This is a genomic window from Rhodanobacter koreensis, from assembly GCF_054782855.1.
In genome coordinates, this window is sequence record NZ_BAAGRR010000002.1 from 1,194,409 (window position 1) to 1,249,680 (window position 55,272).

Sequence of the window (55,272 nt, forward strand, 5' to 3'; positions counted from 1 at the left end):
GCTCCAGACCGGCCGAGCTGTCTTTGTGCCGTCCATGGTCTCCGTATGGGTCCCGCCATCGAACGGATCGAGCACCTGCGTAACATGCGTGTGCCAAGCCCCGCGGGCGAAATCGAAATCATGCGAGCCGTCCCGAGCCGGCTGGGTCGCGGCATTCAAAGACGAGCATGCAAGAACACCGGCAATCATGATTCCGCGTAACAGCAGTCTCCACATCATCGCGCTCTCCGTATGACCAAACCCGAGACGAGACTTTAGGGAAAACCCGCAGCGCCAGTGGGGCCAATCGGAGAAATTTAAGGTGGTCCACTTCGCCGGACGCGAAGTCGGAGGGCTTCGATGGCGCCGCGGGCATAAGCCACGCTGGCAACCCGTGCTTCGTTCAACCATCGAGAACAACGGTCTTCCGCGAGCCCCGAAGACCGGTGGGCAGATTGGCACACACCGCGTGTTGCCGAGTGCAGCCAGTTATCCGAAGTGCTGGGTTTCCCGTCAAAGCAGCCTGCATGCTTTCCCGGAAAGTGGCGTCCATGACACTGGGAAAAATTGAAAGCGCGCCAGGCGTCTCCCGCGACTAGAGCACGCGCCGCAGCGTCTTCAGACCCTGCTCGATACCCTTGAGGTCAACGGCCCCGTAGCCGAAAACCAGGCCTTCCGATGTCGGCGTGCCGAAAAAATAGCGCTCGAACGAATGCAGATGCACGTTTGACTCCAGCAATCTTGCGGTGACGCGTTCGAGGTGCCTGGGCAGGATCGAGAACGCCGCCACATGCATGCCGTAATGCGACTGCATCGGTGACAGTTCGCCCGAGAAATCCGACCGGAGTATCTCCCCTATGAGATCCCGTCGCTTCCTGTACACGTCACGGAGCTTTCGCACGTGCCGCGCCAGATGCCCATCCGCGATGTAACGGGCAACCGCCATTTGGGTCAAAGTCGGGCAATGCCAATCGAGACAGTTCTTCGCCGTAATCAGCGCCGGCATGGCCCAGCGGGGCGCCACCACGAATCCCAGTCGCAGTGCGGGAAGCATGCACTTGGAGAAGGTGCCGACATAGAACACGTCATCCGCGGTCGCCGTGGATCGCAGGGCCTGCAACGGCGTGCCGTCGTAGCGGAATTCTCCGTCGTAATCGTCCTCGACGATGACGGCCCCCTGCTTGCGAGCAAAGTCGAGCAGCGCTTGCCGCCGCTGCGCGGACATGGATACGCCGAACGGAAATTGGTGCGAAGGACAGACACAGACGATGTGCACAGGGATCGGCAGGGCATCGACCACCAGACCCTGCGCATCGACCGGCACGGGCACCACCTTGGCACCGGCAGCGAGGAAAGCGGCACGCATCGGTGGGTAGCCGGGATCTTCAATGGCGACCGTCGTGACCCCGGGGGTTACGAGTACACGGGCGAGCATATCGAAAGCCTGCTGTGCACCGGCGGTAACCAGCACGTCGTCGGGCTCGCACACGACCGCGCGCGAGATGCCGATGTGCGTCGCGATGGCTGCCCTCAGCGGGTAATGACCCTGGTTGCCCTGCGGACTCTTGAAAGCAGGAGGCTTCAACTCCATTCGCCGGAGCTGCTTGGCACTGACCCGACGAAATATTTCGAAGGGGAATAACCGCGGATCGACCAAGGCGGGCCGAAAATCCAGGGATGCGGCTGCCCCTGGCGGCCCTGTACGCGAACCGTCGTGCCAGAAGTTGAGCGTTCGGGCCAGCTCTGGCTGGCACCACAGCGAATTCAGACGCGGGTCGGGCGTTTGCTTGGTCGGGAAGCGTTCGCGCGGCGGGCGACTTTGCTTCGGCGCCACATACGTTCCCGATCCTTGCTGGGGCCGCACCAGCCCCTCGATCGCCAGCCTCGCATAGACCCGGGCAACCGTGTTTCTCGACACACCGAAAAAGACGGCCGACTGACGCTCCCCCGGGAGTTTGGACCCGGGAACCAACCGACCATCATGGATTGCCGCGCGCAACTGCGCATAGACGGATTCCGCAGACCGGCGGCTTCCTCTGGGCGGAGGGTCAAAAGCAATTTCGAACAGATTACTCATACCTTCCACATCGGAAACCGCTCAATGGCGCGGGACCTCGAAGAAGTCACCCGCAGCTTCAAGCATTGTTTGAACAAGAACGGGATCGGGTTCACTTGCGCCCTCACCAAAAGTAAACCTGACCACGTCTTTCGCCCGGCACGGTATGCGGCCCGCTCTTCGCCCACACCGGTTTGCGAACCACGCGCCTGCCCGAGCCTCTGCGATTCCACCTGACGGATGATGTCGCGCACAGTCCTTGCGTCGCCGAAGATGGCATTCCCCAGCACTGACAGCGTGTGGTCGGCGAACTCAGCTTCATCACTGGCTATCACCACATCGCCATGAGCCGTAATCATGTCGATCAGCCGGTTGAGTCTATCGACCTGCTCCAAGGTCACGCCGAAGATGTAGCGGCCACCCGCGTCGTCAGGTATCTCCTCCGCGGCTTCAGGCTCCGCGCCGGTCCCAGACGCAGTCTCGCTTTCGAACCGGCAGGCCGGCCACGAGAGGTTGTCCAGCACGAGTCCCATCTGCTCCGCCAACAATTCAAGGCAGATCGCCACGTCTCCTACGCTGATCTCGGGGATCCGTTCCTGCCCCTCGTCCGCCGTGCGCGATTGCGCCAGATGCGACAGGAATTCGGCATGCTCGCGCAACTTCTTCAGCCGGAGCTGGCTGTCCTCCGGCAGGAAATAGCCCATCGTTTCCAGATCATCCGCATCGAACGTCGACATGGTCGCCTCCTGGTTCCATGAAGTGCCCGTCCATGGCATGACGACGGACGGGGTGTCGGGAGGTTAGAAACCGCACACAACCGGCGGGCTTATTCCCCTTGCGGGTGTTGTATTCACCGCCCTCCCGACGGTGATTACCCTCCGCCCCTCTTGTCGGTGAATTTAATTACCTCGGCTCCCTTATCGTTGCCAACAGCCTCGGCGGTGGCACACGTCGTGGCGAAGCAGGCCATGGCATGCTCGACAGGCTTGGCAGCGGCGGCAACGACGCAATTCATGGTTGACATGTTGCAACTTGAAATTGGCCATGTCAACAACCTGAAATTGCTTTTTCGCGAAGGCGGGTGCGCAACAATGCGTTGCCTCTACTCGACGTCCCAGGCCTGAGCGCGTGGCGACGGTGCAACGACAGGAACCCGGATGACAGCACCCTACGAGGATTTCGCGGACCGCCTGCAGCAGACGCTGGACCGCGCCCGTTTCGTGCAAGGACGCGGAAGAACGAGCGCCCTGGCAGACCGCTACGCCGTGTCGCGCGAGACAGCCCGCAAATGGCTCACCGGCCTTGCCCTGCCCGAGCTTGCCCGGATCATCGAACTGGCCAAGGATTTCAACGCCAGCTTCGAATGGCTGGCCACCGGCCGGGGCCATTTCCGCGTGGGCGTGGGAGAAAAATCCTCCGTCTATCAGCGCCTCACCGACGACGAGGGCCGCCTTCTCGACGCCTTCCGCAACCTGCCCGAGCCCAAGCGCCAGCTGCTGGTGGAATTTCTCTCCTGAGTTTTACTGTGCCTCATCCTCGGACGCGCGAAGCATGGACATGGATCGAGTTGTTGAGCGATGGCGCGATAGACCCAAAGGCGGCGGCAATTACCCGCCGTCCTCTTATCGGTGAATTTAATTACCTCCGTCCCCTTATCGGACAGTTAGTTGCTTTAGTACGCCACCTAAGCAGGCAGCCGCGGAGAAAGCCATGGCAGACATCTTTGATGACGATTTCATGGGTGGCGGGGGACTCGACAACTCGCTGACGATGAACCCCAGTTACCCGTTCAAGACGTACCAGCACAGGTTCGTCAGAACGATCAGTTTGCGCGGTACAGGCTGGGACGGATCGCACCACCAGGAGTTGATGATCGAGCTCCAGGGCCAACTCTTGCTTCGCATCTCGCGCAACAACGGCATGGACACCTTTCAGATCGGCGCCCACGCGAGCAAGTACAACACGCTCGTGGAGCGGCACGTCAGTGCGGACACGATCACTTGCCGCAGGGTCCTGCAGGCGTTCGGTGAAGTGCGCAAGCTCTCCCCTAGCTACGACCGCGCCAACTGCAGAAGATTTGCCCAGGACATATTCGAGGCGCTGGATCCTGACGTGGCTGATAAGTTTCAGGAGGAGTCGGGTGGACGGGGTAGCAGCCGGCAGGAGATCAAGGATCTCTTCTTCTGATCAAAGCCTGAGGTATCCCCACATTTCTGGCGTGAATCCATACGCAAGAACGGGGTCAGGTTCACTTTCGGGCAGGATGAAAGTGAACCTGACCCCGTTTTCGACCCCGTTTTCGGACCCCGGTTCTGGCGCATCCCGCACTGACATAACCCTAACGAGCGTCGTTGTTGAATGCAGGCACTTACCCACGGAGAGACGCTCATGAAGACACGAATCAGCGGTATGGCCACGACATGCGTGGTGGCGATCACCCTTGGCCTGGCCTGCGGGTCAGTGGGTGCACAGAGCCTGGGCGGTCTCGGCGGGAAGCTGGGTGGAATGCTCCCCGGTGGCGGCGAATCCGGCAGCACGGGCAACGTGGCAGGCATCCTGCAGTACTGCGTCAAAAACAACTATCTGGGCGGCAACTCAGGCGCATCCGGCATTGCAAGCAAACTGCTCGGCAAGACCGACGGCGGAGCGAGCAACTCCGATTATTCCAGTGGCGCAGACGGCATCCTCAAGGGCAAGGACGGCAGCACCACGAACCTGGGCAGCATTGGTGGCGGCAACAGCGACATGAAATCGAAGCTGACAACCAAGGCTTGCGGTGTCGTCCTCAAGCAAGGCAAATCGCTCGTGGGAAGCAGCGCATCGTCATCACCCCTGGGCAAGGCCGGATCGCTGCTGGGACATTGATCGGCGTTCCTGATCAAGGGGGACGGGGAAGGACGTGCGTAACCAATGAAAAGAATGGGGTCAGGTTCACTTTCTGCGAGGATGTAAGTGAACCTGACCCCGTTTTCGGTTTGGTTTCCGTTTTCGGTCTTCGCCCTTAAAAGGGTAATATATCGAATCGCTGAATTTCCCAAGGAAATAATCCAATGTCGCGTTTAAAAGTTGTTGTTCTTTCCTTTATAGCCTGCGCTATCTTTCACATGCCATTGCCAGCCATGGCGGTTACCGGTCTTAATGGAATCGTCAAGGTTGTTAACGTAATGGACAAGAATTTCGATATGGCCGACAAAAACCATGACGGCTTACTTAGTAAGGAAGAGGCCGCCAACGGCAATGTTCCATTCATTGTGAAGCACTTCGATGCTATAGATACCCAGCACCGGGGCCTAGTATCGAAAGACGAGGTGCATCAGTTCATCATAAAGTTTCTAATGCGTGATCAACACCCTCCTGCATCGTCATCTACACAGCACTGAAGGTGCCACAGTATCACTGTAGAACATGCTGAATCCTTATTTAAAGAACGAAAGAACGGGGTCAGGTTCACTTACATCCTCACCTGAAGTGACCCTGACCCCGTTTTGGGCTTGACCAGTTAGCTTTTATGGACGGCCACTCAAATCGTGAGAGCAGCGCGCCGGTGGCGAGCCGCCGAGATCGCAAGCACACCAGCCGAGATCGCGAAATAGATCGCACCAAAGGCAGCATACGGAGCAATGTCTGCGGGGCTTGGCACGATCCCCTCAGCGGCTTGCCTGATAAAGAAGGCCCCAGCCAATGTCGATTGCGCTCCGCTAAGAATCATCGGCCATTGCGCACCAAAACCACGCCAACGCCGAATGCCGGTGGCAAGTTGCAGAAGGCCCGCGAGAGCTGCCCAGACACCAAAAACATCAAATACGGCATGGGCGTCATAGTTCAGTGCGGCTATCACGGCGATGGCGACAAGAGCGCTGGCAACGACATTGGATGCTTGTGTGGGATTCGCCTTGAAGCCTCCGTTTCGCTTTGCATCAAAGAAATTCGCGATGGCATCCCACGCGGGATACACCACCAAAAACACGCTTGCAAGCGGGGCATTGGACTTCCCTATCGCGAATGCCGCACCCACCCATATAAATGAAAAAATCGCGCGGATCGCGTAATAACGGGTCAACCAGCCCGCGCTCTTGGTCGCAGCACTATCAATGACTCGTGACATATCAGGTTACCTTCATCTGGCTTGGGCTTAGGGTTATCGAAATTGGAGCCAAGGCGTTCCGACAGCGCGTTCCTCAATGGAACGCGCACGCTGAAAGGAACTCCGTGTTCTGTGCGATGACTCATCGTCCGCCGGGATCACGCCCCGCCAATCCCGCACCAGTCCTTTTCGACAGGGATGTAGTCGGAACGAAGCAGTGCCAACAGACATAACCGGTACTTCGTTTGCTGGAGTCGACTGGTTACATCGACGACGGACGAACGAATCAAGGCGGGTCAGAGCCCGTTCCGGGGATTTGGGTGCAGGAGGTGGCGCGTTGCGTGCGACGGTCCGGGCATTGCGCGCAAGGTTGGGAAGACTTGTGCCCGGACGTCTGGGACCTGCACGCGGGTCAACGGGCGTTGCCCGTTGATGGCGGTAGTGGGTGCGTTGCATATACAAAAGTGCACCCCGGCCCGGGCTCTACTTCCTGTCCCGTTTACGCGTTCTGTTTCAGCGGGAATAAACTGCGTCCGGCCTGGTGCTGCCATCCTGGCACCAGCATCGCCGTGCTCCATCGAATGACGGAGGTCGACCCATGCCGCACGGAAAGATCTGTTACCTCGAAATCCCCGCGAATCGGGAGCAGGACTCGGCCACCTTCTATTCCAACATCTTCGGCTGGGAGGTCCGGCAGCGCGGGGACGGCAACCTGGCCTTCGACGACGCGGACAGCGTGAGCGGGACATGGGTCAAGGCGGCCGACCGGACGCCGGACGAACGGACCCGCGTCTACATCATGGTGGATGACATTGCCGAGGCGCTCCGGCAGATCGAAGCGGCTGGCGGCAGGGTGCTCACGCCGCGCACGGAGATCCCGTCCGGCATGGGTGCTTTTGCGGTGTTCGCCGATCCGGTCGGCAACGAGTTCGGGCTCTACGAGGAGCCGCCGGGCTGAGCGGGAGTCGTGCGCCCGAAAACTGGACAGTTCCTGCCTGTTTTGCCCGTCTGCTGTTTTGCCACACGTCGAGCAAAAAGCTCGGGAGCTCGGGCAAACAGCTCGGCGCGCCGAGAGACAAGCGAACGGAGGAAGTTGGCCCGGCTTAACTTCCTCCGTCCCGGTTTCCGACCCCGTTCCTGCAACAGCCCAGACGCGATCAGCCTGGATTGGTCGGCGTCGGCACTGGGATCTGCTGCACCTTGGCCTGTAACTGCGCAAGCTCTTTGGCGGACAGCTGCGTTGCAACTTCGGACATGTGGTCGCCGACCTTGCTCAGCTCATGCTTGGCGTCCAGGCGTGCGGCAGCGGCAAGGTGATACCACGCCTGCGCCGGATCCTTCGGTTTGCCGTCACCATACTGGTAAGCGAAGCCCAAGGCGTAGTGGCCGTGCGAATCGTTTTTCAACACGGCCTTGTCGGCCCATTGCACACCTTCAACCGGGTTCTTCGGAACACCCTTGTCGCCGCTGATCAGAAGGTAACCAAGCGTTCCTTGGGCTTCAGCCTGACCGTGTTGTGCAGCTTCACGTAACCAGCGCACACCGGCCGCCACGTCGGTGTGGTCAAACCCATTCCAGATATACAGCGAGCCCAGGATCAATTGTGCGTCCGCATCACCCGCGTTCGCGGCTTTGAGAAACCACTGCTCGGCCGCCGCCTTGTCCTTGCTCGCTCCCATCCCGCCGTTCAGCTGCAAGAGGCCCAACATCGACATGCCCTTGGTTGAGCCGGCATCTGCGGCGCGTCGGATCCACGCCAAGCCGTCATTCGGCTGCCCAGAGAGCATGCCCTGCAAACCAAGGAATCCGCCGTAGGTGACCATGTGGTCGGTCGAACCGTCGGAAAGACTCTTGCGCATCCACTCCAAACCCAAGGATGGATCGCGGGGGACACCATTGCCATCCCAGTAAGCCGCACCGAGCAGCCATTGCGCATCCGTATTGCCTTGCAGGGCAGCCTTGCGGAACCACTCCACGCTCGCTGCCTTGTCCTTGGGATCCTTGCTGGCAACCAGGACTTTTCCCAGCGCGACTTCTGCAACGGCGTTGCCCGATGCCGCCTGTTTCTGCAGCTCCGATGTTGAAGGTTCGCCCGGCGCGTTAACTGCTCGCGCCGGCACGCACATTCCCATGCCGAGCAGCGTACCCAATGCGAAAATCACATGCGGACGAACCATGACATTCTCCTGTCCCGGCGATTTATGACGGAAGGTAGGCCGCTGAGGCTGGCAAAATGCCGTGATGCATCACAATTCACCACGCGGGGCATAAAGTGGGGACACACGGCTAGCTGGCCCAGCTACCCGAACGGCGGAACGGTCGAACGGGGTCAGGTTCAGTTACTAAGCTTCAGGAAGTGAACCTGACCCCGTTATAAGCCTATAAGCCCAGGCATCATGCTCAGGGGGTGGACAGGATGATAGGGCTTCGATAAGCATAAACGACAGATGCCTGCCCCTTCCACGCCGCTCGACGAACTGCTGCAACTGCTGCCCGACGCGGTGGTGCAAACGGACGCACGATGGATCATCACCTTCGTGAATCCCGCCTGGCACAAGCTCACGGGCCATCCGGTCGACGGGACGCTCGGCCAGTCCTTGCTCGACTTCGTGCACCCCGACGACACGGGAGCCTTGAGAGCAGGCATGCCGGTGTTCCGCTTGCGCTTTGCCGACTCGGACCATCACTGGATGCGTCTGCCGTTGCACCCGAAGACCGATGCCGCGGATCGCGTGATCAGTCGCCAGGGCGTCCTGATCGAGATCACCGAGATCGGCGAGCAGGTATTGATGGAAGACCGCCAGCGCTTCCTGCGGCTGCTGGAAACCATCGACGGCATTGTCTGGGAAGCGGAGTTTGGCGTGGGTAATACGTTCCTCAGCCCGCAGGTCGAGCGCCTTTTCGGCTACTCGGTGGAAGAGTGGCGGGCCGACCCGGGTTTCTGGCGGGCGCATGTGCACCCCGACGACCTGGCCGAAGCTCTGGTCATTGACGATGCCGCGTACCACGCCACGCACAGTTACGCGTACGAGATGAGTTATCGGTTGATTGCCAAATCCGGCAAGGTCGTATGGGTGCGCGACCTGTGTCGCGTCGATGTCGACAAGGGCCGCCCGAATCGCATGATCGGCCTGATGATTGACGTGACCCAACAAAAAAATACCGAACTCGAGCTGGTGCAATCCGACAACCGCTATTCACTCGCCACCCGCGGATCCAATGACGGCATCTGGGATTGGAACCTGCAAACGGACGTCTTGCATGTGTCCCAGCGCTTCAATGAGATTGTCGGGCTGAGCAACACCGGCAACCTGCATGATGACGGCTGGCATTTTCTGCAACAGCTCATTGATCCCGATGACCATGAGCGCGTGCAGACGGCGTACCGCAGGCACCTGTCGGGCAACCGCCCCAACTTTTCGGTCGATTTTCGCGCTCGTCATGGATCGGGGCGATTGGTGTGGCTCAACTGGCGCGGGGTGGCCCAATTCGAAAACGGCGTTGCAGTTCGGATGGCCGGGTCGCTGAGCGACCTGGCCGAACGCGGCAGCTCTTACGACGCCTTGACCAACCTGCCCGGCCGGCCCTTGTTTCGCGATCGCCTCGAGCACGCCGTCGCGCTGCATCAAGACGGTGCCTCGAAACGTCGTGACACGCCGACACAAGGCGACAACACGATGTTCGCCGTGCTGCTGCTGGACCTCGATCAGTTCAAGGCAGTCAATGACACCCTTGGACACCATGTAGGTGACCAACTGTTGCAGAAGGTTGCGCGCCGGCTTGAGTCCTGCGTGCGGGCTGTTGATCTTGTCGCGCGCATGAGTGGCGATGAGTTCAACGTGCTGCTTGAATCTGTCGATCACGCGGGCGCAACCGATCGGGCCCGACAGATTGCCGCCGTCCTCGCGACCCCCTATCAGATCGGCACGCACACCGTGACCTGCGTCGCAAGCATCGGGGTGGTCAGCAGCCAGGCCGGCTTCGCGACCACCGATGACTACCTGCGCGCCGCAGACGCCGCCATGTACCAGGCCAAGAGCCATTCACTGGGCGTGTGCGTTTTTTCCGGAAAAGAGGACACAAAAAAGGGACAGGTTCATTTGCAAAACCTAATCAAATGAACCTGGCCCTTTTTTGGGCTAAGCACGGCAGGAAGCGGGGAAAGGGTTCAGAGACATTTTCAACGCTGAAAAATGTCTCTGAAGACTCATGTCGCCGCTTCCCGCTACTGATAAGTCGGAAACTGCCGCACGATGGGCGGCGTGTGGCCCATGGGCGAATGCGCGGGCAGCGCGAGGTAGGTGGCTCGCTCTTCGCGCACGCCGGGCTTCGTACCGTGCGGTGGCTCCAGCGCCTGCGCATTCACGTCGCTGATGATGTCGCGCAGCTTCATCACGTCGCGGACGATGGCATCCCCCATGATCGACAGCGTGACGTCGGATAGCTGGCCCAGCTGCCCGAACGGCGGAACGGTCGAATGGGGTCAGGTTCAGTTACTAAGCTTCAGGAAGTGAACCTGGCCCCGTTATTGGGCTTCGTACCGTGCGGTGGCTCCAGCGCCTGCGCATTCGCGTCGCTGATGATGTCGCCTAGCTTCATCACGTCGCGGACGATGGCATCCCCCATGATCGACAGCGTGACGTCGGATAGCTGGCCCAGCTACCCGAACGGCGGAATGGTCGAACGGTCGAACGGGGTCAGGTTCAGTTACTAAGCTTCAGGAAGTGAACCTGGCCCCGTTATTACTCAGGCCGACCCAGCAGAAGTCATGAAGATCACGAGAAACAGAAATCTCGGCAGATGTCACTTGGGGCTTATCGGCGTGCAGTGTTCGTCGCGGATCAAAGCGTTCTTCCAGTTGGTTTCCCAGGTCTTGCCGTTGTCTGGCGAGAAGGCCTGCTCCCATTTCGCTACGACTTGCGAACCCTTCGGGTTCACCGTCCAAATGAATCGCACGATGACGGGTTTGCCATTGTTGGTATCGTTGCCAGTGAACACGCCTACGTTGCCTTCGAATTTGCCGATGACGGGCGGCTGGATCATGCCGTCGGAGAAATGGTTGTCGACCCAGTAAATCCGCCACAACCCGGTCTTCGGATCGTAAGTGCGTAACGTCACGCCAATGAAATCCTTCAGGTAACTCGCGCGCATGATATCCATGCCACCGATGCCGCCAGGCAACGGGCTGCCTTCGTCGCAGGTGACGAAATCCTCCCACTGATGAGAGCCGACCAGACGTCCCACAAGGCGGTGATTGGGCATACGCCACTTGCCGTATTCAAAATCGAAATCGTGAGAACCATCGCGGGTCTGCGCGGTTTGGGCGGTGGCCGGCACCTGAGAGGTGGACGCGGCGCGAGATATGTCCGCGCAAAAAGAAACAATGACAATCGACACGCTGAGGGCGAGAAATGGGGGCAAGATTCGGAAACGCATGATAGGTACTCCAAAATAGATCGATAAGCGCCGATCAGGACGTGATCGGATATTCCATTTTCCCTTTCACACCATCGGCAATTTCAGCCCCTGCTCTTTCGCACACTCAACCGCAATCTCATACCCTGCATCCGCATGCCGCATCACGCCAGTGCCGGGATCATTCCAAAGCACCCGCGCAATCCGCTTGTCCGCCTCCACCGTGCCATCGCACACGATCACGATGCCGGAGTGCTGCGAGTAGCCCATTCCCACCCCGCCGCCATGATGCAGCGACACCCATGTCGCGCCGCCAGCCACGTTCAACATCGCGTTGAGCAGCGGCCAGTCGCTAACAGCGTCGCTGCCCTCGAACGGGATCAGGTTCAGTTACTAAGTTTCAGGAAGTGAACCTGACCCCGTTATTGCGTTATTGCAGCTTAACTCCCTCCGTCCCGGGTTCCGGGTTTCCGGGAAAAGTGCACTCTGCCCCCCTGTTTTCGGCCCGTCTGCTGTTTTGCCACACGTCGAGCAAAAAGCTCGGGAGCTCGGGAGCTCGGGCAAGCAGCTCGGCGCGCCGAGAGCCAAGCGGACGGAGGAAGTTAGCCCGGCTTAGCCTCCTCCGTCCCGGTTTCCCGGTACAAATCATGAAATCGTTGCACCCGGCTTAATACGTTCGACACTCTTCCATCGAATTCGTGTAATTGATGACCGATGGCTTCGTACACTTTTACCGCGTCAGAATGAGACACATTGGACAAAGTGGTAAGAAGACCAACCAAATCCTTCTGCAGCATTACGACATCGTTCTCTAGGTTCTCTTCAACTATTGATTTGTCGTTTATGCTCTCTGCGTGTTTCTGAATTTGTCCACTAAGGTGTCGCAGCAAATCAACCTTTATCGCTGCCTCCGAACCTTTTACTAATAGACTTCCTTTTAGTTCCACGAGCTTTACTTGTCGGTTGAATTTATAACTTAAAATTGACGCCACGAGGCTGATGCAAGAAATTGAAACGGCGATAAAAGATGCAACCAAAGTCAACCAGTCCTTTAAACTCATCGTCGCCTCCTAAAAAGCTACAGGGCAAAAAAAGGGGACTTGGCTAAGCTCGAAAAATCGGCCCGTTCATCCACTTGGCCAACCAGATTTAATTAGCCATGCCCCTTTGATTCGATTTGGCAGAACCGGGCAGCGCCACGTTCAGCGTTCCGGTCAAGCAACCTCCCTCGGTTTCGGCCAAGGCCGAGAAAGTGCACTCTGACCCTTGTTTTCATTCATGGGTTTCTCTTGAACCAATCCCAAGCTTCCTTTGGCAACATACCCTGCCTTCTCTTCAAGTCGATGCCAAGAACCAGATGGGTGGCTTTCATATTTAGATTTTTTGCCGTTTGGGTGAAATGATCCGAAAGTTCACCGGCGCTCAACTCCGACCCAATTAAATAACTGCTCTTAATGTAATGCCACCATCGCGTTATTTTTGGATGCCCCACAAATGCCTCATGGAATGGCTTGTATGGAATATTCGACTGCCGATCAAAGGTAACGATGTAGTAATTCATTTATCGTCTCCACCATTCGATTCGTGATCGATGAAGATCGGCTCTTTTATCGAGGCAACAATAGACACTTGTTCAATGATGTCACCCGCGATTTGCTTTGATTCCGTACCCATTGCTTCAAGCTCGTATTTCTTTATTCGTTGCACATGAGTCTCGGAACGACAAAAATCCGGATCTTGATGTGATTTCCATGCGTAAAGTGGAACGAATGAAAGGACAGGAACAACGATCAGAACACCGGCAATTATGTCGACAAAAGGGCGATCCGGAAACGCAACCAACAAAACAACTCCTGCACCAAGGCATAGAAGAAGGTATATCAAGAATGGCCGAAATCCGCTCGATTTCTCGGTCTTTGCGAACCAGTCTTGGGCGGATTTAACCCAGTCAAGGGGATTGAACGGATTTGGCAAAGAATTTCTCCATTTGTTAGCCCGCACTTGAAGCGTCGCATCTGAAACCAGGTCAGAGTCGACTTCTCCCAAATTGAAACTTCGCACTCCTGCCGTTCGCTAACATCGAACAGCCCGACCATTACTCGCTTGAACTGAACAAAAGGAGTCAAGTTCATTTCCCTGACTCTTCAACTCATCAAACCATCGGCAACTTCAACCCCTGCTCCTTCGCACACGCCACCGCATCCTCATACCCCGCATCCGCATGCCGCATCACGCCGGTACCCGGATCGTTCCACAGCACCCGCGCAATCCGCTTGTCCGCTTCCGGCGTACCGTCGCAGACGATGACCACGCCGGAGTGCTGCGAGTAGCCCATGCCTACGCCGCCGCCATGATGCAGCGACACCCAGGTCGCGCCGCCGGCGGTGTTGAGCATGGCGTTGAGCAGCGGCCAGTCGGAGACGGCATCGCTGCCGTCCTTCATCGCCTCGGTTTCGCGGTTGGGTGAGGCGACGGAACCGGAGTCGAGGTGGTCGCGGCCAATCACCACCGGCGCCTTCAGTTCGCCGTTGCGCACCATTTCGTTGAAGGCGAGGCCGAGCTTGTGGCGCTGGCCGAGGCCGACCCAGCAGATGCGCGCGGGCAGGCCCTGGAAGCTGATGCGCTCCTTGGCCATGTCGAGCCAGTTGTGCAGGTGATGGTCGTCGGGGATGAGTTCCTTGACCTTGGCGTCGGTCTTGTAGATGTCTTCCGGATCGCCGGACAGCGCGACCCAGCGGAACGGGCCGATGCCGCGGCAGAACAGCGGGCGCACGTAGGCCGGCACGAAGCCGGGGAACGCGAATGCGTTGGCGAGACCTTCGTCCTTCGCCATCTGGCGGATGTTGTTGCCGTAGTCGAAGGTGGGGATGCCCTGCGCGTGGAACGCGAGCATCGCCTCGACGTGGACGCGCATCGACAACTTGGCCGCGTCGCGCGTGCCTTCGGGGTCGGCTTTGCGTTGCTCAAACCACTGCTCCACCGTCCAGCCGCGCGGCAGGTAGCCGTTGACCGGATCGTGCGCGCTGGTCTGGTCGGTGACGGCATCGGGACGCACGCCGCGCTTGACCAGTTCGGGCAGCACGTCGGCCGCGTTGCCAAGCAGGGCGATGGATTTCGCCTCACCCGCCTTGGTGTATTTCGCGATGCGCGCCAGCGCGTCGTCCAGGTCGGCAGCCTGCTCGTCGACGTAACGCGTCTTCAGGCGCATGTCGATGCGGCTCTGCTGGCATTCGATGTTGAGCGAACACGCCCCGGCCAGCGACGCGGCCAGCGGCTGCGCGCCGCCCATGCCGCCGAGGCCGGCGGTGAGTATCCAGCGCCCTTTCAAGTTCCCGTTGTAATGCTGGCGACCCATCTCGACGAAGGTTTCGTAGGTGCCCTGCACGATGCCCTGCGAGCCGATGTAGATCCACGAGCCGGCCGTCATCTGGCCGTACATCATCAGGCCCTTCTTATCGAGCTCGTTGAAGTGCTCCCAGGTCGCCCACGCCGGCACCAGGTTGGAGTTGGCGATCAGCACGCGCGGCGCGTCCTTGTGCGTGGGGAACACGCCGACCGGCTTGCCGGACTGCACCAGCAGCGTCTCGTCGTCGTTCAACTCGCGCAGGCTGCGCAGAATCGCGTCGAAGCACTCCCAGTTGCGCGCCGCGCGACCGATGCCACCGTACACCACCAGCTCCGCCGGGTTCTCCGCCACCTCCGGATCGAGGTTGTTCTGCAACATGCGGAACGGCGCCTCGCTGAGCCAGCTCTTGCAGGAAAGCTCGGTGCCGCGCGGCGCGCGGATGGTACGGGTGGTGTCGATGCGGGTGGGGGCGTTCATGGGCGGGTCCTTCGAAGACGGCAAGACAAGGTACGAACACCGATTATGCGGCGCGCGCGCGGCCACCGCCAATCGGCATAGGTCGCCCTGGGTGCGGTCGGGCTTATGGCCGATTGCCGGGGTTGGGACAGCGGCAGAGACTGGTAAAGGGGATCCGGGGGAAACCGCCATAGCGAACTCCGAGGAGGCTGTCATGCACGCCACAGGCTTGATGACCCGGTTCACCGTTGTCGCCGCAATGCTTGTTCTCATGGGATCCACGCAGGCCGCTGACAAGAAAGCGCCGACCGATGCGCAAATGATCGCGAGCGCGATGCGCGCCGCACCGGCGCGGGTGGCAAGGGACGCGACGATCGTGGCGATGGAAGCGGACGGGACCATGCGCACGCTGCGCAAGGGCAGCAATGATTTCACCTGCATGCCGGACAACCCGGAGATACCGGGACCGGATTCGATGTGCATGGACAAGAACGCGATGGAATGGGCACACGCGTGGGCCGGGCACCAGCCGCCGCCGGCCGGCAAGATCGGCTTGATCTACATGCTGGAAGGCGGCACGGATGCGAGCAACACGGACCCGTACGCGAAGAAACCTGAAAGCGGCAACCACTGGGTCAAGACCGGGCCGCATTTCATGATCGTGGGTGCGGACCCGGCTTTTTACGACAACTACCCGAAGAATCCGGACCCCGACACGGCGGCGCCGTATGTGATGTGGGCCGGCACGCCGTACCAGCACTTGATGGCACCGATCAAGTAATCCGCACCGATTGCCAGGGTGCGAATGGATCCTCGTCTGCCGATTCGCGCCGCGTGCACGAATCGGCTCGCGAAAGTGCATCCCCTGGGAATTCCCGGGCGTGGCATCTCCCCACCATCGCCGGCCGCGACCCTGCCCATACCGGGTGATGGCATGTAACCGCTCGCCATGGCCGGGCGAATGTTCTGCATCGGCGGCAATTCCGGCGCCACGACCTGCCGCGCTTGATTCGGCGCGCATCTTCCAGGAGTCGCAACATGCAAGAAGAACGTTCCGCGCCCGAACGGCGCAAAGGCAACGCGGGCTCGTGGGCGCTGATTGTTGCCGCGGTGGCGGTCACCGTGGGCGTGCTCGGTTATGTCGGCGGTTGGCTGGCGCCACACCGGCTCACGCCCAAACGCCTGGTGGACCAGCTGCAAGACAACGCCGGCACGTTCGCCGGCTATCGCCGCAATCACGCCAAGGGCGTGTGCGTGACGGGTTACTTCCAGAGCAACGGCCAGGCCCAGGCGTATTCCGACGCGCAGGTCTTCGCACCCGGCCGCACCCCGCTGGTCGGTCGCTTCGCGATACCCGGCGGCAATCCGTATGCACCGGACAGCAGCGTGCCGATCCGCAGCATGGCGCTGCGCTTTGCGCAGGCCAACGGACAGCAGTGGCGTACCGGCATGAACAGCATGCCGGTGTTTCCGGTGTCGACGCCGCAAGCCTTCTACGATCAGTTGAAGGCGCAGCAACCCGATCCGGCCACCGGCAAACCGGACCCGACCAAAGTGGCAGCATTCTTTGCCGCGCATCCGGAAACGGCGGCATTCCGCGCCTGGGCGAAGACGGCGAAACCGTCCGCCAGTTTCGCGACCGAAAGCTACTGGGGTCTCGATGCGTTCGTCTTCGTCAACAGCGCCGGCAAGCGGCAGCCGGTGCGCTGGCGCATGGTGCCCGAAGCCACCGATACCGGCAGCAACGCAGGCAACGGCGGCAATCCGGACTATCTGGCGAGCGACCTGACGCAACGCCTGTCGCAGGGGCCGCTGCGCTGGCATCTGCTGGTGACGCTCGCGCAAGCGGGTGACCCGACCAATGACGCCACCAAGACATGGCCGGCCGACCGCCCCACGATCGACGCCGGCGCGCTGGTGCTCGAGCACACCGAGCCGCAGGAAAGCGGCCCCTGTCGCGACATCAACTATGACCCGCTGGTGCTGCCCGACGGCATCGAGGCCTCCGACGACCCGCTGCTGCCCGCGCGTTCGGCCGCCTATGCCGACTCCTACCTGCGACGCACCAGCGAGGAAGCCCACCTGCCCGGCACCGCCGTTGCGCATCCGAAGCCGGAGATCAAGCCATGAGGTCCGACGCGAACACCTTCTCCCTGCCCGCCCGTGTGCTGCACTGGCTGATGGCCATCATGATTCTGGCGATGCTGTTCATCGGGGTCGGCATGGTGGCCTCCGTATCCGAGCGCCATGAATGGCTGCTGCGCATCCACAAGCCGCTGGGCATCGCGATCCTGATCCTCGCCGTGGTACGGCTGACAGTACGCCTGCGTCATCCACCGCCCGCACTGCTGGCCGATCTGCCCGCCGTGCAGAAACTGGCGGCGCATGCCTCGCACTGGTTGCTCTACATCCTGATGCTGGCGATGCCGCTGATCGGCTGGGCCATGCTTTCGGCCGGCGGTTATCCGGTGATGCTGAGCGACTCGCTGCGGCTGCCGCCGATCTTCCCGGTCAGCCCTGTCGCCTTCGCCGTCCTGCGTCACATGCACAGCTGGTTCGCGCTGCTGTTGTTCCTGACGTTTCTCGCCCACATGGCGGCGGCGCTGTATCACGGACTGATTCGCCGCGACGGGGTGTTGTCGAGCATGATCCATGGCGGAGACGAAACGAAGCTGATCGAGCCAGCCGCGTTGCCGGAGGCCGGCGGTCTGAATCATGCATTGAACGGCCCCGATGGCGTCGCGGATACCACACAGGCTCCTGTGCGTCCCGACTAGTCCGCAAGTACCACGATCTCATGGGCGCATGAAGATCGGCGGACGTGACGGTCGGCCAGGTCATGGTTCGGCATGAAGCGAACCATCAGCCCGGCGACGGCGCCCTGGCCACCACATGGCCGCCTGAATGCGTCTGCAGGATCAGCGCCGCGCGCATCCGCGTGGCCACCTTCTTCATTTGCGGATCGCTGCCGAAGTGCGACTCAAAGTAGTCGACCGTATCTTTCAGTCCCGCCCGCGGCTGGTGCTCCTGGATATCGGCACGCAATATCCAGCCATAGGGGTTCTCCGGATGGAGCTTGATGAGCTGGTCGGCGACATCCCAGCCCTTGTTCCAGTCGTGCGCCCAGTGCACCAGCATGTCGCCGAGCTGACCCAGCACCCACATGTCGTCGGGGTCGATCGCGAGCGCCGCACGAAAATCCTGCTCGGCATGCGCATAGTCGTCCATCGACTCATAGGCATGGGCGCGGACCTTGAACGCATTCTCGTCGCGCGGCGAGGCCGCGATCACCCCGCTGGCCTCGGTCACCGCCCATGCCGCCTCGTCGAAATCGACCAGATCGTAGGCGCGACGAATCCGTGCGTCATCCTGATTCGGGTCGAACCGCAACGCCTCGGACAGATAGATCAGTGACACTTCGGGATATTCGCCGCCGCTGGCGGAGTTTCCCGCTTTCACCAGGCAGCCGCTGCTTGCGGCCTGGTCGAGCGCTGCCGGATACGCAGCCAGTTCGGTGGCCTTGTCGCAATTGCAGTTGTCGACCTCGTAGAACGGCTCTTCCGACTGCAGCAGCACCAGCAGCGGATTGTCCTTCGCGTGGGCCTGCGCCTGGTCGGCAAGCTGCCTCATCGCCCGCAGCGAGCCACCCCATTTCGGTTGCTCCAGCCACATCTGCATGCTGTAGATCGAGTAGTTGTCGGGCGCGATGGCTAACCCGCGCCTGGCAGCATCGAGCGCATAGGCACGGCCAAGACTGAGGCCGCCGGCCTTGACCATGGCGCTGTACGCCGGCGTGAGCCGAGGATCGAGCTTGATCGCGTGGCGCAGGTCGGTATCAGCCTGGGCCAGCAGTTTATCCATCGCATCGATGTTGCTCTGCGGCGTGTCCGCCATGTAGCCGCCGCCGCGCGCCTGGTAGGCCATCTCCACATAGGCGTAACCACTGGCGGCCCAGGCGAAAGCACTGTTCGGCGAATCGCGCTTCCATGCATCCAGCGTCGGGCGGATATCGAACGAACCGTTGTAGAAATCCTCGTAGAACGTGCGGTCCAGCCGCCCGTGGGCATCGGGCAGGGTCAGCTGATCCTGCAGTGCCTGCGCGAGGCGGCGGTCGGCTTCCGCGGCGTGGCCGCCCTGGACCAGTTGCTGCACCTCGGCAAACGAGATCACCGGCTGGTAGCGGTAGTGGCAATACGCACTCACCGCGTCATGCGGCCAGTGGCTGCGTGGCGGATCGGGATAGGCGAGGCAGCGCTGCAGCGGATCCTTGATCGTTTCGGCCCGCTTGGCGGCGTCGAGAAACGTATTCGCCTCGGCACGCGTGAAGAGGTGACGTTTGGCAGGGTCCAGATGAATCGGTGCAGGCAGGTGCGCCAGGCGGGCCTGCATCTGGGTCTGCAGATGGGTGATCTGCGCCATTCCCGACCAGATGCCCCATGCCCACTCGCCGATGCCAAGCAGGATGATCGCGACAATCAACAGCCAGCGTGGACCCATGTCTTGCCTCCCCCAGGCAGATGAGCGCCGACATTATCACCGGCCCGGCGTTGATGTCAGTCCAGCTCGCTCGCGTTATCAGCACGGTGCCTGGCAATGCTCATCGAAGGTCATGTGCATCGAAGTGTGGTATCTCTTCGCGCCCTCTTCGCATGACGTGGTCCCTAGTAAGCCCCGATGCTGCGGATGGCAGTAGCGGTATTTCACGCCTTGCATGCAACAAGGCACCGAACAGCTCGCCTGCATGAGTTCCATGCACAGACCAAAGGACGCCCAAGATGAGTGTTACCTCGCCGAACGGGCCATTTGTGATGGTGGTGGAAGACGATCTGATGATTGCCGCCACGCTGGAGATTGCGCTTGAGTCCAGGGACTACCGGATACTCGGCCCGGTCTCCACGGTGGAGGAGGCACAACAGCTGCTTGAGACGTCGGAACCGGATATCGCACTCATCGATTACCGGCTGGCCACGACGACGACCGAGATCCTGCTGTCACCGCTCAATTCGCGGCACATACCGATATGCGTCCTGACCGGAGCGGACGAGCTGCCAGCGGTCTATGCGGGCTGCACGGTACTGCAAAAGCCGTTCCGGCTGAATGCGTTGCTCGATGCGCTGCAACAGACGCGACCGCACTAATCAACTTGACCGACAGCTTGCGCCAGCACGGTCAGGCAGCACTGCACGGCATCCTGAAGACAAAGCAGGTGCCGGTCTCGGCAGTCGATGAAACACCCAGGGTGCCGTGGTGCGACTTCGCTACTTCCGCCGCGATGTACAGGCCCAGCCCCAGGCCCGGTTGCGGGGCCGCTTCCGCACTACGGGTGAATGGCTGAAACAGGCGATCGATCTTTTCAGGGGGAATCGGCGGGCCGCCGTTGGTCACGGACAGCATGAAGCCCTGCGCGTCCGTCATTGCCGTGACGGCTACCGGCTGGTCGGCCACACCGTGGACAACCGCATTGTTGAGCAGGTTCGCCAGCAACTGTGCGATACGGCGCGCGTCGGCCTTGATGGGTCGTTCGATGGCCATGGCCACACGGATGTCACAGCCCGGATGGCTTTCCTGCACTTCGGCAATGACATGGCCCAAAGCGACGGCGAGATCGTCGGACCGCTGCAGCGCCACCGGGATACCGCCTCCAAGCCTGCCACGCGCAAAGTCGAGGATGTTCTCGATCATCTCGGCCATGCGGTCGCAGCTGCGCTGGATGTGCTGGACGACTTTCTGGCTGCGGCCATCCACCTGCGTCTGCAGGATGTCCGCGCCTACCTGGATCGCACTGAGCGGGCTGCGCAGATCATGCCCGAGCACCGCGATGAACTGCTCGCGCAGTTTTGCCGTCTGCTGGGCATCCAGCAGCGCGCTGGTGCTTTGTTCGAGCCGTTCCGCTGCCTCGAGCTCCGCTGCAATCAGCTTCGCGAACAGTTGCAGCGTCTTGACGACACTGGGATTGTCGAGCTTGGCCGGCAGCGGATCGAGCGCGCACAGCGTGCCGAAGAATTCGCCGCCGGTGCGGAAGATCGGGATCGAGACGTAGCTTTCAAAGCCGTACTGCTTCGGCGTCGGGTGATGCGCGAACTGTGGATGGCCGCTGGCCTCGCCGAAGATGATCGGCTGGTGGTGCTGCCGGATCTCGTTGCAGATCGTGGATTCCAGCACCAGCTCGCCGCCGGGTTGCAGGCCGAAACCGATCTGGTCGTACACCGAGCAGGCTGTCCACGTGGTATCGGTGACGCGGGCAATCGCCGCAAAGCGCATGCCGGTCGTATGTGCGACGGCCTGCAGGATCATCGGCACCGAGCCGAGATGGCCGATCGCCTCCACATCGGCGGCGACCGACCTGTAGGGCGAAACTGCAGGCATACCGTTTGTGTCCATGGCCGGGAGCTTAGCGGTACGGCGAAAAACTTGTCAGCACGAATCGATCGAGGCAGCGGCGGGTTGCGCTATGCAGCCGGCGACGACAGTCGCGGTCCCGTCACCGGCCTGCCAGGGCATGCGGTCCGGCACTGGCGATCCGGCCTACCAGGGCGGAGGCTGTGGCGTAGCGCAATGCACTGGGAGAAGCGCATGTCACGCAAACCATGGTTGTCGCTCCTGCTGCCGATGATCTGCCTGCCCGGCGCGTTTGCGGCGACAGCGCTGCCCGGCACGGACAAGGCGGCATGCGAGGTATGGCAGCGCGAGCTGTCGTTTGCCCGGAGCGTGCAGCAGCACAACACCGCTGCATTCGCATCACATATCGCGACCGATGCGGTATTCGATGCGAACACCGGCAGGCCGGTGCGCGGATCGACGGCGATCGTCAAAAGCTGGGCGGCGATCATCGCCGGCAGGACCGTTCAGCTGAGCTGGTATCCGCAACATGTCGTGGCCGCGGGTGACGGGAATCTCGCGTATTCCAGCGGCGCCTACCTGTTCGAGGATCCGGCGCCGAAAGCGAATCCGCGTTACACGATCGGCAAATTTTCCACGGTGTGGCGGCGGGACCAGGATGGCGTGTGGCGTGTCACGTTCGATGGCGGCGACGAGGGCAAACCGGCCAGCGACGCCGAAGCGGCGGCATTTCACGCAGGCCTGCAACTCCGGTGCCCGGCAGGTGCCGGCAAGGGCTGACTGGCGGCCTGGCATTGATGTCCGAAAACGGCGAGTCTGCTGGCCTGTCCGGTGCTAGCCTGCACGCATGTCCGAACCTTCCATCGCCACCCTGCCCGACGTCCATGTCTGCGAAAAAGCGCGCCTGAGCCGCGACGCGCGTTTCGACGGGCTGTTCTTCACTGCGGTCACCAGTACGCGTATTTACTGCAGGCCGGTGTGTCCGGCCCCGTCGCCGAAGCCGGCGAACATCCGTTATTACGCTAACGCCGCCGCCGCGGAGGCAGCGGGCTTCCGACCCTGCCTGCGCTGCCGGCCGGAGCTGGCTCCTGGCAATGCGGTATGGCAACGCGGCGAGCATGTGGTGGCACGCGCGTTGAAGCTGATCGACGCAGGCCTGTTGACGGATCACTCGCTGGAGCAGCTGGCGGCACGCGTCAACATCGGTGCGCGCCAGTTGCGCCGGTTGTTTGTCGCGCATCTCGGCGCGCCGCCGATGGACGTGCACACGACACGCCGCCTGCTGTTCGCGAAGCAGTTGCTGACCGAAACCGCACTGCCGGTGACCGAGGTGGCGCTGGCCTCGGGCTTCGGCAGCCTGCGTCGCTTCAACGCCGCATTTGCACAGGCGAACCGCATGCCGCCGCGCGAATTGCGCCGACAGCCGCGCGCGGCAACCGGTGAAGCACTGGTGTTGCGGCTAGGCTATCGGCCGCCATACGACTTCGAGGCCTTGCTGAGCTTTCTGCGCACGCGTTCGCTGCCGGGCGTGGAGCTGGTCGATGAGCACAGTTACATGCGGGTGTTCGGCCCCGCCAATGCACCGGGCTGGCTGCGACTGAGCGCGTGGCCGAAGGCGGAGCATGCATTGAAGCTGGAATTGCATTGCCCGCAACCGGCGCAACTGCTGTCGGTAGTGACCCGGCTGCGGCGGATGTTCGACCTCGATGCGGACCCGCAGGCGATCACCGCCACACTCGGTGCCGGTGGCGTGCTGAAACCGCTGCTGCGCAAGCGCCCCGGCTTGCGTCTGCCGGGCGGATGGGATGGCTTCGAGATCGCGGTACGTGCGGTGCTGGGCCAGCAGGTCAGCGTCGCCGCCGCACGCACGCTGGCGACACGCATCGTGCATCGCTACGGCGAACCGCTGGCGATGCCGCTGATGCCTGGACTCGAACGGCTGTTCCCTTCGCCGGAGCGATTGGCTGAGGCGGACCTGCGCGAGGTCGGCGTGACCATCGCGCGCGCCGCCACGATCCGCGGCATCGCGCAGGCGTTGCTGGACGGCCGCATCGATTTTCGTGCGGAGCAGCCACTGGACGAATTCGTGGAGCGTTGGGTTGCCCTGCCCGGCATAGGCGAATGGACCGCGCACTACATGGCGATGCGTGCACTGAGTCATCCGGATGCGTTCCCCGCCGCCGACTTGATCCTGCGCCGTGTGGCCGCCGGTGATGCACCCGAGCTGAGCACGAGGGCACTTACCGAACTGGCCGCCGCATGGCGCCCATGGCGCGCGTATGCGGTGATGCATCTATGGCGCAGCGCAAGCGATGCAGCGCCGGTAAAACGGAGCAAATCATGAGCACCGAAACGATCCACTACGACGAGATGCGCTCGCCGATCGGCACACTACGCCTGGTGGCTGATGCACAGGGCCTGCGCGAGGTGTGGTTCGAAACCGGTCGGCATCAGAAAGTGCCGTCACCGACATGGGTGCATTCGTCCAGGGCACTGGCTTTCGCACGGGTGCAGCTGGAGGAATATTTCGCCGGCGAACGACAGGTATTCGAATTGCCGCTGCATCCGCTCGGCACACCGTTCCAGCTTGCCGTGTGGGAGGAGCTCGAGCGGATTCCCTATGGCGTCACGATCAGCTACGGCGAAGTGGCCCGGCGCATCGACCAACCCGCCGCCGTGCGTGCCGTGGGCGCCGCGAACGGGCGCAACCCGCTGCCGATCGTCGTGCCCTGCCATCGCGTGATCGGCAGCAACGGCAGCCTCACCGGCTTCGGCGGCGGCCTGCCGACGAAGCGGTTTCTGCTGGCGATGGAAGAGCGTGTCGCGCGGGGTGATCTGTTTGGTGGCCCGCAATAAGTTGCCGGCGCGTCACCGGATCTGCCCCCACCTCGTCATTCCGGCGCAGGCCGGAATCGCACTTGCTTCTCACCTCACCACCGATAGATGGCTGGTTCGTTGCCAATGAAGCGATTCCGGCCTGCGCCGGAATGACGACTCGGGACTACGCGCAGGAGTCGCGGCTTGCGGCTGCACAGCTGCCTGATATCACTTGATTTTGCTCGATATTGACGCCCTGAAATTTTCATGTATACACTGTATACATGAAGAAACTCACCACGCCGGAGAAGATCCTCCGCGCCGCCCACAAGCTGTTCGACCGCGAGGGTGCCGACGCCGTAAGCATGCGCCGCGTCGCCGACGCCGTCGGCATCACGCCGATGGCGATCTACCGGCATTTTCCGAATCGCGAGGCGCTGCTGAAGAGGCTGTCCGACGACGCCTTCAACACGACTGCGCAAACCTGGACACAGCGTGCCAGCGACCCGGACGTGCTCAAGCGCCTGATGGCGTTGCTGGAGCCCTACCTCGACTACGCGCTGGCGCACCCGCACCTGTTCGACCATGCCTTCTCGGTGCGTCGCGACGATGCACGCCGTTATCCGGAAGACTTCCACGCACGCCGCTCGCCGACATTCAATGTCGCCCTGGACACGGTCATCGAGGGCATGGTGCAAGGCGTGCTGAAACAGGACGACCCGTACGACGTCACGATGGCGGTATGGGCGCAGCAGCACGGCCTGATCGCGCTCTACCGCGCCGGCCGCTTCAGTTACGACGAGGCGCAGTTCCGCGCCTTCTACCTGCAATCGCTGGGGAGATTGATCGATGGCATCAAGGCTTGATCGTTTCGCGTTGCCGGCATGGCTGACAACGACCGCACTGGCCGCGCTGTGCTGGTGGTTCGGCAGCGGCGTGCACCCGCTGTGGTGGCTGACCTGGCTGGCACCGCTGCCGGTGCTGTGGCTCGCGCCACGGGTTCGCGCCCGCTGGGCGGCGCTGGCGGCCTTCGTCGCGTACGCGGTCGGTGGGTTCGATCAATGGGGCTACCTGCACGGCTACATCGGCCTGCCAATGGCGACGATCATCTATGCCATCGGCATGCCTGCCCTCGTGTTCGCCTTGTGCGTGCTGCTGTTCCGGCGGCTGTTGCTGCGTGGCCACGCGCTCGCGGCCACGCTGGCGCTGCCGGTGGTGTGGGTCGCCGTCGAATACATCAGCAGCCTGACCTCGCCGCACGGCACGTTCGGCAGCATCGGCTACACGCAGATGGATGCGCTGCCGGTGATCCAGGTTGCCGCCATCGCCGGCATCTGGGGCATCGGTTTCCTGGTGCTGCTGTTGCCCGCCGCGATCGCCGTGCAAACCGTGGCCGAAGCGCCGAAGCGCAGCCGCATGTCGGCTGCGGCGATGACCGCGCTGCTGATCGTGGCCGCCATCGGCTACGGCAGCTGGCGACTGCAGGCACCGGCCACGTCGACGCTGCGCATCGGCCTGGTATCGCTGGAGAAACCGATCCGCCCCGCACTGCACGATGCCGATGGGCAGGCGCTGGAAGCGCGTTACGTGGATGCAATCGGTCGCCTCGCCGACAAGGGCGCGAAGATCGTGCTGATTCCGGAAACCTCCTTCGCCACCGCCGACGCCAGCGTGCCCGCATTCGCACAGCTGGCGCAGCAGCACGACCTGATCGTGGATGCGGGCATCGACTTCAAGGGTGATCCGCACGCCGAACGCAACATGGTGATGGTGTTCCGGCCGGGTACCGCCGCGCCGGCCACCTACAGCAAGCATCACCTGATCCCCGGCTTCGAAAGGCAGTACACGCCGGGCGACAACTACACCCTGCTCGACGGCACGCCACGGATCGGACTGGCGATCTGCAAGGACATGGATTTCCACGACATCGGCCACGCCTATGCCGCCCGCGATGCGCAACTGCTGCTGGTGCCGGCGTGGGATTTCAGCATCGACGGCTGGCTGCACAGCCGCATGGCGATCCTGCGTGGTGTGGAAAGCGGGTTCGCGATCGCACGTGCCGCCCGGTCCGGTCGCCTCACCTTGAGCGACGACCGTGGCCGCGTGCTGGCCGAAGCCTCCAGCGAGAAGCACGATGCCGAGCTGGTGGGTGAGCTGCCGCTGCACGAGACACGGACGCTATACGCGCGCTGGGGCGACTGGTTCGTCTGGCTGGATCTGGCCACGCTGATCGTGCTGCTGACGCTGGCCTTGCGTCCCATTCACCATTGAGGCCGGCACCATTGAATCGGGTGCCACTGAAGCGGGCGCTCAGCCGCTGCTGGTCGGTGCCGGTTGGGTCCGCGGCACGACGCGCGGAAGGTCAGCGGCGTTCTGCTGGCGATTCAGCAGGTCCTGCTGGCTGGCACGATCACGATCCTGCTGTGCGCGGTCGGCCTGCTCGATCTGCTGCTGCGCCTGCGCATTATTGGCAAGCGGCAGTTTGGCGTTATCCGACACATTCTGATGCAGCTGCTGTTGCTGCTGGCTCTTCTGCAGTTGGTCGCGCGTCTGCTGCTGTTGCACGGTCTGCTGGTACTGCGCGGCCTGTGCCCGGGTGGACTGCGCGGCACAGGCCATGCCGAGGGGTGCCAATACGGCAATGCCGACTAGCACCAGTGCATGCGTAACGGAAAAGTGCGTGATGACACGTGTAATGGTCATGGCAGTACGCGATCATGTGGGGATGACTTGTCGCATCGTAGGACTCCCCACATGAAAATCCCGTTTCGCCCGCTACTGTGTTTGCTGGTGGCATTCAGTGCCGGTTGTGCCACGCAACCACCTGTCACGCCGACATCTGCAGCGACGAGCGTCAACCAGCCCGCACCGCTGCTGCTGATCTCGATCGACGCCTATCGCCATGACTATATCGACCGTGGTCTCAGCCCCACCTTGGCAATGCTGGCGAAGACCGGTGTGCAGGCGGCGTCGATGCAGCCCTCGTTTCCGTCGCTGACATTCCCGAACCACTACACCATCGTCACCGGCCTGTACCCGGATCACCACGGGATCGTCAACAACACGATGTTCGATCCGCAACTGGGCAAGTTCTCGCTGGGCAACCGCAAGGCGGTCAGCGACGGACGCTGGTGGGCCGAAGGTACGCCTATCTGGGAAACCGCCGATGCACATGGCCTGCGTACCGCGACGATGTTCTGGCCCGGCGCCGAGGCAAACATCCACGGTCACCACCCGGATGAGTGGATGCCCTACGACGGCAAGGTGACACCGGATCAGCGGGTCGATCAAGTGCTGGCATGGCTGGACCAGCCAGCCGGGCAGCGACCGACCTTCCTCACCCTGTATTTCGATGCGGTCGATCACGCCGGCCACAAATACGGACCGGATACGCCGCAGGTGGACGATGCGCTGCGCGAAACCGACGAAGCCATGACACGGTTGGTGCAGGGACTCAAGCAACGTGGCCTGTTCGACAAGATCAACCTGATCGTGCTGGCCGATCACGGCATGGCCGGCGCTCCGCTGTCGAACAGCGTACTGCTCGACAAGCTGATCCCGCTCGACCAGGTGCAGACCGTGGCCATGGGCATCCTGGCCGGATTCAATCCGAAAGACGGCAGCGCTAAGGCGGTCAGCGATTTCGCCGCGATCGAACATCAGCTCGAACAGCCGCAGCAGCACATGCAGTGCTGGGACAAGACGCGGGTGCCGGCGCGCCTCCACTACGGCAGCAATCCGCGCGTGCCGCAACTGCTGTGCCTGGCCGATGTCGGCTGGCGCGTCACCACCACCGATTACCTGGAAAGCCACAAGGACAATGTCAGCATCGGCGAACACGGCTACGACAATGCCGATCCGCTGATGCAGGCGCTGTTCGTGGCGCACGGCCCGGCGTTCCGCGTGGACGCGAAGGTTCCGGCGTTCCCGAATGTGGACGTCTATCCGCTGATGACCCACCTGCTCGGCTTGCCGGCCGCTGCGAACGATGGCGATTACGACGCGGTGAAGGACATGCTGAAACCCGCCTCGCGGTGAGCCTTTGCCCCCTCCCCTGCTCGCAGGGGAGGGCTGGGGTGGGGTGCTCTTGCCCGGACTTCAGATCAAGAGCCTTACCCCCTCCCGGCCTCCCCCTGCGAGCAGGGGGAGGAGGAATGCAGGCGCTACGGCATCGCGCCCCGGCTCATCGGCGTGGGCGGCGTCGCCACGTTCACCAGCGGCGGCAGGCGGAACAGCCGCAATGCAATCAGCAGGCCGGCCAGCACCAGCGTACCGACGAACAGCGCCACACCGTTCCAGCCGTGCGCGGCGTAGAACAACCCGCCGCTGGCACCGGCCACGCTCGATCCCATGTAGTACGAGAACAGGTACATCGACGAAGCCTGTGCCTTCGCCGCGCCGGCGCGGCGGCCGACCCAGCTGCTGACGATCGAATGGCCGCCGAAGAAACCGAAGGTGACCGCCACGATGCCGAGCATGATCAGCAGCAGCGGCTTCATCATCGTCAACGCCACGCCGACCAGCATCAGCGCGAACGCCGTCCACAATACCTTGCGCCGCCCGAGCTGGCCGGCCAGGTGGCCCATCCATGCCGAGCTGAACGTACCGACCAGGTAGATGCCGAAGATCAGCCCGACCACCGCCTGGCTCAGGTTGTACGGCGGCGCCAGCAGCCGGTAGCCGAGGTAGTTGTAGACGGTGACGAAGGCGCCCAGCAACAGGAAGCCCTCGGCGAACAGCCATGGCAGGCCAGGGTCGCGGAACATGCCGCCGAAGCGACCCAGCAGCGTGCGCCAGCGCAATGGCTGTGGCACGAAATGCCGCGACGGCGGCAGCGCACGCCAGAAGATCAGCGCGGCCAGCACGCCGATCACGCCGACCACACTCACCCCGAACCGCCAGCCGAAGAAATCCGTGAGCACGCCGGTGATCAACCGGCCGCCCATGCCGCCAACCGCACTGCCACTGATGTAAAGGCCCATGCCCAGGCCGATCGACTCGACGTCCATTTCCTCGCTGAGATAGGTCATCGCCACCGCCGGCAGCCCGCTCAGGGTCAGCCCAAGCAGGGTGCGCACCAGCAACAACGCCGGCCAGTTCGGCATCATCGCGGTCACCAGCACCAGCAGCGCGGATGACAACAGCGACGCCACCATCACCGACTTGCGCCCCCAGGCATCGGACAGCGCGCCGGCAAACAGCATCGCGAACGCCAGCACGCCGGTGGTCAGCGACAGCGACAAGGCACTGACCGCCGCGCTCACGCCGTAGTCATGGCTGAACTCCGGCATCAGCGGCTGCACGCAGTACAGCAGACCGAACGTGGCGAATCCGGCAGCAAACAGCGCCAGGTTGGTGCGCCGGAACGCCGGCGTGCCGTGATGGATCGTCGATGTCGCCTCGATGCCGTTCATCGGCACAGTGTAGTCGCCGCATCGTGCCGGTGGTCGTGCTACTCGGCGTACCCTCGCGCAAAGAACGCCACGATCAGTCCGAACAGCAGCATCGCCAGCAGGTTCTCGACAAGCGACAGTGTCGTGAAATGCGGCTTCGGCCACGCCGCGGAGAGTGGCACGACCACATATTCCATCACCACGAACACCACCACGCCGTACAACACGCCAGCCGTCACCCAGCGCCGGTTCAACCAGGTCAATTGCCGCGCGGCAAACACGAAGATCGCCGCGATCAGCAATGACATCGCCCACTGCAGACCCAGCCCCAGCAGCGAGACCGGCATACCGCCCTGGAACGCAGCCTTGCCCAACACGCCGCTGGCAATGGCGCGCAGGATGACGAGAGGGCTGAGCCCGTTGATCAGCGATGCAGCACCGATGTCGATCGTGCCGGCGACGAAGCCGCCGTAAAGGATCGCGGTCAAAGTGGATGAACGTGTGTCTGTCATGGACGATTACCCTCGGGCCAGAGCCACGCAGCGAATGGAAGTGAATGCCACTTGCCGCCAACGATGCCGCTCCGGCGTGGCAATGCAATGGAACCAATCCATCAGGCGGATCGGCCTGCCACGAGATACGCCACCGTACCCGCACCTACATGTGCCAGCAGTCATGCCGCATCCTTGAACGCCCTGGCCATGCATGCACGCTCGTCATTGACGCCCGGCTTCAGGCAGGCTGCATGTCCGGTGCATGCCATACCCACCGTGCTGCATGCGATGCATTGCCTCCCTGGCCATCCATGGCAAACACGACGGCGCGCCGCGGTGCCACGCGAAGTTCGGCGCCGAGCTGCAGGCCCAGCCTCGCCACGTCCTCGCCGCCCACGTCGACCTCAAGAATCTGCCTGATCGAGGGAACATCCAGCTCCAGATGGGCCACGCTGCCTGCGAGGTAGATGTGACGCAGCCGGGCCGTCCATCCCGGCTGGCCTGCCGCCACGCCCAGCGACAGATGTTCCGGACGCACGTAGGCGAGCGCATGCGCATGTCGGGCTATCCATGGGTCGTCTTCGAGCACCCAGTCACCTGTACCCAAACACTGATTTTCACGAATGAGTGGAAGCTTGTTCACCTTGCCGATGAATTCGCAGACGAAGGGGGTTGCCGGCTGCTGGTAGATTTCTTCCGGCGTACCGACCTGTTCGATGCGACCACGGTTCATCACCGCGATACGGTCGGCGAGTTCCAGCGCCTCCTCCTGATCGTGGGTGACGAAGACCGTGGTCAACCCCAGGTCCTCGTGCAGTTCACGCAACCAGCGACGCAAGGTGACCCGGACCTGTGCATCGAGTGCACCGAAGGGTTCGTCGAGCAGCAACAGCTCCGGCTCGACCGCGAGCGCACGCGCAAGCGCCACGCGCTGACGCTGTCCGCCGGACAGCTGCGTCGGATAGCGGTTGCCGTAACCATCCAGTTGCACGCGTTTCAGCAACTGCCCCACGCGCCCGGAGATCTCTGCAGCGGACGGCCGCAACCTGCGTGACCGGACACGCAACCCGAACGCCACGTTCTCCGCCACGGTCAGATGCCGGAACAATGCGTAGTGCTGGAACACCAGCCCGACCTTGCGCTCGCGTGCCTGGGCGGCCAGGAAATCACGCCCGTGCAACTGCGCCGTGCCGCTGTCGGGATAGTCCAGCCCCGCGAGGATGCGCAGCAAGGTGGTCTTGCCTGATCCCGAAGGCCCGAGCAACGCGAGAAACTCGCCGGGTGCCATGGCAAGACTCACATCGTCGAGTGCCGGGGCACCGGTGAAGCGGCGGCTCAGATGCGAAAGTTCCAGAGTCATGGTGGCTCTCAATGACCGCCGGGCGCATGCGCCGCAATCTCGTTGCCGTAGCGCCATTCCAGCAGCGTCTTGGTCGCCAGTGTCAGCAACGCCAGCAGCGCGAGCAGGGTCGCCACGGCGAAGGCGCCGACGTAGTCGTACTCGTTGTAACGCATCTCCACCTCCAGTGGCATCGTCGTGGTCAGGCCGCGGATATGCCCGGAGACGACGGACACGGCACCGAATTCGCCCATCGCGCGGGCATTGCACAGGAGCACGCCATAAAGCAGCGCCCAGCGGATATTCGGCAAGGTCACCCGGAAGAACATCTGCCAGCCACCGGCTCCCAGCACGCGTGCGGCCTCCTCTTCATCGCTGCCCTGCGACTGCATCAGCGGAATCAGCTCGCGCGCCACGAAGGGCAAGGTGATGAAGATGGTCGCCAGCACCAGGCCTGGAACCGCGAAGATGACTTTGACGCCGTGCTGGTCGAGCCAGGGTCCGAACCAGCCTTGCGCACCGAACAGCAAGACATAGACCAGGCCGGAAATCACCGGTGACACCGAAAACGGCAAGTCGATGAAGGCGCCAAGCAGCGCCTTGCCGCGAAACTCGAAACGGGCGATGGCCCAGGCTGCGGCCACGCCGAACACCACATTCAGCGGTACGGAAATCACAGCCACCAGCAAGGTCAGGCGGATCGCGGACAGGGCTTCGCCCTGCCCGATGGTCGACAGGTAAACATGGATGCCCTGGCGAAGCGCCTCGACAAACACCACGGCCAGGGGCAGCAACAGGAAGATCACGAGGAAGCCGCTGGCCGCCAGGATCAGCAGCATGCGCGCGATCCGGCGCGGCCAGCGGAGCTGTCGCCTCGGCCTGCTCATTGCGGCCGCTCCGCCCAGCGCCCGCTCCAGCGTTGCAGCAAGGAAATCAGGATCAGCAGCACGAACGAGGCGAACAGCATGACGACACCCAGCGCCGCGGCACCTGCATAGTCGAATTCCTCGAGTTTCTCCACGATGAGCAGCGGCGCGATTTCCGAGCGCATGGGGATGTTGCCGGCGATGAAGATCACCGAGCCGTATTCGCCGACCGCCCGTGCCAGCGCCAGCGCGAAACCGGTCAGCAGCGTCGGCACCAGCATCGGCAGGATCACCCGGAAGAAGGTCTGCATGTGGCTCGCGCCCAGGCTTTCGGCAGCCTCCTCGACGTCACGATCCAGTAACTCCAGTACCGGCTGCAGCGTGCGCACGACGAATGGAAAGCCGACGAAAACCATCGCGAGGATCACGCCTGGTGGCGCATAGGCTACCCGGATGCCCCATGACGTAAGCCAGCGGCCCAGCCAGCCGTTGGGCGCATACAGTGCTGTCAAGGCGATGCCGGCGACGGCCGTGGGGAGCGCAAAGGGCAGATCGACCAGCGCATCGAACAGACGTCGCCCCGGGAAGCGATAACGCACCAGCACCCATGCCACCAGCAGGCCGAAGCCGGCATTGATCACGGCGGCCAGCAAGGCACCGCCGAAGCTGAGCCTCAGCGCGGCCAGCGTACGTGGCGAGCTCAGCAGACGCAGCATGCCGTCGATGCCGATCCCCGACGCCTTCCACGCCAGTGCCGCCAGCGGCAGCAACACGATCAATCCCAGATAGGTCAGCGCATACCCCAGGCTGAGCCCGAAGCCGGGCAGGATGCGCCGACGCATGGCGACCCTCAGTGCCCCGGACCGATCTGGTCGAAGATGGCGCCATCGGCAAAGAACTTTGCCTGGGCCTGACGCCAGTCGCCGAACACATCGTGGATGGTGAAGGTGTTGACCTTCGGGAACTGCGCGGCATATCTGGCCGACACTTCCGGCAGGCGTGGCCGGTAAAAGTTCTTCGCCTCGATGGCCTGCCCCTGCGGCGAATAAAGGAACTTCACGTAGGCTTCCGCCACTGCCCGGCTGCCATGCTTGTCGACATTGGTGTCCACCACGGCGACCGGCGGTTCGGCGAGAATGCTGATCGAAGGCACGACGATGTCGAACGTGTCCTTGCCCAGCTCCTGCTGCGCCAGCAACGCCTCGCTCTCCCACGCTACCAGCACGTCGCCGACGCCTCGCTGCGCAAAGGTGTTGGTGGCACCACGGGCACCGGTATCCAGTACCGGTACGTGCTGGTAGAGCGCCTGCACATAGGCCCGTGCCTTCGTCTCGTTGCCGCCGGGCTGCTTCAGCGCATAGCCCCAGGCGGCGAGGAAATTCCAGCGGGCACCGCCGGAGGTCTTCGGGTTGGGCGTGATCACCTGGATACCCGGCCTGATCAGATCGGCCCAGTCCCTGATGCCTTTCGGATTGCCCTTGCGCACCAGGAAGACGATGGTGGACGTGTACGGCGATGCATTGTCCGGCAGGCGCCTCTGCCAATCCTTGGCAAGCAGTCCGTGATCGGCCACCGCATCGATGTCATAGGCCAGCGCGAGCGTGACGACATCGGCGGGCAGCCCGTCGACCACGGAGCGCGCCTGCTTGCCGGAACCGCCATGCGACATCTGGATCGTCACGGTATCGCCATGCTGTGCCTTCCACTGTGCAGCAAACGCTGCATTGACGTCCCTATACAGCTCGCGCGTGGGATCGTAGGACACGTTGAGCAGCGTGACGTCCCTGGCAGCCACCGATGCCGCAAACATGGTGCCAAGCACGACCAGTATCACCCGTGATTTTTTCATCGCCATCTCCAGCCACTTAGCGGGAAGGCCAGCCTAGCCACGACGGAATCAGCCTCGAAATGGCCAAAAGCCATTTGCTTATGTCCACGGCACGTCATGCAGCGTGGACACCGTCATTGCACGTCAAACTTTCGCGGCTTCGGGCTGCACTGGCGACGGTCGATCAGCGCAATTTGAAAGCACAAAGATTTTACATTTGGACGTCTTTACTTCTTGGCGTCTGGATTAATTCCACAACCATCATAAAAATTTTGTTCACTGGCATATCCATATGTCAACGCCTCATTTTTCCTCGCGACTGGCCTGTGCACAGACTGGATGCACCCCACCAAGCCAACGCCGAGACTTACATGAAGAGCCTCAAGCACGTTCTCCTTGCAAGCCTGCTGCTGTCCCCGATCGTCCATGCCGACGATACCCCGAACACCTATGTAAGCACGCCATATATCGGCCTGCGCTATCGCGACAGCACGCTGCACCAGGACAACCTGGCGGATACCGGCCATGCCCACACGCTGCGCCTGCAACTGGGTTACCTGTGGGCACTGACGCCGCATCTTGCCGCGTATGCGGAGGGCACGAAGGTATGGTCATTGTTCGGACGGCAGTACAACGACACGACCGGGCGACGCACGCCGTATCCAGCCGAACCCGACCCGCGCTCGACCGAACTGAGCAGCGCCTGGATCGGCTACGCGGATGACATGTTCGGCATCCGCGCCGGGCGGCAGTACCTGAACCTGGACGACAAGCGCTTATTCAGTTCCAACGCCTGGCGACAGAACCCGCAGTCCTTCGATGGCGTCACCAGCTACCTGAAACTGGGCAGCACGACCACGCTTGGCGTCGACTGGATCGACCAGGTCAACCGCACCGTGGGCGCGGACTTCCCCGACATCAACCAGCGCCGCTGGAAACTCGACGGGAAGCTGCTGCACCTGGACCAGGTGCTGCCGCTGGGCACCCTGACCGTCTACGGCTACTTCATCAAGAACTTCACCCTGGCCGCGGATTCCGTGCGCACGGAAGGCGCACGCTGGACCGGCAACCTGCCGCTGCAGGACGGCTCCACCAAATTGACCTGGACGCTGGAAGGCGCGCATCAGAACAACTACGACAACAACCCGGCGCACTTCAGCCTGCCCTATCACCTGTTCGAGCTCGGTTATGGCCTGCCCGCCATCTCGGCGCGGCTTGGCGAGGAGTCGCTCGGCGGCAACGGCCACACTGCATTCAACGTCGCCTACGGCTCGGGCCACAGTTTCGACGGCTGGGTCGGTGTCTTCAGCATTCCTCCCCACGGCCTGCAGGATCGCTACGGCGGCGTCTATGGCCAGCTGCCATGGCACAACCTGAGCTGGCTGCTCACCTACCACGACTTCCAACCCGTGACCGGCAGCGGCACGCGCTATGGCGACGAGATCGACTTCGGTCTGCGCGCCAACGTCGATGCGCGTCTCAGCCTGGAGCTGCAATACGGCGACTATCGTGCCGACAGTTTCAGCGTGAGCCAGCGCAAGCTGTGGCTGCTGGCGGAATATCGCTATGGCAAGCAACAGATCTAAGGATGGTCCGATCAATCGGCTTCTTGTTCGTCATTCCTGCGAAAGCAGGAATCCAGTGCCTTTGCGTTCAATGGTCTGCAGACACTGGATCCCAGCTTTCGCTGGGATGACGAACAAAATCAGAGTTTCCATAAGGGCGCTCTGATCAGCGACTGCCTCGTCGGCATCAGGCGCTTCGATCGCTGCGCAATACGCGTACCGCTTCATCGTTGCCGGCCGCGCCACGCCCGCTGACCCAGCCGAACAATGCGATGCCGACGATGATCGCGAGCGCGCCAAACAACGCATAGCCATGCGGCCACGCCTCGCCGAGAAACAGCACGCCGAGCAGGGTGGCGAACAGCAGTTCGGCCGCCTGCATGGCCTCGACCGCCGCCAATGCAGTCGGCTCGCTGCGCACCATGTCGGTAGCGCGGAAGAACAACACCGTGGCAATCGTGCCCGACGACAGCGCGACACCACCGGCCAGCGACGCTTCACGCCAGGTCGGCGGCCCGACCGTGCACCAGGCAATGACGGCGAACAGCAGCCACAACGGCCAGCTGCACAAGGTCATGCCGAATACCCGCTGCACGGCGTTGATATGGCTTTCGCCGTGCTCCAGGTGCAGCAGCAGCTTGCGGTTGCCCAGCGGGTAGGCAAACGCGGACAACACCACCGCACCGATCGCCAGCCAGTCACCGGCATGCAGCCGGCCCTGTGCATGGCCCCATTGCAGAGCGAACACGCCAGCAACAATCAGCGCACCGATCGCCAGCGTGCGCCACGCCAACCGTCGCCGTCCGTCGCGATAGATCAGCGGCGCCAGCAGTGGCCCGGCCAGCACCGTGGTCTGGAAGCTGCCGGCAATCAGCCACGACGGCCCGCTGCTCGCCGCCCAGGTCAGCGGAATGCCGAACAGCACGAAACCGACGCTGCTCCACTGCAGCCAGGTACGGGGGTGTTGGCGCAGTTCGCGCGGCAACTCGCCGAGGCCGCCCTGCATAGGCAACACCACGGCCAGCAGCGGCAACGTGATCAGGTAGCGCAGGATCACCGCCCATGCCCAATGGCCGCCCCCGGCAACCAGGCTGCGATTGAGCACATAGGTCAGCGTGAAGAACAACGCCGAGCACAGCGCAAGACCCACGGCAGCAAGCGAAGACGAGCGCATGAAAAATCCGGTCAAGGTCACGGCTATGCAGTGTTGCAAATCAGTTGCCACTTGCGAAGCATGTCGGCATCTGCAAAAACCGACACCGGCGTGACTTCGTGCACATGCCTCTCCAGTGTGCCGACTGCAGACTCGCACGCATCCATCGTGGAGTAGCGATCATGCGGACGCTCGGGCTGATATCGGCATTGGCATCTCTCGCTGTTCTGCAGGCGTCGGCGCTGCACGCGGCAGAAGCGCCGGCGGCACTGCGCGATCGGCTGGTGGCGATCACGCAGGCCTGGGTGGATGCGATTCCATTGGGAAAGCAGGACGTGTGGCAGCACACGCTGGCCGATGATGCGGTGCTTGTCGACGAGTTCGGTCGCATCCAGCACAAGAAGGATGCCGTGGCATCGCTGCGACCATTCCCCGCGGGATTTTCCGGCAGCATCGAACTGCGCGATCCGCATGCGCAGCAATACGGTGATACGGCATTGCTGCGGGTCGAAGAGTACGAACGCGAAACAGTTTTCGGCCAGAAATTCGTGGTGCGCTACCAGTCTCTACTCACTTTCGTGAAACAGGACAGCACCTGGAAGCTGGCCGGCTATGAGGATGTGACGATTCCGACGCCACCGCCAAAACTGGTGGTCAACGGCCTTGTACTCGCCGAATACGCCGGCAATTATCGCTATGGACCGGACCGTGCGTGGTCGGTCAGCGTGAAGGATGGCGCGCTCGGCTACGTCACCAAGGCCGGCCGCCCATTCAACCGGATGGAACCGATTGCCCGGGATGTCTTCATGGGTACCGACGACGAAAGAAACCTGCTGATCTTCCGTCGAGATGCTGCCGGTCATGTCACCGGACTGATCGAACGGCGCAAGTTCAACGACCTGCACCTGGCGCGCGGGACCGGAGCCGGCTGAAGCCCCGGTCGTTCGCGAAGACAACGACGCTGACGACTTGATGTCGAGGGTGATGGCCAACCGCCGTTTCACTCCATCACGCCGTCCCGGTGGAAGCTGCCAATGGCAGCCGCAAGCGTACTTCGAGGCCTCCGCCTGCACCGTTGCGGGCATCGATCTCGCCGCCGTGCACCTGCACCACGCGCTGCACGATGGCCAGGCCCAGGCCATGACCGTCGGTGCGTGCCGCATTGCTGCCGCGGAAGAAAGGCCTGAACAGCGATTCGAGCTCGGCCTCGGGTACGCCCGGCCCGTGATCGCGGATGGACAGTTCGGCGCTGCCCTCGTCAGCGCGCACGACCAGCTCCACGCTACCACCTGCGGGGCTGAACTTGATCGCGTTGGCAACCAGGTTGTCCAGCGCGCGTTCCAGCAGCAGTGCACTGCCCAAGACGGCGACCGGTTGACTGGGCAGCAACTGCAGCCGCACCTGGCGCGCACCGGCCTCCAGTTCAGCCTGTGCGATGCAGCCGCGCACGAGTTCATCCAGCGCCACGCGCTCGCGCTCCATGCCCGGAATGCCGCCCTCCAGGCGCGACAGCGTCAGCATTTCCCCGGTCATGCGATCGAGCCGGGCAATCTCCTGCTCGGCCTGGCGGAAATACGCTTCCGCCTCACTTGGATGGGTACTGCGTTGTGCAAGATCGAGGATCAGATGCAGCCGCGCCAACGGCGATCGCAGCTCGTGCGACAGATCCTGCAGTACGCCACGACCGTGCGTCACCAACGCCTCGATACGTTCCGCCATGGCATCGAAGTCGAACGCAAGCTGGGTGAGTTCATCGGTCGCCATGCTGCCCGGATGACCAACCCGGGCCGAAAGCTCGCCGGCAGCCATCCGTCGGGTCACATCGCGCAACGCCTCGACCGGCCTGGCGACGCTGCGGGCGACCCACCAGCCCAGTACCCCGATGAACAGCAATGACAATGCCAGCTGGACACCAAGCAGGATCGCCTGCCGGGTTCGCGGCGGCAGTCTCGTGTGAGTCCGGCTCAACGCCACCAGCTGCCGGACCTTGCCGTCGTTGCCACTCACTTTCTGCACGGCGACGTAGATGCCGGGCCATGGCTGCAGAACCGTATCGCGATCCGCATCGAGCCAGCCCGGCAATGATTTCGCGATCGGCGTATGCAGGCGCATCGGATACAGCGCCTGACCCTGTTCGTACAGGGTCGCCTCGATACCTTCCCGTCGCTGTTGCGCGGACCAGTCGGCCAGGGCCGCGACACCACCACTTTCGTAGGCCTGTTCGGCGCCCTGGGCCAGCGCGCCCCAGTTGATCTCGCGTGCCGTGGTGTACTCGATGAAGCCCCGCGTCAGGAGGCCGCCCAGGAACAACACCAGCAGGTTGGCCACGCAGAACCAGACCAGCAGACGCCAGTACAACGAACTCCTGAACGGATTCATGGCGTACCCATGACCAGCACATAGCCGGCGCCGCGCACCGATTCGATGCGGGGAGATTGCGTCGAGGCCTCCACCAGCTTGTGGCGCAACCGGCTCACATGCACGTCGATGCTGCGATCGAAGCGCTCCAGTTCGCGCCCCAGCGCGATGCGCGTCAGCACCGCCTTGTCGACCAGTTCGCCGGCGCGCTGTGCCAGCGCCTGCAGCAACATGAATTCGGCGCCGGTCAGCGGCAACTCCCTGTCCTCGATATAAGCGCGCCGTTCGCCAGGCTGCAGGCGCAGGATGCCGATCTGCAGTGCTTCGGACACGACCGGCGCGTGGCGCCGCAACTGCGCACGCACGCGTGCCAGCAACTCCCGCGGCAGGCAGGGCTTGGCGAGATAATCGTCGGCGCCCAGCTCCAGCCCGATCACCCGATCCACCGCCTCGCCACGCGCAGAAAGCATGATGACCGGCAACCGGTACTGCAGCCGCAGCTCACGCAGGGTGGCCAGGCCGTCGCGTCCCGGCATCATCACATCGAGTATCAGCAGATCGGGCCGCAATGCCTGGCTGCGCAACTGTGTGAGCGCCGTGTCGCCGTCATGGGCGATGTCCACGACAAAGCCCTCGCGGCGCAGGTATTCGGCCAGCAGGCTGCATAGCGCGCGGTCGTCATCGACAATCAGGATTCTGGACATGGTGGCCGTTTGGTTTCGATCCATTCAAAACGGGCAACGACGCGAACTCCACGCTCTTTACGCATCTTTACCCTCCTGCAAAGAACATACACGCAGCATGGTCGTCTAATGGGTGCAAGACATTCCATCCCCCGCAACGATAAAGGTATTGACCATGCGCAAGAGCATTACTCTCGGCCTGATCCTGGCGTCGGCCGTCGCCATCACCACGGTTGCCGTCGCCGCTCCCGGAGCCGGCCAGCACGGTGGCTGGCACTCCCGCGGACATGGCCAGCTGATGGCCCTGAGCAAACTCAACCTGACCGATGCCCAGCGTGCAAGCATCAAGCAGATCGTGCAGAACAGCTTTGCCCAGAACAAGACGCAGCGTCAGGCACTGCGCCAGCAGCGCAGTGCGTTCGAGTCGATGACCCCGGACCAGGTCGGCTACCAGGCCGCTGCGACCAGCCTGGCACAGGCCGAGGGTGCTGCCACCCAGCAGCGCGTGCAGCAGCGGGCCAACGTGCGTGCGCAGATCTACGCTGTACTGAGCGCATCGCAAAAGGCGCAGCTGGCCACGTTCAAGGCCCAGCGACAGGCCCGCAAGCAGCAGTGGGAACAGTTCAAGGCACAGCATCCGGTGTCCTCGACCTCGCCGACAAGCCCGTAAACAACCACAGAGGCGAGCGGCAGGGGGTTGCGCCAGCGGCAGGGCTGGCGCAACTTTTTCAGAGCGGCGGGCTGTTCGTTCAGTGATACCGCCAGTGACCACCGACCCAGACATGCGTCGGACCCCAGTAGCCAGGCACCCAGACACGCGCCGGGTAGCCGCGCGCCGGCACCATGATGCAGCCCGTAAGGGAAACGCTGCCGACCAGCAGCAGCGCAGAAACAAGCAAGGCAGAGATGACACGGCGCATGGGACACTCCTCTTGGGGATGTGTCGCTAAAAACGTATGCGCCGTTTCCGCGATGACCCGAGCGCCAACCATCGATGGTTGGCGTTCATCTCGATCACTGGGAGCTGAACAGGAAACCCTTTCGTTCCAACTCTATACGTCGATACCTGCCCTTCCGTACTCAGCCACCAGCCAGCCGCGCCACTACCTCGCGATAACGCGCCGCAATGCGCTCCTCGTCGCGATGATGAAAGTCACGCACCTGCCAGCGGCCACCGGCCATCACGTCACGCACCAGTGGCGTGTTGCCGGCGAACAGGAAACTGTCCAGCATCGAACGCGCATCGCGTGCAGCCAGCAGCGGCGAGTTTTCGTCAAGCACGATCAGGTCGGCACGTGCACCTTCGCGCAATTCGCCGATCGGCAGGCCGGACGCCCGCGCACCGCCATGCAGCGCGGCACGCCACAGCGTCTCGCCCACACTGTCGCCCTCGTGCCGCGCAGCGATGTTGCGATGGCGCGTGTGCAGGCGTTGGCCGTATTCCAGCCAGCGCAGCTCTTCCACCGGCGAGATCGAAATATGCGAATCAGAGCCGATGCCAAGCGTGCCGCCGGCATCGAGATAATCGGCCAGCGGAAACAGGCCATCGCCGAGATTCGCCTCGGTGGTGGGACACAACCCCGCCACGGCACCACTGCGGGCAATTCGCACGGCCTCCGCCGCGGTCAGATGGGTCGCATGCACCAGGCACCAGCGCGCGTCGACCGCAACGTGATCGAACAGCCATTCCACCGGCCGCGCCCCGCGCGTGGCGAGGCAGTCCTGCACTTCACCGATCTGCTCGGCGATATGGATGTGGATTGGCCCGGTTTTCGCCAGTTCACTGGCGAGTACCTCGCGCATCGCCTGTTCCGGCACCGCGCGCAGTGAATGCAGTGCGATGCCGACATGCAGGTCGTCATTTCCGTGTCCACGCAAGGTTTCGAGCAGGCGCAGATAGCCTTCCGCGTCGTGACCGAAACGGCGTTGCCGCGCCGTGAGCAGGCGACCATCGAAACCGCCGCTCATGTACAGCACCGGCAGCAGGGTCAAGCCAATACCCGCTTCGCGTGCCGCCTCGATCAGCGCCAGCGACATCGCCTCCGGTTGCGCATAGGGCATGCCGTCGGGCTGGTGATGCAGGTAATGGAATTCGCAGACCTGGGTGTAGCCGGCCTTGAGCATCTCGACGTAGAGCTGGGCGGCGATGGCCTTCAGTTCATCCGGGCCGATCGCCGCGGCGAATGCGTACATCGTCTCGCGCCAGCTCCAGAAACTGTCGTCGGCACGCCCCTTGCGCTCAGCCAGTCCGGCCATCGCGCGCTGAAAGGCATGCGAATGCAGGTTCGGCATGCCGGGAAGCACCCAGCGCCCCATCGATTCGCGTTCTGCGCCCACCGGCTTCGCCAGGCGCCCTTCCGCCCCCACGTCCAGCGCCGCATCGGCATGCCAGCCATCGGGTCGCCATAACTGATCGGCCCTGAAGCGGCGGATGCTGGCGACATGGCTCATGCGATTGCTCCGGTAACTGATGCCACGCAGTGTAACCGGGTGGATGCGGCGCCTTCACCTGACTGTGTTCCTGGCTATGCATAATCACCCCATGGCCAGGAAAATCAGTGAAAACACCCCGAAGCTGCTGCTGCGACAGGCGCTGCCTGCCGACGTACCGGCGCTGACCGAACTCACCGCGCGGGTCTACACCGCCGAATGGGGCCACTCCCCGGAAATGCTGCGTTCCCAGCAGACACACTTCCCCGAGGGCCAGTTCGTGGTCGAGTACGAAGGGAACATCGTCGGCTACTGCGCCACGTTCCGCATCGATGAAGCCACGGCGCTGGCACCGCATACCTGGATGCAGATCACCGGCGGCGGCATGGGCTCACGCCACAAGCCCGACGGCAACTGGCTATACGGCATGGAGGTGGTGGTGCACCCGGACTACCGCGGCATGCGCATCGGCCAGCGGCTGTACCAGGCGCGCAAGCGGTTGTGCGCAGACCTGAAATTGCGCGGCATCGTGTTCGGCGGGCGCATTCCCGGGCTGGCCAAGAACATCACGCGCTACGGCACCGCCGAGGCCTACGTGCAGGCGGTGGTGGAAGGCAGACGGCGTGACCTGACGCTGAGCTTCCAGCTGACCAACGACTTCGAGGTCATCGGTCTGCTGCGCGCCTACGTACCGTCGGACTATGACTCGCTCGGTTATGCCGTGCACCTGGTGTGGCGCAACCCGAGCCTGCTCGACCAGCCGGACATGCCGTCGATTCCCTCGCCGCAGCATCTGCCTGATCTGGTGCGGGTCGCTTCGGTGCAATACCAGCAGCGGCGGATCAAGTCGTTCGAGGAATTCGCCACCCAGGTCGAGTACTTCACCGATATTGCCGCCGATTACAGCGCCGACTTCGTCACCTTTCCCGAACTGATCACGCTGCAGCTGCTGTCGATCGAAAACACCGAGCTGTCGCCGGTGGAATCGATCCGCAAGCTGAGCCAGTACACGCCGCAGGTGAAGGAACTCTTCAGCAGGCTGGCGGTGCACTACAACATCAACATCATCGCCGGCACGCACCCGACCGAGCAGGCCAACGGCGACATCCACAACGTCTGCTACGTGTGCCTGCGCGACGGCTCGATCCACGAACGCGAGAAGCTGCATCCCACCCCGAGCGAACGCAACGTGTGGAACATCAGCGGTGGCGACAGCGCCGCGACCGTGCTGACCGACTGCGGCCCGATCGGCGTGATGATCTGCTACGACGCGGAGTTTCCCGAGGTAGCGCGGCACCTCACCGACCAGGGCGCATTGATCCTGTTCGTGCCGTTCTGCACCGACGTGCGCGAGGGTTACCTGCGCGTGCGCTACTGCTCGCAGGCGCGGGCGATCGAGAACCAGTGCTACGTGGTGCTGTCGGGCAATGTCGGCAACCTGCCCGGCGTCAACAACTTCGACATCCAGTACGGCCAGAGTTGCATCCTTACGCCAAGCGACTTCCCGTTCGCACGCGACGGCATCGCTGCCGACTCCACGCCGAACATCGAGACCGTGCTGTTCGCCGACCTGCGGCTGGAAAGTCTGGCCCGCGCACGCAATGCCGGTGCCGTGCAGAACCTGAAAGATCGCCGCTTCGACCTGTACGAAACCCGCTGGCGGCCACTGCCGCGCTGACGATCACGTTGCAGGGTCTGCGATAATGAGGCATGACTGAACCTGTCCAGCCCACTGAGCCTTCCTCGAACCCCCGCCTGCAGGCCTTGCTCGGGCATGAATTCTTTGCGCCGCACCAGTGGAGCCGCCGTCTCGTGCTCTGGTGTGGTGCGGTACTGGTGGCGCTGGCGGCGATCCTGTTTGCCAAGGCCAGTACCTGGGCCTACCAGCTCTTCCTGCACATCCTCAGCTACGGCATCTGGATTCCGCTGATCCTGACCCCGATCGTATTCGGCCTGCTGGCCTGGGTCACCGAGGGGCGCCTGCGCGCCACCCGCGGCAGCGGCATCCCGCAGGTCATCGGCACGCTGCACATCGAGGACGCAAGCTTTCGTGCACACATGCTGGCGTTGCCGATTGCAGCAGGCAAGCTGGCCTTGACCCTGATCGCGCTGACCGTCGGCGCCTCGATCGGCCGCGAAGGCCCGACCGTGCATGTAGGCGCCGGGTTGTTCTATTCGCTCGGCCGGCGCTTCGGCTTCACCGATCCCAAGGCCGCTTCGCGTTTCATCCTTGCCGGCGGCGCTGCCGGTATTGCGGCTGCATTCAACACGCCACTGGCCGGCGTCATCTTCGCGATCGAGGAACTGGCCGGCACCTTCGAGCACCGCTTCAGCGGCCTGCTGCTGACTGCGGTGTTCATCGGCGGCGTGGTTTCGCTCGGCATCATGGGCAACTACTCCTATTTCGGCCAGGTCCAGGCCAACCTGCCGCTGGGTCATGCGTGGTTGGCGGTGCTGCTTACCGGCATCATCTGCGGCCTGCTTGGCGGCCTGTTTGCGCGGCTGATCCTGCTCAGCCGGCACGGCCCGCTGGCGTATATCGGTCGGCTGCGCTCGTACGCACCCGTGCTGTTCGCCACGGGTTGCGGGCTGGCACTGGCCATTATCGGGCTGCTTTCGCACAACACCGTTTACGGTACCGGCTACGACCAGGCACGCGCCTTCGTGCAGGAAGCTTCCGTCACGCCGGGCCAGGGCTTCGGCATCGCCAAGCTGCTGGCCAACGTTGTGTCCTACTGGGCCGGCATCCCCGGTGGCATCTTCTCGCCAGCGCTGGCAGTCGGCGCCGGGCTGGGCCACAACATCGCGTACTTCCTGCCCGGGGTACCGGCTTCGGCCGTGGTGCTGCTGGGCATGAGTGCCTATCTGGCGGGGGTCACCGGCGCTCCGCTGACCTCGGCGGTGATCGCGATGGAGCTGACCGACAATCAGGACATGGTGATCCCGATCATGGCTGCCTGCCTGCTGGCCCGCGCGGCGGCATCGCTGTTCTGCCCGACACCGGTCTACAAGGATTTTGCCGAGCGCATGGTGCAGGATTTCGAACGGCAGCAGGCCGCGCACGCCGAAAGTGCCGAGAAGACCCGGCTCGAAGCCGAGGCCATGCAGCATGTCGGCAAGACTAGCGCCTTCGATGAGCCCGCCACGCCAACGGACGACGCATCGTCGGACCATCCACCAACGCCGTGACGGAATCACCGTAGCCATGAACGAGCCACGCTGGGATCGACTGCTGCTGAATGCCAGGCTGGCGACGTTCGCCGGTGACGACCCCTGCGGCTTGATCGAGCACGGCGCGATTGCATTGCACCACGGACGCATCGCCTGGATCGGACGCATGGATGCGCTGCCGGATGCACCAAACACGCTTGCGCCAGCAGTGGAATCGCTGGATGGCGCGCTGGTCACGCCGGGATTGATCGACTGTCACACCCATCTGGTGTTCGGCGGTGATCGTGCGCAGGAATTCGACCTGCGTCTGAACGGCGCCAGTTACGAGGACATTGCCCGTGCCGGTGGCGGTATCGTTTCCACCGTCAACGCCACCCGTGCCGCCAGCGAAGAGCAGCTTTTCGCACAATCCCTGCCGCGCGCGCAGGCCCTGCTCGCCGATGGCGTGACCACGCTGGAGGTCAAGTCCGGTTACGGCCTTGACCTCGAAAGCGAACGCCGCATGCTGCGCGTGGCACGCCGCCTCGGCCGCGAACTGGGTATCAGTGTACGCACCAGTTTCCTTGGCCTGCATGCTCTCCCGCCGGAGTACAAGGATCGTCGCGACGAGTACGTCACCCTGGTCTGTGACGAGATGCTGCCGGCACTCGCCGCCGAAGGCCTGGTCGATGCCGTCGATGCGTTCTGCGAGAACATCGGCTTCACCCGCGAGGAAACCCGGCGCGTGTTCGAACGTGCGAAACAACTGGGCCTGCCGGTGAAGCTGCATGCCGAGCAGTTGTCCGATCTCGATGGTGCTGCGCTGGTCGCCGAATACAGCGGCCTTTCCGCCGATCACCTTGAGCACCTGAGTGAGTCCGGCATCGCGGCGATGGCGAAAGCCGGTACCGTGGCCGTACTGCTCCCCGGTGCGTTCTACGCATTGCGCGAAACAAAACTGCCGCCGGTCGCGTTGCTGCGCGAACACCGCGTGGCGATGGCGATAGCCACCGACTGCAATCCCGGCACCTCGCCACTGCTGTCGCTGCGACTGGCCGCCAGCATGGCCTGCACGCTGTTCCGACTGACGCCGGAGGAAGCATTGCGCGGCGTCACCGCCAACGCCGCACGCGCGCTCGGCCTGCACGACCGCGGTACCCTGGCGGTCGGCCAGCGCGCCGACCTGGTGGTGTGGCATGCAAAACAGCCGGCCGAGCTGTGCTACTGGATCACCGGCCGACTCGTGCGCGAGGTCTATCTAAGTGGTGAATCGGTTCCGCTGTAGCGCTTCGACACGCGCAACCAGGGCCTCATGGAACGCCGCCGGCAACTCGGCACGTACCGGTACCCGCCACCAGTGCGGCTGGGCGAAACGCTGACACTTCACCGCGTCCTTGTCCGTCATCAGTATTGGCAGGTCGTCCGCGAAATCCAGATCCGCTTGAACAAACTGATGATGATCGGCAAACGCATGCTCGATCACGTCGATGCCGGCGGCACGCAGGCTGTCGAAGAAGCGCTGCGGATGGCCGATCGCGGCCACCGCATGCACCCGCTGGCCATCGAAACCGGCAAGCGCCCATCGCTGGTCATCGATCAGGGCCACCACCTCGCCACCACGCAACTGCATCGGGTATTCGCCCTCGGCAGCGACGACGCCATTGCAGACGCGGAAATCGACCCGCTGCAGCCGGCCCAAGGGCTCGCGCAACGGGCCGGCCGGCAACAGCCGGCCATTGCCGAAACGGCGCACGCCATCGATCACGCAGATTTCTATATCGCGCGCCAGTGCGTAATGCTGCAGACCGTCATCGGCCACCACCACGTTGCAACCCGCATCGAGCAACAATCGCGCAGCGGCTGGACGATCGCGTCCCACCGCCACGGCTGCACCACTGGCGCGAATCAGGCAGGGCTCGTCGCCGACCTGCGCAGGATCAGGTGCCTCACCCAGCAGAAGCGGTTCACGCTGACTGCCGCCGTGACCGCGGCTGACCACCCCGGGGCGATAGCCGCGGGCGCGCAAGACCTCGACCAGCGCGATGGTCAGCGGCGTCTTGCCGGTGCCACCCACGCTGATATTGCCGACGACCACGACTGGCACTGGCAAGCGCGTACTGCGCAACCAGCCGCGCCGATAAAGTCCACGACGCAGGCGCATCGTGCTGCCATACAGCGCGGCCAGCGGCCACGTCCACCACGGTGCGGATCCGCTGCCGTACCAGGCTGATTCGAGCGTGTCGATCAGCGCCATCGGCAGCCCTCAGTCGCCCGCCTGTTGATCGGCGTGATCGTGGAACTGCATCCGGTGCAGCGCGGCGTATTGTCCATTCAGCGCGATCAGCTCGGCATGGGTGCCACGCTCGACGATGCGGCCGTGGTCCATCACCGCGATCTGGTCGGCGCCTTCAACCGTTGACAGGCGATGCGCGATCACCAACGTGGTGCGGTCTTTCATCAAGCGCTGCAGCGCCTGCTGGATCAGCCGCTCGGACTCGGTATCAAGCGCACTGGTGGCTTCGTCCAGCACAAGGATCGGCGCGTTCTTGAGAACTGCACGGGCGATCGCGATACGCTGGCGCTGACCGCCGGAGAGCATGTTGCCGCTCTGCCCTATCGGGGTATGGATGCCCTGCGGCATGCGCGCGATGAATTCCATCGCATTGGCGGCCTCGGCGGCCGCGATGATTTCCGCCTCGCTCGCGCCGGCCAGTTCGCCATAGGCGATATTGTTGGCCACCGTGTCATCGAACAGCACCACGCTCTGTCCAACCCAGGCGATCTGCCGACGCAGCGAGGCCAATGTGTAGTCCTCGTTATCGAGGTCGTCCAGCACGATGCGCCCACTAGTTGGCGCGTAGAAGCGCGGCAGCAGGCTGACCAGGCTGCTCTTGCCACTACCGGAACGACCTACCAACGCAGTCACTGTGCCAGGGGCGCAATACAGGTCCACGCCACGCAAGGCCTCGAAATCGTTGCGCGGATAGATCAGCCGGACATCCTCGAAACGCAGATCGCCCCGCGTGCGCACAAGCTCGACGCTGCCGCGATCGATTTCTGCCGGCATGTCGATCACCTCGAACAGATCCTCGGCGGCAGAGACCCCGCGCTGGATGGTCGCCTGCACATTGGCGAGCCGTCTGAGCGACACCAGCATCGTACCCATCGCGGTCAGGACGGCCAGGAACACACCTGGCGACACCTCGTTCAGTACGCCCGGTCGCGTACCCAGGAACACCAGCGTGGCCATGGCGCAGGCCGCCACCAGCTGAATGGTGGAACTGGATGCCGCATTGGTCGCAGCGATCTTCAGATTGAGCCCGCGGGTGTGCCGGGTGACCTGATCGAACCGGCTGCTCTCGTACATCTGGCCGCCGTAGATGCGCACTTCGCGATGCGCCCCTACCGACTCCTCGACGGTTCCGGTTACTGAGCCCATCGAACCCTGGATGCGCCGGCTGATCGACCGGTAGCGCCGGCTGACGATGGTGGCGATCAGGGCGATCGCCGGCGCCATGACCAGCAGGGACAGCGTGAGGTAGGCGCTGTTGTAGAGCATCACGCTAGACATGGCGATGACCGTGAATCCGTCGGTCACCGCAGTCTTGATCGAATCGGTGGCAGCCGATGCCACCTGCTCGCTGGTATAGGTGATGCGGGAAATCTGCTGTCCCGATGGCTCGGCACCGAAAAACGCCGCCGGCAATCTCAGGTAGGCGCCGAATACATCCTTCTGCATCGCCTGCACCACATGGCGACCCATGTACGAAATGCCGTAGTTGCTGGCAAAGGTGCCGCAGGAGCGCACAAAAAAAATGCCGATGATCCAGATCGGCATCCAGAAAATCAGGTACGCATCCTTCCTCACGAAGATGCCGTCGGTCATCGTTTGCAGGAGCTGCGTGAACAGCGCCATGCCACCGCCATCCAGCAGCATGCCGGTCAACGAGACCAGGCCCATCAGCCAGTAGCGCCGCGTGTAACCGAGCAGTCGCCGGTAAACCCGCCAGGTTTCCGCATCCCAGATCGTAACCTTCTTGTCGCTCACTGATCCGCGCCCGGCTTGTTCGGCGTGGTCGCGATCGACAGCTTGGTGAAACCGAGCTGGCCCAGCGCGTCCATCGCCGTCACCACGTCCTGGTTCGGCGTCATCGCATCGGCACGGATCGTCACCTGGCGATCGCGGTCCGTACCGGCGTTGCGTGAAATGGTCTGCTTGAGCGGCTCGATGCCCTCGCCAAGCACCTCGTCGCTGCCCACATAGAAGTGACCGTCACGGTCGATCATGATGGTCAGCGCCGGCGCATTCATGTCGCGATCCTGCGTGCTGGCCTTGGGCAGCGTCACCTGCAGGCGCGAGTGCTGCACGAAGGTGCTGGTCAGCACGAAGAACATCAGCAGGGTCAGCAGCACGTCGATCAACGGGATCACGTTGATCTCGAAATCATCCCCGCGGCGGTCATTGCTGATACGCATCGGTACGTGCTCAGCCCGCGCGCGGCGCAGTCGGCGCCGCCGCACGCCGCGCCCGCGGCGGTGCCGGGGCCGCCACCGCAGGCGTCAGGGTCAGGTCATCGAGCAACGCGGTGGCCTGCTTCTCCATCTCCACGCAATAGCCGGCCACGCGCGAACGGAAATAGCGGTGCAGCACGTAGGCCGGAATCGCCACGGTCAGGCCCGAGGCGGTGCAGATCAGTGCCTCGCCGATGCCGCCGGCCATCTTGGCCGGATCGCCGATACCGCCGGCCATCACTTCCATGAACATGCGGATCAGGCCGATCACGGTGCCGAACAGGCCGAGCAGCGGGCCGATCAGCGCGATCGTGCCCAGCGTGTTGAGGTAGCGCTCCATCCGGTGGATCACATGCCGGCCGGTGTCCTCGATGCGCTCCTTGATGATGTCACGCGACTGGTTGCGCACCGCCAACGCCGAGGCCAGCAGCTCACCCAGCGGGGAACCGTTCGTCAGTGCTTCCAGATGCATGGGGTTCAGCTGACCCGTGCGCGCCCATTCGCGCACCTCGTCGCCCAGACCCGGTGGCAGCACCGACTTGCGGCGCAAGGTCCAGCAACGCTCCAGCACGATCGCCAGCGCGATCGCCGAGCAGATCAGGATGGGCACCATAGCCCAGCCACCAGCCATCAGGATTTCCAGCACTTTCGACCCCGTCTCACGACCTGTCAGGAAGCGCGCATGATAGCAGTCCCGCCCGGCCGTACTGCGGCGCGCGTGGCATTCCCCGCCTCACTCGCGCCACTTGTGGCAAACCACAAGTCACTCCCGCCAGTAACGCGGCTGCCGCCAGCGCCAGCCCGTTTCACGCCGAGCCGGAGCATCGGCGGGAAAATCCAGGGGAATCGCCCCCTGCAGGGCGGTATTGAATAGCGGCACACCGGCTTCGGCATAGCGCGCGAGCACCTCCGGCCTTGGGTGCCCGAAGCGGTTGCGCCAGCCCGCCGATACCAGCGCCAGCGGCGGCCGCACCGCGGCGATGAAGGCCATGCTCGACGACGTCTTGCTGCCGTGATGCGGCACCAGCAATACCGGTCGCGTGCCGCCGGGACCGAGCACGGCCGTCACCTGCGGCTCCGCCTTCGAGCTGATGTCGCCGGTGAGCAGCAGGCGTCCGCCGCGGCCCTCGACCAGCAGCACACAGGAGCTGTCGTTGCCCCGGTCGCCTTCGCCGGGACCGGGGCTCAGCACACGGAAACGCACGCCATCCCATTGCCATGACTGCCCGGCAACGCATTGCTGCATCGGCACCCGCACCCGTGCCGGCTCGCCCGCATAACGCTGCGCCTGCGGGAATGCGGTCGCGACCGCTTCGGCTCCACCAGCATGGTCGTTGTCGCCGTGGCTGATCATCAACATGTCCAGGCGCGTCATGCCCAACGCGTGGATCGACGGCACTACCGCCGCCTCGCCGAGATCGAAACCCGACGGGTAGCGCGCACCGGCGTCATACACCATCACATGCTCGCGTGTGCGCAACAGCACCGATAGGCCCTGCCCCACATCCAGCACCCATGCCTGGAACGCGCCCTCGACGGGCAACGTGCGCGGCGGCCACAGCAGCGGCAGGAACAGCAGCACGCCGAACCACCGCAGGGGCACACCACGCGGCAGAAACAGCCATAACGCGCCCAGCAGAGCCAGCAACAGAGCCCATGGCTGCACGGTAGGCAGATACCAGTGTGCGCCGGGCCAGTCTGCCATCCGCTCCAGCAGCCACCATTGCGCATGCGCCAGTTGCGCGGCCAGCCACAGCATCGGCGTGGCCAGCGGCGGGCACAGCCACAACAACAGCATGCCGATCAACGCACCCGGCACGACCACGAAACTCACGAACGGCACGGCGATCAGGTTGGACAACGCGCCCACCAGGGATGCCTCACCGAAAAACCACAAGGTCAGGGGCAACAGCGACACCGTCATCACCAGCTGTCCGGCCGACAGCTCGTGCAGGAAAGCGCGCAAGCCGCGCCCACGCGCCTGCAGGCACAGCATGAGGAACGCCACGCCGACAAACGACAGCCAGAACCCGGCCGCCAGCACCGCCAGCGGATCGAACAGCAGGATCGCGATCATCGCCAGCGCCAGCGACTGCGCGCCACCGCTGGCACGTCGGCTGCAGCGCGCCAGTGCCACCACGGCGATCATCAGCAACGTACGCACCGTGGGCAGGCCGAAGCCGGCCAGCGCACTGTAGACAGCAGCCACCAGCAGCGCGGCGGCGGCTTGTGCGTGCGGTCGCGGCAGATACAACGCGAGTCGTGGCCATAGGGCATAAGCCAGCATCGCCAGCCAGACCCCGAATACCGCCGCCACACCAACATGAAAGCCGGAAATCGCGATCAGGTGCGACACGCCGTTGGCGCGCGCCACTTCCCAGTCGTGCTGGCTCAGTTCACGCGTGTCGCCGACCGAGAACGCCTGCAGCAGGGTCGAATCGTGCGGATCGCGCACACGTGTGGCGATACCGCGGGCGACGGCATCACGCACACCGTCAATGCACCAGTGCGGGCCAGCCAGCCGTGCATTGCCGGGATCGTCACGCACATAACCGGTAGCCACGATGCGGCGTTCCAGTGCCGAACGCTCACTGTCAGCCACGCCGGGATTGAGCAGGCCACGTGGCCGTTTCAACCGCAGCAGCAGATGCCAGCGGGTGCATGGTTGCAACAGCGGCGCGTCGTCATACCAGGACACCGTCACCCGGCCGCGCAAGGCGACGGGACGGCCATCCAGCGTGGCCTGCTCCACCCGCAGCATGAAGCGGCTGGCATCATCGCCGGCCTGCGGCAGGCCGATCAGGCTGCCGGTCACCGCGATATCCCGACCTTCCAGCGCCCGCGGCAGACGCGCATCCATCGCCATCGCGCCATGCCACGCCGCCCAGACGATGCCGAACAGCGTCCACGCCAGCCAGCGACGACGCGGCAGGCACCAGGCCAGCAGCGACGCTCCGGCCAGCAACAGGCCAAGACACCAGCGTGGCGGCAAGCTTGGCAGCCACTGCACCAGCAGCACGCCGGACAGCAAGGCAAGTGCTGCCGTAATTGCCGTTGCTCGTGCCATGCCGTCCCCGTTCCGTCCTGGATGGGGTCGAGCCTAGCGTGGTCTCTGCGGCACCGAGGATGAAAAGCGTGTAGGCACTCGCCGTATAGGCGATGGTGCCCGACGTGGCCGCCTATCAGTGCTTCGGGTCTTCCTGCAGCACTCCGTTGTGCAGCACCAGGGTGCGATCCATCCGCCCCGCCAGATGGGTGTCATGAGTGACCAGGATGAAGCTGGTGCCGATCTCCCGGTTGAGTTCCAGCATCAGCGCGTAGACCTGCGCGGCATTGCCCTCGTCGAGGTTGCCGGTGGGTTCGTCACCGAGCACGCAGGCGGGCCTGGTCACCAGCGCACGCGCCACCGCACAGCGCTGGCGCTCGCCACCGGACAGTTCCGACGGCTTGTGGTGGGTGCGCCCGCCCAGGCCTACCCGTTCCAGCAGCGTGCCGGCCTGACGCTGTGCCTCGGCAATCGCGGTGCCGCGGATCAGCAATGGCATGCACACGTTTTCCAGCGCGGTGAACTCGGGCAGCAGGTGATGGAACTGGTAGATGAAACCGAGCGAGCGATTGCGCACGCGGCCGCGTTCGGCATCGGAGAGCTTCGACAGCACGCGACCATCCACCTCCACCTCGCCGGCGGTCAGCGTGTCCAGCCCACCGATGATGTGCAGCAGCGTGCTCTTGCCCGAACCGGAGGCGCCGACGATCGCCATCGTCTCGCCGCGCTTCAGGGTGAAGCTGACGTCGTTCAGCACCTCGGTGCGCAGGCCGCCTTCGTCGTAGGTCTTGGCGACATGGCTGGCGCGCAGCACGTTTTCACCGGATTGATTGGTAGCCGTCGGGTTCATGGCAGTCTTATTCATAGCGCAGCGCCTGCGCCGGCTGCGTGCGCGACGCGCGCCACGCGGGATAGAGGGTCGCCAGCAGCGAGAAAGCGAAGGTCAGCAACGCGGTCCAGCCGACATCGTGCCAGTCCAACCGGCTCGGCACCTCGCTGATGTAATAGACGTCCGGCGACAGGAAAGTCACGTGGAAGGTGTGCTCGATCCACTTGATGATGCCCGGCAATTTCCACGACAGCAGCGAACCGAAGCCCACGCCGAAGCCGATCCCGACGAAACCCACCAGCACGCCCTGCACCATGAACATGCCCATGATGCTGCGCGGCGTGGCACCGAGCGTGCGCAGGATCGCGATGTCGGCCTGCTTGTCGGTGACCAGCATCATCAGCATCGAGATCAGGTTGATTACCGCCACCAGGATGATCAACGACAGGATCACGAACATCACCATCTTTTCCATCGACAGGGCGGCGAAGAGATTGGCGTTCGTATCCATCCAGGTCTGCACCCGGTACACCTGGCCCAGCTTGTCGGCCAGCTCGCGCGCCACCGGGCGGGCGTTGAACATGTCGTCGAGCTTCAGCCGGATGCCGGTGGGGCCGCTCATGCCGTTGAGCTTCTCGGCATCGTCCATGTTGACCAGCGCCAGGCCGGAATCGAACTGTTCCATGCCGAGTTCGAACAGGCCCACCACGTGGAAACTGCGCATCTTCGGCACGCCGCCCATCGGGGTGGCATAGAGTTGCTGCACCACCACCGTCACCCGGTCGCCGACGCTGACGCCCAGCGACATGGCCAGATCCTTGCCGAGCACGATGTTCCAGCTTTTCGGCGTCAGTTCGCTCAGCGAACCCTCGACCATGTGCTTGCTGATGTCGACGACCTTCGGTTCCTGCGCCGGCTCGATGCCGCGCAACAGCGCACCGCTGGAATGGCCTGCGCTCAGGTAGGCCTCGGCTTCCACGTACGGCGCTGCACCGAGTACATGCGGATTCGCCTCGGCAATCTGCAATGCCCGCGGCCAGTCCTGCACGCTTTCGCCAACCCCGGAAACCGTGGCGTGCGAGATCGCACCCAGGATGCGGGATTTCATCTGGTAGTCGAAGCCATTCATCACCG

The 55,272-nt window shown here is 63.2% G+C and carries 54 protein-coding genes and 1 pseudogene (2 of these 55 cut by a window edge); 22 read left to right on the forward strand and 33 right to left on the reverse strand.

Annotated features, from left to right (window positions below; genetic code table 11):
- The 3 genes from ACYVKM_RS11225 to ACYVKM_RS11235 all read right to left on the reverse strand — a co-directional run.
- A protein-coding gene (locus tag ACYVKM_RS11225) for a hypothetical protein (protein WP_460877665.1) crosses the window boundary here: on the reverse strand, positions 1-216 show its 5' portion. Its footprint begins 333 nt before the window's first position; only the first 216 of its 549 coding nucleotides appear in the window; its start codon is at positions 214-216; its stop codon lies off the left edge, out of view.
- Positions 217-574: 358 nt separating this feature from the next.
- Positions 575-2,056, reverse strand: coding sequence for a MocR-like pyridoxine biosynthesis transcription factor PdxR (pdxR, locus tag ACYVKM_RS11230; RefSeq protein ID WP_460877666.1), 1,482 nt, complete (start codon positions 2,054-2,056; stop codon positions 575-577).
- Complete coding sequence (locus ACYVKM_RS11235; RefSeq protein WP_460877667.1) at positions 2,053-2,772, reverse strand: XAC0095 family protein; 720 nt, start codon at positions 2,770-2,772, stop codon at positions 2,053-2,055. Before ACYVKM_RS11235 ends, pdxR begins: the two co-directional genes overlap by 4 nt.
- A gap of 420 nt (positions 2,773-3,192) precedes the next feature.
- Here ACYVKM_RS11235 and ACYVKM_RS11240 point away from each other — a divergent pair, with 420 nt between their 5' ends.
- From ACYVKM_RS11240 to ACYVKM_RS11255, 4 genes are all read left to right on the forward strand, one after another.
- Positions 3,193-3,552, forward strand: coding sequence for a helix-turn-helix domain-containing protein (locus ACYVKM_RS11240; protein WP_460877668.1), 360 nt, complete (start codon positions 3,193-3,195; stop codon positions 3,550-3,552).
- A 193-nt stretch (positions 3,553-3,745) separates the two neighbouring features.
- Positions 3,746-4,222 (forward strand): hypothetical protein, encoded by a 477-nt coding sequence (locus ACYVKM_RS11245; protein WP_460877669.1) that lies wholly within the window; start codon positions 3,746-3,748, stop codon positions 4,220-4,222.
- Between the two features lie 240 nt (positions 4,223-4,462).
- Positions 4,463-4,900, forward strand: coding sequence for a DUF2501 domain-containing protein (locus ACYVKM_RS11250; RefSeq protein WP_460877670.1), 438 nt, complete (start codon positions 4,463-4,465; stop codon positions 4,898-4,900).
- 185 nt (positions 4,901-5,085) lie between these two features.
- Entirely contained in the window at positions 5,086-5,415 is a 330-nt protein-coding gene (locus ACYVKM_RS11255) for an EF-hand domain-containing protein (protein WP_460877671.1), read from the forward strand.
- Positions 5,416-5,555: 140 nt separating this feature from the next.
- Here ACYVKM_RS11255 and ACYVKM_RS11260 read toward each other — a convergent pair whose 3' ends face one another.
- The gene (locus tag ACYVKM_RS11260) at positions 5,556-6,140 is read right to left on the reverse strand and encodes a hypothetical protein (RefSeq protein ID WP_460877672.1); all 585 of its coding nucleotides are present in this window, start codon (positions 6,138-6,140) and stop codon (positions 5,556-5,558) included.
- A gap of 577 nt (positions 6,141-6,717) precedes the next feature.
- Here ACYVKM_RS11260 and ACYVKM_RS11265 point away from each other — a divergent pair.
- The gene (locus ACYVKM_RS11265) at positions 6,718-7,077 is read left to right on the forward strand and encodes a VOC family protein (RefSeq protein WP_460877673.1); all 360 of its coding nucleotides are present in this window, start codon (positions 6,718-6,720) and stop codon (positions 7,075-7,077) included.
- A 199-nt stretch (positions 7,078-7,276) separates the two neighbouring features.
- Here ACYVKM_RS11265 and ACYVKM_RS11270 read toward each other — a convergent pair whose 3' ends face one another.
- A complete protein-coding gene (locus tag ACYVKM_RS11270) occupies positions 7,277-8,296 on the reverse strand; it encodes a tetratricopeptide repeat protein (RefSeq protein WP_460877674.1) in 1,020 nt (339 codons plus the stop codon).
- A 270-nt stretch (positions 8,297-8,566) separates the two neighbouring features.
- Between ACYVKM_RS11270 and ACYVKM_RS11275 the strand changes: the two genes are divergently transcribed.
- Positions 8,567-10,240 carry a diguanylate cyclase domain-containing protein gene (locus tag ACYVKM_RS11275; protein WP_460877675.1) on the forward strand — a complete coding sequence of 558 codons (1,674 nt, stop codon included), beginning with the start codon at positions 8,567-8,569 and terminating at the stop codon, positions 10,238-10,240.
- Positions 10,241-10,344: 104 nt separating this feature from the next.
- Here ACYVKM_RS11275 and ACYVKM_RS11280 read toward each other — a convergent pair whose 3' ends face one another.
- The 7 genes and pseudogenes from ACYVKM_RS11280 to hutU all read right to left on the reverse strand — a co-directional run bounded on the left by ACYVKM_RS11280 (position 10,345) and on the right by hutU (position 15,357).
- Positions 10,345-10,539 carry a hypothetical protein gene (locus tag ACYVKM_RS11280; RefSeq protein WP_460877676.1) on the reverse strand — a complete coding sequence of 65 codons (195 nt, stop codon included), beginning with the start codon at positions 10,537-10,539 and terminating at the stop codon, positions 10,345-10,347.
- Between the two features lie 383 nt (positions 10,540-10,922).
- Entirely contained in the window at positions 10,923-11,555 is a 633-nt protein-coding gene (locus tag ACYVKM_RS11285) for a hypothetical protein (RefSeq protein WP_460877677.1), read from the reverse strand.
- A 66-nt stretch (positions 11,556-11,621) separates the two neighbouring features.
- Positions 11,622-11,906: pseudogene (locus ACYVKM_RS11290) on the reverse strand (urocanate hydratase); the annotation flags it as partial.
- Positions 11,907-12,136: 230 nt separating this feature from the next.
- The gene (locus tag ACYVKM_RS11295; RefSeq protein WP_460877678.1) at positions 12,137-12,595 is read right to left on the reverse strand and encodes a hypothetical protein; all 459 of its coding nucleotides are present in this window, start codon (positions 12,593-12,595) and stop codon (positions 12,137-12,139) included.
- Between the two features lie 215 nt (positions 12,596-12,810).
- Positions 12,811-13,095, reverse strand: a complete 285-nt coding sequence (locus tag ACYVKM_RS11300) for a hypothetical protein (protein WP_460877679.1) — start codon at positions 13,093-13,095, stop codon at positions 12,811-12,813.
- Entirely contained in the window at positions 13,092-13,580 is a 489-nt protein-coding gene (locus tag ACYVKM_RS11305) for a hypothetical protein (protein ID WP_460877680.1), read from the reverse strand. Before ACYVKM_RS11305 ends, ACYVKM_RS11300 begins: the two co-directional genes overlap by 4 nt.
- A gap of 106 nt (positions 13,581-13,686) precedes the next feature.
- The gene (gene hutU, locus ACYVKM_RS11310; RefSeq protein ID WP_460877681.1) at positions 13,687-15,357 is read right to left on the reverse strand and encodes a urocanate hydratase; all 1,671 of its coding nucleotides are present in this window, start codon (positions 15,355-15,357) and stop codon (positions 13,687-13,689) included.
- Here hutU and ACYVKM_RS11315 point away from each other — a divergent pair.
- From ACYVKM_RS11315 to ACYVKM_RS11325, 3 genes are all read left to right on the forward strand, one after another.
- On the forward strand, positions 15,356-16,117 hold the full coding sequence (locus ACYVKM_RS11315; protein ID WP_460877682.1) for a hypothetical protein: 762 nt from the start codon (positions 15,356-15,358) through the stop codon (positions 16,115-16,117). The genes hutU and ACYVKM_RS11315 overlap by 2 nt on opposite strands.
- Before the next feature lie 257 nt (positions 16,118-16,374).
- Positions 16,375-17,466 carry a catalase family peroxidase gene (locus ACYVKM_RS11320; RefSeq protein ID WP_460877683.1) on the forward strand — a complete coding sequence of 364 codons (1,092 nt, stop codon included), beginning with the start codon at positions 16,375-16,377 and terminating at the stop codon, positions 17,464-17,466.
- Positions 17,463-18,113, forward strand: coding sequence for a cytochrome b (locus tag ACYVKM_RS11325; protein ID WP_460877684.1), 651 nt, complete (start codon positions 17,463-17,465; stop codon positions 18,111-18,113). The genes ACYVKM_RS11320 and ACYVKM_RS11325 overlap by 4 nt, the downstream gene beginning before the upstream one ends.
- 85 nt (positions 18,114-18,198) lie before the next feature.
- On the opposite strand, the gene ACYVKM_RS11330 is transcribed toward ACYVKM_RS11325, so the two are convergent.
- Positions 18,199-19,833 (reverse strand): tetratricopeptide repeat protein, encoded by a 1,635-nt coding sequence (locus tag ACYVKM_RS11330; RefSeq protein ID WP_460877685.1) that lies wholly within the window; start codon positions 19,831-19,833, stop codon positions 18,199-18,201.
- Between the two features lie 278 nt (positions 19,834-20,111).
- Between ACYVKM_RS11330 and ACYVKM_RS11335 the strand changes: the two genes are divergently transcribed.
- A complete protein-coding gene (locus tag ACYVKM_RS11335) occupies positions 20,112-20,474 on the forward strand; it encodes a response regulator (RefSeq protein ID WP_460877686.1) in 363 nt (120 codons plus the stop codon).
- Positions 20,475-20,505: 31 nt separating this feature from the next.
- Here ACYVKM_RS11335 and ACYVKM_RS11340 read toward each other — a convergent pair whose 3' ends face one another.
- Entirely contained in the window at positions 20,506-21,702 is a 1,197-nt protein-coding gene (locus ACYVKM_RS11340; RefSeq protein ID WP_460877687.1) for a GAF domain-containing sensor histidine kinase, read from the reverse strand.
- Between the two features lie 207 nt (positions 21,703-21,909).
- Between ACYVKM_RS11340 and ACYVKM_RS11345 the strand changes: the two genes are divergently transcribed.
- The 5 genes from ACYVKM_RS11345 (at position 21,910) to ACYVKM_RS11365 (ending at position 26,763) form a co-directional block, all read left to right on the forward strand.
- The gene (locus ACYVKM_RS11345) at positions 21,910-22,455 is read left to right on the forward strand and encodes a YybH family protein (RefSeq protein WP_460877688.1); all 546 of its coding nucleotides are present in this window, start codon (positions 21,910-21,912) and stop codon (positions 22,453-22,455) included.
- Positions 22,456-22,522: 67 nt separating this feature from the next.
- A complete protein-coding gene (locus ACYVKM_RS11350; RefSeq protein ID WP_460877689.1) occupies positions 22,523-24,019 on the forward strand; it encodes a DNA-3-methyladenine glycosylase 2 family protein in 1,497 nt (498 codons plus the stop codon).
- Positions 24,016-24,531 carry a methylated-DNA--[protein]-cysteine S-methyltransferase gene (locus ACYVKM_RS11355; protein WP_460877690.1) on the forward strand — a complete coding sequence of 172 codons (516 nt, stop codon included), beginning with the start codon at positions 24,016-24,018 and terminating at the stop codon, positions 24,529-24,531. The genes ACYVKM_RS11350 and ACYVKM_RS11355 overlap by 4 nt, the downstream gene beginning before the upstream one ends.
- A 245-nt stretch (positions 24,532-24,776) precedes the next feature.
- Positions 24,777-25,358: a TetR/AcrR family transcriptional regulator gene (locus ACYVKM_RS11360; RefSeq protein WP_460877691.1), complete on the forward strand. Its 582-nt coding sequence runs from the start codon at positions 24,777-24,779 to the stop codon at positions 25,356-25,358.
- Entirely contained in the window at positions 25,342-26,763 is a 1,422-nt protein-coding gene (locus tag ACYVKM_RS11365; RefSeq protein ID WP_460877692.1) for an apolipoprotein N-acyltransferase, read from the forward strand. The genes ACYVKM_RS11360 and ACYVKM_RS11365 overlap by 17 nt, the downstream gene beginning before the upstream one ends.
- A 39-nt stretch (positions 26,764-26,802) precedes the next feature.
- On the opposite strand, the gene ACYVKM_RS11370 is transcribed toward ACYVKM_RS11365, so the two are convergent.
- Positions 26,803-27,195 carry a hypothetical protein gene (locus tag ACYVKM_RS11370; RefSeq protein ID WP_460877693.1) on the reverse strand — a complete coding sequence of 131 codons (393 nt, stop codon included), beginning with the start codon at positions 27,193-27,195 and terminating at the stop codon, positions 26,803-26,805.
- A gap of 51 nt (positions 27,196-27,246) precedes the next feature.
- Here ACYVKM_RS11370 and ACYVKM_RS11375 point away from each other — a divergent pair, with 51 nt between their 5' ends.
- Positions 27,247-28,530: an alkaline phosphatase family protein gene (locus ACYVKM_RS11375; RefSeq protein WP_460877694.1), complete on the forward strand. Its 1,284-nt coding sequence runs from the start codon at positions 27,247-27,249 to the stop codon at positions 28,528-28,530.
- Positions 28,531-28,655: 125 nt separating this feature from the next.
- Here the strand turns inward: ACYVKM_RS11375 and ACYVKM_RS11380 are convergent, their stop codons facing one another.
- The 6 genes from ACYVKM_RS11380 to ACYVKM_RS11405 form a co-directional block, all read right to left on the reverse strand.
- Positions 28,656-29,906, reverse strand: a complete 1,251-nt coding sequence (locus ACYVKM_RS11380; RefSeq protein WP_460877695.1) for an MFS transporter — start codon at positions 29,904-29,906, stop codon at positions 28,656-28,658.
- Between the two features lie 38 nt (positions 29,907-29,944).
- The gene (locus tag ACYVKM_RS11385; protein WP_460877696.1) at positions 29,945-30,397 is read right to left on the reverse strand and encodes a hypothetical protein; all 453 of its coding nucleotides are present in this window, start codon (positions 30,395-30,397) and stop codon (positions 29,945-29,947) included.
- A 220-nt stretch (positions 30,398-30,617) separates the two neighbouring features.
- Positions 30,618-31,739 carry a sulfate/molybdate ABC transporter ATP-binding protein gene (locus tag ACYVKM_RS11390; RefSeq protein WP_460877697.1) on the reverse strand — a complete coding sequence of 374 codons (1,122 nt, stop codon included), beginning with the start codon at positions 31,737-31,739 and terminating at the stop codon, positions 30,618-30,620.
- A gap of 8 nt (positions 31,740-31,747) precedes the next feature.
- On the reverse strand, positions 31,748-32,605 hold the full coding sequence (gene cysW / locus ACYVKM_RS11395; protein WP_460877698.1) for a sulfate ABC transporter permease subunit CysW: 858 nt from the start codon (positions 32,603-32,605) through the stop codon (positions 31,748-31,750).
- Positions 32,602-33,426 carry a sulfate ABC transporter permease subunit CysT gene (gene cysT, locus ACYVKM_RS11400; protein WP_460877699.1) on the reverse strand — a complete coding sequence of 275 codons (825 nt, stop codon included), beginning with the start codon at positions 33,424-33,426 and terminating at the stop codon, positions 32,602-32,604. The genes cysW and cysT overlap by 4 nt, the downstream gene beginning before the upstream one ends.
- Positions 33,427-33,434: 8 nt before the next feature.
- Complete coding sequence (locus tag ACYVKM_RS11405) at positions 33,435-34,439, reverse strand: sulfate ABC transporter substrate-binding protein (RefSeq protein ID WP_460877700.1); 1,005 nt, start codon at positions 34,437-34,439, stop codon at positions 33,435-33,437.
- Positions 34,440-34,783: 344 nt separating this feature from the next.
- Here ACYVKM_RS11405 and ACYVKM_RS11410 point away from each other — a divergent pair, with 344 nt between their 5' ends.
- Positions 34,784-35,998, forward strand: a complete 1,215-nt coding sequence (locus tag ACYVKM_RS11410; RefSeq protein ID WP_460877701.1) for an alginate export family protein — start codon at positions 34,784-34,786, stop codon at positions 35,996-35,998.
- Positions 35,999-36,164: 166 nt separating this feature from the next.
- Here ACYVKM_RS11410 and ACYVKM_RS11415 read toward each other — a convergent pair whose 3' ends face one another.
- Entirely contained in the window at positions 36,165-37,151 is a 987-nt protein-coding gene (locus ACYVKM_RS11415; protein WP_460877702.1) for a multidrug resistance efflux transporter family protein, read from the reverse strand.
- A gap of 161 nt (positions 37,152-37,312) precedes the next feature.
- Between ACYVKM_RS11415 and ACYVKM_RS11420 the strand changes: the two genes are divergently transcribed.
- Entirely contained in the window at positions 37,313-38,062 is a 750-nt protein-coding gene (locus ACYVKM_RS11420; RefSeq protein ID WP_460877703.1) for a nuclear transport factor 2 family protein, read from the forward strand.
- 76 nt (positions 38,063-38,138) lie between these two features.
- Here the strand turns inward: ACYVKM_RS11420 and ACYVKM_RS11425 are convergent, their stop codons facing one another.
- Complete coding sequence (locus tag ACYVKM_RS11425; protein ID WP_460877704.1) at positions 38,139-39,509, reverse strand: HAMP domain-containing sensor histidine kinase; 1,371 nt, start codon at positions 39,507-39,509, stop codon at positions 38,139-38,141.
- Complete coding sequence (locus ACYVKM_RS11430) at positions 39,506-40,192, reverse strand: response regulator (protein ID WP_460877705.1); 687 nt, start codon at positions 40,190-40,192, stop codon at positions 39,506-39,508. The genes ACYVKM_RS11425 and ACYVKM_RS11430 overlap by 4 nt, the downstream gene beginning before the upstream one ends.
- 154 nt (positions 40,193-40,346) lie before the next feature.
- On the opposite strand from ACYVKM_RS11430, the gene ACYVKM_RS11435 reads away from it, so the two are divergent.
- Positions 40,347-40,841: a Spy/CpxP family protein refolding chaperone gene (locus ACYVKM_RS11435; RefSeq protein ID WP_460877706.1), complete on the forward strand. Its 495-nt coding sequence runs from the start codon at positions 40,347-40,349 to the stop codon at positions 40,839-40,841.
- A gap of 79 nt (positions 40,842-40,920) precedes the next feature.
- On the opposite strand, the gene ACYVKM_RS11440 is transcribed toward ACYVKM_RS11435, so the two are convergent.
- Both ACYVKM_RS11440 and ACYVKM_RS11445 read right to left on the reverse strand, forming a co-directional pair.
- Positions 40,921-41,091: a hypothetical protein gene (locus ACYVKM_RS11440; RefSeq protein WP_460877707.1), complete on the reverse strand. Its 171-nt coding sequence runs from the start codon at positions 41,089-41,091 to the stop codon at positions 40,921-40,923.
- A gap of 160 nt (positions 41,092-41,251) precedes the next feature.
- Positions 41,252-42,622: a formimidoylglutamate deiminase gene (locus tag ACYVKM_RS11445; RefSeq protein WP_460877708.1), complete on the reverse strand. Its 1,371-nt coding sequence runs from the start codon at positions 42,620-42,622 to the stop codon at positions 41,252-41,254.
- 91 nt (positions 42,623-42,713) lie between these two features.
- Here ACYVKM_RS11445 and ACYVKM_RS11450 point away from each other — a divergent pair, with 91 nt between their 5' ends.
- From ACYVKM_RS11450 to hutI, 3 genes are read left to right on the forward strand one after another with little or no spacing between them, the layout of a single operon-like run.
- Positions 42,714-44,279, forward strand: a complete 1,566-nt coding sequence (locus ACYVKM_RS11450) for a GNAT family N-acetyltransferase (RefSeq protein WP_460877709.1) — start codon at positions 42,714-42,716, stop codon at positions 44,277-44,279.
- 32 nt (positions 44,280-44,311) lie between these two features.
- On the forward strand, positions 44,312-45,790 hold the full coding sequence (locus ACYVKM_RS11455) for a chloride channel protein (protein ID WP_460877710.1): 1,479 nt from the start codon (positions 44,312-44,314) through the stop codon (positions 45,788-45,790).
- 16 nt (positions 45,791-45,806) lie between these two features.
- Complete coding sequence (gene hutI / locus ACYVKM_RS11460; RefSeq protein ID WP_460877711.1) at positions 45,807-47,036, forward strand: imidazolonepropionase; 1,230 nt, start codon at positions 45,807-45,809, stop codon at positions 47,034-47,036.
- Here the strand turns inward: hutI and lpxK are convergent.
- From lpxK to ACYVKM_RS11495, 7 genes are all read right to left on the reverse strand, one after another.
- Positions 47,010-48,005, reverse strand: coding sequence for a tetraacyldisaccharide 4'-kinase (lpxK, locus tag ACYVKM_RS11465; RefSeq protein ID WP_460877712.1), 996 nt, complete (start codon positions 48,003-48,005; stop codon positions 47,010-47,012). The two genes, hutI and lpxK, sit on opposite strands and share 27 nt — an antisense overlap.
- Before the next feature lie 9 nt (positions 48,006-48,014).
- Complete coding sequence (gene msbA / locus ACYVKM_RS11470) at positions 48,015-49,799, reverse strand: lipid A export permease/ATP-binding protein MsbA (protein ID WP_460877713.1); 1,785 nt, start codon at positions 49,797-49,799, stop codon at positions 48,015-48,017.
- Positions 49,796-50,227: an ExbD/TolR family protein gene (locus ACYVKM_RS11475; protein ID WP_460877714.1), complete on the reverse strand. Its 432-nt coding sequence runs from the start codon at positions 50,225-50,227 to the stop codon at positions 49,796-49,798. Before ACYVKM_RS11475 ends, msbA begins: the two co-directional genes overlap by 4 nt.
- 10 nt (positions 50,228-50,237) lie before the next feature.
- Complete coding sequence (locus ACYVKM_RS11480; protein WP_460877715.1) at positions 50,238-50,894, reverse strand: MotA/TolQ/ExbB proton channel family protein; 657 nt, start codon at positions 50,892-50,894, stop codon at positions 50,238-50,240.
- Positions 50,895-51,026: 132 nt separating this feature from the next.
- Complete coding sequence (locus ACYVKM_RS11485) at positions 51,027-53,330, reverse strand: DNA internalization-related competence protein ComEC/Rec2 (RefSeq protein ID WP_460877716.1); 2,304 nt, start codon at positions 53,328-53,330, stop codon at positions 51,027-51,029.
- Positions 53,331-53,445: 115 nt separating this feature from the next.
- A complete protein-coding gene (gene lolD, locus ACYVKM_RS11490) occupies positions 53,446-54,174 on the reverse strand; it encodes a lipoprotein-releasing ABC transporter ATP-binding protein LolD (RefSeq protein ID WP_460877717.1) in 729 nt (242 codons plus the stop codon).
- Positions 54,167-55,272: the 3' portion of a lipoprotein-releasing ABC transporter permease subunit gene (locus ACYVKM_RS11495; protein ID WP_460877718.1), read on the reverse strand. Its footprint extends 136 nt past the window's final position; 1,106 of the gene's 1,242 nt are visible here — the last part of the coding sequence; the start codon falls outside the window, past its right edge — the gene reads right to left on this strand; the stop codon is at positions 54,167-54,169. The genes lolD and ACYVKM_RS11495 overlap by 8 nt, the downstream gene beginning before the upstream one ends.

What these genes read in the sequence shown, in the direction of transcription:
- pdxR (WP_460877666.1), bottom strand. Translation starts at nt 2,056, where the DNA reads ATGAGTAATCTGTTCGAAATTGCTTTTGACCCTCCGCCCAGAGGAAGC.
- ACYVKM_RS11235 (WP_460877667.1), bottom strand. Translation starts at nt 2,772, where the DNA reads ATGTCGACGTTCGATGCGGATGATCTGGAAACGATGGGCTATTTCCTG.
- ACYVKM_RS11240 (WP_460877668.1), top strand. Translation starts at nt 3,193, where the DNA reads ATGACAGCACCCTACGAGGATTTCGCGGACCGCCTGCAGCAGACGCTG.
- ACYVKM_RS11245 (WP_460877669.1), top strand. Translation starts at nt 3,746, where the DNA reads ATGGCAGACATCTTTGATGACGATTTCATGGGTGGCGGGGGACTCGAC.
- ACYVKM_RS11255 (WP_460877671.1), top strand. Translation starts at nt 5,086, where the DNA reads ATGTCGCGTTTAAAAGTTGTTGTTCTTTCCTTTATAGCCTGCGCTATC.
- ACYVKM_RS11260 (WP_460877672.1), bottom strand. Translation starts at nt 6,140, where the DNA reads ATGTCACGAGTCATTGATAGTGCTGCGACCAAGAGCGCGGGCTGGTTG.
- ACYVKM_RS11265 (WP_460877673.1), top strand. Translation starts at nt 6,718, where the DNA reads ATGCCGCACGGAAAGATCTGTTACCTCGAAATCCCCGCGAATCGGGAG.
- ACYVKM_RS11270 (WP_460877674.1), bottom strand. Translation starts at nt 8,296, where the DNA reads ATGGTTCGTCCGCATGTGATTTTCGCATTGGGTACGCTGCTCGGCATG.
- ACYVKM_RS11275 (WP_460877675.1), top strand. Translation starts at nt 8,567, where the DNA reads ATGCCTGCCCCTTCCACGCCGCTCGACGAACTGCTGCAACTGCTGCCC.
- ACYVKM_RS11280 (WP_460877676.1), bottom strand. Translation starts at nt 10,539, where the DNA reads ATGGGGGATGCCATCGTCCGCGACGTGATGAAGCTGCGCGACATCATC.
- ACYVKM_RS11285 (WP_460877677.1), bottom strand. Translation starts at nt 11,555, where the DNA reads ATGCGTTTCCGAATCTTGCCCCCATTTCTCGCCCTCAGCGTGTCGATT.
- ACYVKM_RS11295 (WP_460877678.1), bottom strand. Translation starts at nt 12,595, where the DNA reads ATGAGTTTAAAGGACTGGTTGACTTTGGTTGCATCTTTTATCGCCGTT.
- ACYVKM_RS11300 (WP_460877679.1), bottom strand. Translation starts at nt 13,095, where the DNA reads ATGAATTACTACATCGTTACCTTTGATCGGCAGTCGAATATTCCATAC.
- ACYVKM_RS11315 (WP_460877682.1), top strand. Translation starts at nt 15,356, where the DNA reads ATGGGCGGGTCCTTCGAAGACGGCAAGACAAGGTACGAACACCGATTA.
- hutU (WP_460877681.1), bottom strand. Translation starts at nt 15,357, where the DNA reads ATGAACGCCCCCACCCGCATCGACACCACCCGTACCATCCGCGCGCCG.
- ACYVKM_RS11320 (WP_460877683.1), top strand. Translation starts at nt 16,375, where the DNA reads ATGCAAGAAGAACGTTCCGCGCCCGAACGGCGCAAAGGCAACGCGGGC.
- ACYVKM_RS11325 (WP_460877684.1), top strand. Translation starts at nt 17,463, where the DNA reads ATGAGGTCCGACGCGAACACCTTCTCCCTGCCCGCCCGTGTGCTGCAC.
- ACYVKM_RS11330 (WP_460877685.1), bottom strand. Translation starts at nt 19,833, where the DNA reads ATGGGTCCACGCTGGCTGTTGATTGTCGCGATCATCCTGCTTGGCATC.
- ACYVKM_RS11335 (WP_460877686.1), top strand. Translation starts at nt 20,112, where the DNA reads ATGAGTGTTACCTCGCCGAACGGGCCATTTGTGATGGTGGTGGAAGAC.
- ACYVKM_RS11340 (WP_460877687.1), bottom strand. Translation starts at nt 21,702, where the DNA reads ATGCCTGCAGTTTCGCCCTACAGGTCGGTCGCCGCCGATGTGGAGGCG.
- ACYVKM_RS11345 (WP_460877688.1), top strand. Translation starts at nt 21,910, where the DNA reads ATGTCACGCAAACCATGGTTGTCGCTCCTGCTGCCGATGATCTGCCTG.
- ACYVKM_RS11350 (WP_460877689.1), top strand. Translation starts at nt 22,523, where the DNA reads ATGTCCGAACCTTCCATCGCCACCCTGCCCGACGTCCATGTCTGCGAA.
- ACYVKM_RS11355 (WP_460877690.1), top strand. Translation starts at nt 24,016, where the DNA reads ATGAGCACCGAAACGATCCACTACGACGAGATGCGCTCGCCGATCGGC.
- ACYVKM_RS11360 (WP_460877691.1), top strand. Translation starts at nt 24,777, where the DNA reads ATGAAGAAACTCACCACGCCGGAGAAGATCCTCCGCGCCGCCCACAAG.
- ACYVKM_RS11365 (WP_460877692.1), top strand. Translation starts at nt 25,342, where the DNA reads ATGGCATCAAGGCTTGATCGTTTCGCGTTGCCGGCATGGCTGACAACG.
- ACYVKM_RS11370 (WP_460877693.1), bottom strand. Translation starts at nt 27,195, where the DNA reads ATGACCATTACACGTGTCATCACGCACTTTTCCGTTACGCATGCACTG.
- ACYVKM_RS11375 (WP_460877694.1), top strand. Translation starts at nt 27,247, where the DNA reads ATGAAAATCCCGTTTCGCCCGCTACTGTGTTTGCTGGTGGCATTCAGT.
- ACYVKM_RS11380 (WP_460877695.1), bottom strand. Translation starts at nt 29,906, where the DNA reads ATGAACGGCATCGAGGCGACATCGACGATCCATCACGGCACGCCGGCG.
- ACYVKM_RS11385 (WP_460877696.1), bottom strand. Translation starts at nt 30,397, where the DNA reads ATGACAGACACACGTTCATCCACTTTGACCGCGATCCTTTACGGCGGC.
- ACYVKM_RS11390 (WP_460877697.1), bottom strand. Translation starts at nt 31,739, where the DNA reads ATGACTCTGGAACTTTCGCATCTGAGCCGCCGCTTCACCGGTGCCCCG.
- cysW (WP_460877698.1), bottom strand. Translation starts at nt 32,605, where the DNA reads ATGAGCAGGCCGAGGCGACAGCTCCGCTGGCCGCGCCGGATCGCGCGC.
- cysT (WP_460877699.1), bottom strand. Translation starts at nt 33,426, where the DNA reads ATGCGTCGGCGCATCCTGCCCGGCTTCGGGCTCAGCCTGGGGTATGCG.
- ACYVKM_RS11405 (WP_460877700.1), bottom strand. Translation starts at nt 34,439, where the DNA reads ATGGCGATGAAAAAATCACGGGTGATACTGGTCGTGCTTGGCACCATG.
- ACYVKM_RS11410 (WP_460877701.1), top strand. Translation starts at nt 34,784, where the DNA reads ATGAAGAGCCTCAAGCACGTTCTCCTTGCAAGCCTGCTGCTGTCCCCG.
- ACYVKM_RS11415 (WP_460877702.1), bottom strand. Translation starts at nt 37,151, where the DNA reads ATGCGCTCGTCTTCGCTTGCTGCCGTGGGTCTTGCGCTGTGCTCGGCG.
- ACYVKM_RS11420 (WP_460877703.1), top strand. Translation starts at nt 37,313, where the DNA reads ATGCGGACGCTCGGGCTGATATCGGCATTGGCATCTCTCGCTGTTCTG.
- ACYVKM_RS11425 (WP_460877704.1), bottom strand. Translation starts at nt 39,509, where the DNA reads ATGAATCCGTTCAGGAGTTCGTTGTACTGGCGTCTGCTGGTCTGGTTC.
- ACYVKM_RS11430 (WP_460877705.1), bottom strand. Translation starts at nt 40,192, where the DNA reads ATGTCCAGAATCCTGATTGTCGATGACGACCGCGCGCTATGCAGCCTG.
- ACYVKM_RS11435 (WP_460877706.1), top strand. Translation starts at nt 40,347, where the DNA reads ATGCGCAAGAGCATTACTCTCGGCCTGATCCTGGCGTCGGCCGTCGCC.
- ACYVKM_RS11440 (WP_460877707.1), bottom strand. Translation starts at nt 41,091, where the DNA reads ATGCGCCGTGTCATCTCTGCCTTGCTTGTTTCTGCGCTGCTGCTGGTC.
- ACYVKM_RS11445 (WP_460877708.1), bottom strand. Translation starts at nt 42,622, where the DNA reads ATGAGCCATGTCGCCAGCATCCGCCGCTTCAGGGCCGATCAGTTATGG.
- ACYVKM_RS11450 (WP_460877709.1), top strand. Translation starts at nt 42,714, where the DNA reads ATGGCCAGGAAAATCAGTGAAAACACCCCGAAGCTGCTGCTGCGACAG.
- ACYVKM_RS11455 (WP_460877710.1), top strand. Translation starts at nt 44,312, where the DNA reads ATGACTGAACCTGTCCAGCCCACTGAGCCTTCCTCGAACCCCCGCCTG.
- hutI (WP_460877711.1), top strand. Translation starts at nt 45,807, where the DNA reads ATGAACGAGCCACGCTGGGATCGACTGCTGCTGAATGCCAGGCTGGCG.
- lpxK (WP_460877712.1), bottom strand. Translation starts at nt 48,005, where the DNA reads ATGGCGCTGATCGACACGCTCGAATCAGCCTGGTACGGCAGCGGATCC.
- ACYVKM_RS11475 (WP_460877714.1), bottom strand. Translation starts at nt 50,227, where the DNA reads ATGCGTATCAGCAATGACCGCCGCGGGGATGATTTCGAGATCAACGTG.
- ACYVKM_RS11480 (WP_460877715.1), bottom strand. Translation starts at nt 50,894, where the DNA reads ATGGCTGGTGGCTGGGCTATGGTGCCCATCCTGATCTGCTCGGCGATC.
- ACYVKM_RS11485 (WP_460877716.1), bottom strand. Translation starts at nt 53,330, where the DNA reads ATGGCACGAGCAACGGCAATTACGGCAGCACTTGCCTTGCTGTCCGGC.
- lolD (WP_460877717.1), bottom strand. Translation starts at nt 54,174, where the DNA reads ATGAATAAGACTGCCATGAACCCGACGGCTACCAATCAATCCGGTGAA.